Source organism: Neobacillus ginsengisoli (assembly GCF_030813055.1).
This window is the reverse complement of the sequence record NZ_JAUSTW010000018.1, coordinates 1-52,124: the sequence shown is the minus strand read 5'-3', so window position 1 is coordinate 52,124 and position 52,124 is coordinate 1. Positions and strand designations below refer to the sequence as shown.

General features: G+C 37.7%; 46 protein-coding genes, 3 tRNA genes, 1 rRNA gene, 2 pseudogenes and 2 riboswitches. Of the genes and pseudogenes, 8 read left to right on the top strand and 44 right to left on the bottom strand.

All coding sequences use genetic code 11. The features are described from left to right. Window positions 1–554 precede the first annotated feature (554 nt). Window positions 555–2,006: an ArnT family glycosyltransferase gene (locus J2S10_RS26830; protein ID WP_307414189.1), complete on the top strand. Its 1,452-nt coding sequence runs from the start codon at window positions 555–557 to the stop codon at window positions 2,004–2,006. 46 nt (window positions 2,007–2,052) lie between these two features. Here the strand turns inward: J2S10_RS26830 and J2S10_RS26825 are convergent, their stop codons facing one another. The 12 genes from J2S10_RS26825 to J2S10_RS26770 form a co-directional block, all read right to left on the bottom strand. After that, the gene (locus J2S10_RS26825) at window positions 2,053–3,177 is read right to left on the bottom strand and encodes a serine hydrolase domain-containing protein (RefSeq protein ID WP_307414188.1); all 1,125 of its coding nucleotides are present in this window, start codon (window positions 3,175–3,177) and stop codon (window positions 2,053–2,055) included. 194 nt (window positions 3,178–3,371) lie between these two features. After that, entirely contained in the window at window positions 3,372–5,444 is a 2,073-nt protein-coding gene (gene ptsG / locus J2S10_RS26820; RefSeq protein ID WP_307414186.1) for a glucose-specific PTS transporter subunit IIBC, read from the bottom strand. Between the two features lie 190 nt (window positions 5,445–5,634). Beyond that, window positions 5,635–6,477 carry a glucose PTS transporter transcription antiterminator GlcT gene (gene glcT / locus J2S10_RS26815; RefSeq protein WP_307414185.1) on the bottom strand — a complete coding sequence of 281 codons (843 nt, stop codon included), beginning with the start codon at window positions 6,475–6,477 and terminating at the stop codon, window positions 5,635–5,637. Window positions 6,478–6,633: 156 nt separating this feature from the next. Beyond that, on the bottom strand, window positions 6,634–7,959 hold the full coding sequence (locus J2S10_RS26810) for an NCS2 family permease (protein ID WP_307414184.1): 1,326 nt from the start codon (window positions 7,957–7,959) through the stop codon (window positions 6,634–6,636). A gap of 113 nt (window positions 7,960–8,072) precedes the next feature. Beyond that, window positions 8,073–8,174: riboswitch (purine riboswitch) on the bottom strand. Window positions 8,175–8,274: 100 nt separating this feature from the next. Beyond that, a complete protein-coding gene (guaA, locus tag J2S10_RS26805; RefSeq protein ID WP_307414182.1) occupies window positions 8,275–9,813 on the bottom strand; it encodes a glutamine-hydrolyzing GMP synthase in 1,539 nt (512 codons plus the stop codon). 148 nt (window positions 9,814–9,961) lie between these two features. Next, window positions 9,962–10,063, bottom strand: a riboswitch (purine riboswitch). Window positions 10,064–10,224: 161 nt separating this feature from the next. Then, window positions 10,225–12,447 carry a transglutaminase TgpA family protein gene (locus tag J2S10_RS26800; protein ID WP_307414179.1) on the bottom strand — a complete coding sequence of 741 codons (2,223 nt, stop codon included), beginning with the start codon at window positions 12,445–12,447 and terminating at the stop codon, window positions 10,225–10,227. After that, the gene (locus J2S10_RS26795; RefSeq protein WP_307414177.1) at window positions 12,447–13,664 is read right to left on the bottom strand and encodes a DUF58 domain-containing protein; all 1,218 of its coding nucleotides are present in this window, start codon (window positions 13,662–13,664) and stop codon (window positions 12,447–12,449) included. The genes J2S10_RS26800 and J2S10_RS26795 overlap by 1 nt, the downstream gene beginning before the upstream one ends. Window position 13,665: 1 nt before the next feature. After that, complete coding sequence (locus tag J2S10_RS26790) at window positions 13,666–14,607, bottom strand: AAA family ATPase (RefSeq protein ID WP_370876300.1); 942 nt, start codon at window positions 14,605–14,607, stop codon at window positions 13,666–13,668. A gap of 175 nt (window positions 14,608–14,782) precedes the next feature. Further along, window positions 14,783–15,610, bottom strand: coding sequence for an RnfABCDGE type electron transport complex subunit D (locus J2S10_RS26785; RefSeq protein WP_307414174.1), 828 nt, complete (start codon window positions 15,608–15,610; stop codon window positions 14,783–14,785). Window position 15,611: 1 nt separating this feature from the next. Continuing rightward, window positions 15,612–16,499, bottom strand: a complete 888-nt coding sequence (locus J2S10_RS26780; RefSeq protein ID WP_307414173.1) for an FAD:protein FMN transferase — start codon at window positions 16,497–16,499, stop codon at window positions 15,612–15,614. A gap of 9 nt (window positions 16,500–16,508) precedes the next feature. Next, window positions 16,509–17,003 carry an FMN-binding protein gene (locus J2S10_RS26775; protein WP_307414172.1) on the bottom strand — a complete coding sequence of 165 codons (495 nt, stop codon included), beginning with the start codon at window positions 17,001–17,003 and terminating at the stop codon, window positions 16,509–16,511. Between the two features lie 626 nt (window positions 17,004–17,629). Next, window positions 17,630–17,830, bottom strand: a complete 201-nt coding sequence (locus tag J2S10_RS26770; protein ID WP_307414170.1) for a hypothetical protein — start codon at window positions 17,828–17,830, stop codon at window positions 17,630–17,632. Window positions 17,831–18,140: 310 nt separating this feature from the next. Between J2S10_RS26770 and J2S10_RS26765 the strand changes: the two genes are divergently transcribed. Both J2S10_RS26765 and J2S10_RS26760 read left to right on the top strand, forming a co-directional pair. After that, window positions 18,141–18,278, top strand: coding sequence for a YjcZ family sporulation protein (locus tag J2S10_RS26765; RefSeq protein WP_307414167.1), 138 nt, complete (start codon window positions 18,141–18,143; stop codon window positions 18,276–18,278). A gap of 447 nt (window positions 18,279–18,725) precedes the next feature. Next, entirely contained in the window at window positions 18,726–18,845 is a 120-nt protein-coding gene (locus J2S10_RS26760; RefSeq protein ID WP_307414166.1) for a YjcZ family sporulation protein, read from the top strand. 460 nt (window positions 18,846–19,305) lie between these two features. Here J2S10_RS26760 and J2S10_RS27600 read toward each other — a convergent pair. Then, window positions 19,306–19,410, bottom strand: a pseudogene (locus J2S10_RS27600) (hypothetical protein); the annotation flags it as partial. Between the two features lie 350 nt (window positions 19,411–19,760). Between J2S10_RS27600 and J2S10_RS26755 the strand changes: the two are divergent. Together J2S10_RS26755 and J2S10_RS26750 are read left to right on the top strand one after the other, a co-directional pair. Continuing rightward, a tRNA-Ile gene (locus J2S10_RS26755) sits at window positions 19,761–19,834 on the top strand. 330 nt (window positions 19,835–20,164) lie between these two features. After that, the gene (locus tag J2S10_RS26750; RefSeq protein ID WP_307414164.1) at window positions 20,165–20,884 is read left to right on the top strand and encodes a DUF3800 domain-containing protein; all 720 of its coding nucleotides are present in this window, start codon (window positions 20,165–20,167) and stop codon (window positions 20,882–20,884) included. A 796-nt stretch (window positions 20,885–21,680) separates the two neighbouring features. Here J2S10_RS26750 and J2S10_RS26745 read toward each other — a convergent pair. The 17 genes from J2S10_RS26745 to groES form a co-directional block, all read right to left on the bottom strand. Then, entirely contained in the window at window positions 21,681–22,244 is a 564-nt protein-coding gene (locus J2S10_RS26745; RefSeq protein WP_307414162.1) for a recombinase family protein, read from the bottom strand. 479 nt (window positions 22,245–22,723) lie between these two features. Next, window positions 22,724–24,208, bottom strand: a complete 1,485-nt coding sequence (locus tag J2S10_RS26740; RefSeq protein ID WP_307414160.1) for a restriction endonuclease subunit S — start codon at window positions 24,206–24,208, stop codon at window positions 22,724–22,726. Next, window positions 24,205–25,635: a class I SAM-dependent DNA methyltransferase gene (locus J2S10_RS26735; protein WP_307414158.1), complete on the bottom strand. Its 1,431-nt coding sequence runs from the start codon at window positions 25,633–25,635 to the stop codon at window positions 24,205–24,207. The genes J2S10_RS26740 and J2S10_RS26735 overlap by 4 nt, the downstream gene beginning before the upstream one ends. A gap of 125 nt (window positions 25,636–25,760) precedes the next feature. Further along, complete coding sequence (hsdR, locus tag J2S10_RS26730) at window positions 25,761–28,967, bottom strand: type I restriction-modification system endonuclease (RefSeq protein ID WP_307414156.1); 3,207 nt, start codon at window positions 28,965–28,967, stop codon at window positions 25,761–25,763. 565 nt (window positions 28,968–29,532) lie between these two features. Continuing rightward, window positions 29,533–30,741 (bottom strand): DUF6575 domain-containing protein, encoded by a 1,209-nt coding sequence (locus tag J2S10_RS26725; protein WP_307414155.1) that lies wholly within the window; start codon window positions 30,739–30,741, stop codon window positions 29,533–29,535. Beyond that, a complete protein-coding gene (locus J2S10_RS26720; protein WP_307414153.1) occupies window positions 30,728–31,114 on the bottom strand; it encodes a hypothetical protein in 387 nt (128 codons plus the stop codon). The genes J2S10_RS26725 and J2S10_RS26720 overlap by 14 nt, the downstream gene beginning before the upstream one ends. 440 nt (window positions 31,115–31,554) lie before the next feature. Continuing rightward, window positions 31,555–32,058: a hypothetical protein gene (locus J2S10_RS26715; protein ID WP_307414151.1), complete on the bottom strand. Its 504-nt coding sequence runs from the start codon at window positions 32,056–32,058 to the stop codon at window positions 31,555–31,557. Next, the gene (locus J2S10_RS26710; protein ID WP_307414149.1) at window positions 32,055–32,345 is read right to left on the bottom strand and encodes a hypothetical protein; all 291 of its coding nucleotides are present in this window, start codon (window positions 32,343–32,345) and stop codon (window positions 32,055–32,057) included. The genes J2S10_RS26715 and J2S10_RS26710 overlap by 4 nt, the downstream gene beginning before the upstream one ends. A 25-nt stretch (window positions 32,346–32,370) precedes the next feature. Further along, entirely contained in the window at window positions 32,371–32,664 is a 294-nt protein-coding gene (locus tag J2S10_RS26705) for a hypothetical protein (RefSeq protein WP_307414147.1), read from the bottom strand. A 374-nt stretch (window positions 32,665–33,038) separates the two neighbouring features. Further along, a complete protein-coding gene (locus tag J2S10_RS26700; protein WP_307414145.1) occupies window positions 33,039–34,214 on the bottom strand; it encodes an AIPR family protein in 1,176 nt (391 codons plus the stop codon). Between the two features lie 406 nt (window positions 34,215–34,620). Then, a complete protein-coding gene (locus J2S10_RS26695; protein ID WP_307414142.1) occupies window positions 34,621–35,802 on the bottom strand; it encodes a hypothetical protein in 1,182 nt (393 codons plus the stop codon). Window positions 35,803–36,417: 615 nt separating this feature from the next. Beyond that, window positions 36,418–36,747 (bottom strand): phage lytic cycle repressor MrpR family protein, encoded by a 330-nt coding sequence (locus tag J2S10_RS27595; RefSeq protein WP_370876299.1) that lies wholly within the window; start codon window positions 36,745–36,747, stop codon window positions 36,418–36,420. A gap of 47 nt (window positions 36,748–36,794) precedes the next feature. Next, complete coding sequence (locus J2S10_RS26690; RefSeq protein WP_307414140.1) at window positions 36,795–37,184, bottom strand: GIY-YIG nuclease family protein; 390 nt, start codon at window positions 37,182–37,184, stop codon at window positions 36,795–36,797. A gap of 51 nt (window positions 37,185–37,235) precedes the next feature. Beyond that, window positions 37,236–37,928 carry a hypothetical protein gene (locus J2S10_RS26685; protein WP_307414138.1) on the bottom strand — a complete coding sequence of 231 codons (693 nt, stop codon included), beginning with the start codon at window positions 37,926–37,928 and terminating at the stop codon, window positions 37,236–37,238. Between the two features lie 191 nt (window positions 37,929–38,119). Further along, window positions 38,120–39,031, bottom strand: a complete 912-nt coding sequence (locus J2S10_RS26680; protein WP_307414136.1) for a tyrosine-type recombinase/integrase — start codon at window positions 39,029–39,031, stop codon at window positions 38,120–38,122. Window positions 39,032–39,157: 126 nt separating this feature from the next. After that, on the bottom strand, window positions 39,158–40,789 hold the full coding sequence (groL, locus tag J2S10_RS26675) for a chaperonin GroEL (protein WP_307414134.1): 1,632 nt from the start codon (window positions 40,787–40,789) through the stop codon (window positions 39,158–39,160). Between the two features lie 54 nt (window positions 40,790–40,843). Next, on the bottom strand, window positions 40,844–41,131 hold the full coding sequence (gene groES, locus J2S10_RS26670; protein ID WP_307414132.1) for a co-chaperone GroES: 288 nt from the start codon (window positions 41,129–41,131) through the stop codon (window positions 40,844–40,846). 445 nt (window positions 41,132–41,576) lie between these two features. On the opposite strand from groES, the gene J2S10_RS26665 reads away from it, so the two are divergent. Both J2S10_RS26665 and J2S10_RS26660 read left to right on the top strand, forming a co-directional pair. Next, window positions 41,577–42,299 carry a CPBP family intramembrane glutamic endopeptidase gene (locus tag J2S10_RS26665; RefSeq protein ID WP_307414130.1) on the top strand — a complete coding sequence of 241 codons (723 nt, stop codon included), beginning with the start codon at window positions 41,577–41,579 and terminating at the stop codon, window positions 42,297–42,299. Beyond that, window positions 42,296–42,493, top strand: a complete 198-nt coding sequence (locus tag J2S10_RS26660) for a YdiK family protein (protein ID WP_307414128.1) — start codon at window positions 42,296–42,298, stop codon at window positions 42,491–42,493. Before J2S10_RS26665 ends, J2S10_RS26660 begins: the two co-directional genes overlap by 4 nt. A 38-nt stretch (window positions 42,494–42,531) precedes the next feature. On the opposite strand, the pseudogene J2S10_RS26655 reads toward J2S10_RS26660, so the two are convergent. The 6 genes and pseudogenes from J2S10_RS26655 to moaC form a co-directional block, all read right to left on the bottom strand. Next, window positions 42,532–42,951 (bottom strand): annotated as a pseudogene (locus J2S10_RS26655) (MFS transporter); the annotation flags it as partial. 7 nt (window positions 42,952–42,958) lie between these two features. Beyond that, a complete protein-coding gene (locus J2S10_RS26650) occupies window positions 42,959–43,669 on the bottom strand; it encodes a cytoplasmic protein (protein WP_307414127.1) in 711 nt (236 codons plus the stop codon). Window positions 43,670–43,683: 14 nt separating this feature from the next. Continuing rightward, window positions 43,684–44,397 carry a bactofilin family protein gene (locus J2S10_RS26645; protein WP_307414126.1) on the bottom strand — a complete coding sequence of 238 codons (714 nt, stop codon included), beginning with the start codon at window positions 44,395–44,397 and terminating at the stop codon, window positions 43,684–43,686. 12 nt (window positions 44,398–44,409) lie between these two features. Continuing rightward, window positions 44,410–45,033, bottom strand: coding sequence for a YhbD family protein (locus tag J2S10_RS26640; RefSeq protein ID WP_307414124.1), 624 nt, complete (start codon window positions 45,031–45,033; stop codon window positions 44,410–44,412). A 126-nt stretch (window positions 45,034–45,159) separates the two neighbouring features. Continuing rightward, window positions 45,160–45,816 carry a redox-sensing transcriptional repressor Rex gene (locus J2S10_RS26635; protein ID WP_307414122.1) on the bottom strand — a complete coding sequence of 219 codons (657 nt, stop codon included), beginning with the start codon at window positions 45,814–45,816 and terminating at the stop codon, window positions 45,160–45,162. Between the two features lie 27 nt (window positions 45,817–45,843). Further along, the gene (gene moaC, locus J2S10_RS26630; RefSeq protein WP_307414120.1) at window positions 45,844–46,350 is read right to left on the bottom strand and encodes a cyclic pyranopterin monophosphate synthase MoaC; all 507 of its coding nucleotides are present in this window, start codon (window positions 46,348–46,350) and stop codon (window positions 45,844–45,846) included. Between the two features lie 187 nt (window positions 46,351–46,537). On the opposite strand from moaC, the gene J2S10_RS26625 reads away from it, so the two are divergent. Continuing rightward, window positions 46,538–48,460 (top strand): ABC-F family ATP-binding cassette domain-containing protein, encoded by a 1,923-nt coding sequence (locus tag J2S10_RS26625; RefSeq protein WP_307414118.1) that lies wholly within the window; start codon window positions 46,538–46,540, stop codon window positions 48,458–48,460. Window positions 48,461–48,845: 385 nt separating this feature from the next. Here the strand turns inward: J2S10_RS26625 and tsaD are convergent, their stop codons facing one another. The 8 genes from tsaD to rrf all read right to left on the bottom strand — a co-directional run. After that, window positions 48,846–49,871, bottom strand: coding sequence for a tRNA (adenosine(37)-N6)-threonylcarbamoyltransferase complex transferase subunit TsaD (gene tsaD, locus J2S10_RS26620; RefSeq protein WP_307414117.1), 1,026 nt, complete (start codon window positions 49,869–49,871; stop codon window positions 48,846–48,848). Continuing rightward, the gene (rimI, locus tag J2S10_RS26615) at window positions 49,868–50,317 is read right to left on the bottom strand and encodes a ribosomal protein S18-alanine N-acetyltransferase (RefSeq protein WP_307414115.1); all 450 of its coding nucleotides are present in this window, start codon (window positions 50,315–50,317) and stop codon (window positions 49,868–49,870) included. The genes tsaD and rimI overlap by 4 nt, the downstream gene beginning before the upstream one ends. A gap of 20 nt (window positions 50,318–50,337) precedes the next feature. Then, window positions 50,338–51,036, bottom strand: a complete 699-nt coding sequence (tsaB, locus tag J2S10_RS26610) for a tRNA (adenosine(37)-N6)-threonylcarbamoyltransferase complex dimerization subunit type 1 TsaB (protein ID WP_307414113.1) — start codon at window positions 51,034–51,036, stop codon at window positions 50,338–50,340. Continuing rightward, window positions 51,033–51,488 carry a tRNA (adenosine(37)-N6)-threonylcarbamoyltransferase complex ATPase subunit type 1 TsaE gene (tsaE, locus tag J2S10_RS26605; RefSeq protein WP_307414111.1) on the bottom strand — a complete coding sequence of 152 codons (456 nt, stop codon included), beginning with the start codon at window positions 51,486–51,488 and terminating at the stop codon, window positions 51,033–51,035. Before tsaE ends, tsaB begins: the two co-directional genes overlap by 4 nt. A 166-nt stretch (window positions 51,489–51,654) precedes the next feature. Further along, a tRNA-Asp gene (locus J2S10_RS26600) sits at window positions 51,655–51,731 on the bottom strand. Window positions 51,732–51,734: 3 nt separating this feature from the next. Beyond that, window positions 51,735–51,808, bottom strand: a tRNA-Met gene (locus J2S10_RS26595). A 19-nt stretch (window positions 51,809–51,827) separates the two neighbouring features. Next, entirely contained in the window at window positions 51,828–51,962 is a 135-nt protein-coding gene (locus tag J2S10_RS26590) for a hypothetical protein (RefSeq protein WP_307414109.1), read from the bottom strand. Between the two features lie 71 nt (window positions 51,963–52,033). Then, window positions 52,034–52,124, bottom strand: a 5S ribosomal RNA gene (rrf, locus tag J2S10_RS26585); the annotation flags it as partial.

Sequence of the window (52,124 nt, the reverse complement as noted above, 5' to 3'; positions counted from 1 at the left end):
AGTTACGTTGGCTCAGCTTCACTTTCATACGAAAGATTCACTGATAGTTATTGTTTGTTTGCACGATTTTGTTTGTTTAGTTTTCAAAGAACAATAATATCATTTGAATTGCCCGAACATAAGACGTTTTTTTAAATTAAGTTCTTCGTCAGGAGCAACTCTATTAATATATCATTTCGTTAATTCGTTGTCAACAAAATATTAAAATGTTTTTAAAATCTTGATGTTGTTAACAGGTCGTTAACGACTGCTTTAATATATTACCACCCTGCCTATCTTGCGTCAACATTTTTTTGCTTTTTATTTCATCTTTTATCACATTCTCTGCAATACATATGAAAACTTATTAAATAGATTGTGACTTCCGATCTTTTTCCTTAAGCGGAAAATCAAAATTGTATGAAATTCAACAACAAAGGGAATCAGAATAAATAAGCGGGGCTGAGTAAGAATAATCCTTAAGAGCTATTATTTGTATTTCAACTGAAATCCGGGTGATTTTTAGGATTACGTGCGGTCATATTATGTAAATCTGTCGAAACAAGGAGTCTCCTATGCATCGTTTAACCCTTAAATTTAATTTCTTTTATCCCATTATATTGCTATCATTGCTGGTAATCGCTTTCTACAATATTTTTTACAGACTGGAAAATTTCCCAATTTCCAGCTGGGATGAAGCAAGGCACGGGGTAAGTGCCTATGAAATGCTAAAAAGAGGAAACTTTATCGTTAGCACCTACAGGAATGATATCGATTATTGGAACTTAAAGCCGCCACTAAGTTTTTGGGCAAACATAGCCGGTTATAAACTAGCCGGATTCAACGCACTTGGACTGCGACTTTTCTCTGCTCTTTCCGCAATGCTAACCATAATCCTTGTAGCTATTTTTGTATATAAAAAACACGGAAGGCTAGCCTCACTCATATCGACACTGACATTAACTACATGCACTCAATTTTTAATTAATCACAGTGCGAGAACAGGAGATGCTGACTCCCTTTTTGTTTTTTTATTTACCGCATCCATAATGTCGCTATTACTTTGCGAACACAACCTCAAATGGCTATATGGTTCAGGGCTGGGATTTGCTCTTGCCTTTTTAACAAAAAGCTGGCACGCAGGTAACATCGCGATCATTATCGGGTTGTATCTTCTTTTTACCGGAACCTATAAAAGACTTAACCATACAAACTGGATTTTGCTATTAATTTGCATGGTATTTCCGATTCTCGCCTGGGGAGGTATTCGATATCAATATGATGGATTGGAATTTTTCAAAAATATGTTTGCCTATGACCTGCTGCAAAGATCATCCACCACCATCGAAGGACATTTAGGGGGAACACTTTACTATCTTGAAATATTATGGAGGTTTTTTAATTATTGGCTTGCCATCCTGTACGGTTTAGTACTTGTTTATGCTAATAAAGATTTCTCGTTCAAACAATTCTTATCCGAGAAAAACTCCTACAAGATCGGAATTTGTTTATGGGTGATTATTCCTTTGCTCCTTTTTTCATTAGCTAAAACGAAAATTAGATGGTACATTTTGCCTGTATATCCACCGTTATCGGTTATAATCGGAGTTCTTGCAAGTAAACTTCTATTAATTGAAAAATTAGGAACAAAAATCACCCTACTTGCTTCAATCCTTTTTGTATCCTTTCATTATGAAGGAGAGATTCAAGCTTATTTAAATAAACCAACGCCAAAATTACAGCTGAATTTGATTCAAAAGATTCACGATATAGAGAAATTGAAAGGATACAGCTTGTTTTTGCACCTTCCATCCAGCCCTGCCAAATGGGCACAAAATATGGTGTTAACTTCAGAGCTATATACTGACTCACAGGTGGAAGATGGAGGAATGAACGAATTTTTAAAAAAGGATAAAGCGCTGCTTTTGCTTCAGAAAGGAAAAGGAACAAAACAATTAATAAAAGCGAATCAATTCATTATCATTGCATCCAATAAATGGGGTTATATTGTCCGCAAAAGCAAGTAAACATTAGTTAAAGGGGCTTACTCTATTCGAGCAAGCCCTTTTTTGATTAAAAGTATTTTTGATAAAACCAAAAACGTTTTCCAAGACAAATGGATGCCAGTTCCCGTGATAACTCACCCGTATTCCATGTTCCATGATTGTTGGAAAGAACAATCACTGTAACCCTATCCTTAACAAAATCGGCTAAATCCGATTTATAACCAGGCAAACTGCCATTATGCTCAATTAAGGGTCTTCCGAAACTGATAAAATTATCAGCGACATTCCAACCGTATCCATATTTAAAAATACCCCAGCTCGCGCTATCAATATAGCCTGTCTCCATTTTTTCTACTTGCAAAGTTGATAAAAGCTTATCGTTTTGAATAGCATTATTGTATTTGAGTAAATCGTGGACTGTTGAAATAATATCCCCGTAACCCGCGAGTTGACTTTCATCATCCCGCTCTGTGATTTTCCTCATATTCTCATATCCAAGGGCAAATTTCTTAGTTTCCGCTTTTCTTAAGTAGGTATGATACATGCCGGCAGGTTTGAAAATATGATCTTGATAATAATCCCCATAACTTTCTCCGGATACAGTTTCGATTATGTCAGCAAGAATCATATAGCCGGTGTTGGAATATTTATATTCCGATCCCGGGCTAAACTCCAATTTTTGCTTTCTCATTAAATCGATAAATGCCGCCATCGTAATAGGTTGGGTTGTATCGGTGAGTTTTAAATGATCAGCGACCCCCGAACTGTGGGTCAACAAATCATGGATGGTAATTTTATCACCGTTTGGAAAATTTGCAATGTATTTTGAAATCGGATCAGATGTCTTTAATTTCCCTTGATTTTCAAGCTGGAGGATGGATACGGCAGTAAACGATTTCGTTAGTGATGCAATTCGGAATTCCGTATCAATTTGATTAGGAACCCCCTCTTCGCTATTTGCAAATCCATATCCTTTTTCAAAAAGCACCTTTCCATCCTTAGCTACGAGAACCACTCCATTAAATTGATTAGCATCCGCCTTTTTATCCATAAAGGCACCGAGTTTTTGCTGAATGTTCCCCTTTAAATCCGAATGAACCGTACTTCCAAAAGTGATTACAGCTGCAGTAAACAAAATCAAGACCCCTATTAGAACGCCAAAGATCCAAATCACTGATTTTTTAATTCGCAATACAAACAACACCTCTTTGTTGAACATATCCCTGCACTATTATAAATGGAAACAAAGAAATTTCATAATAGAAAAGCGGAAGAACGAAGTACACTAGTCACTGGGTGCTGGAGCTAGACACTTATCGTAGCTCAATATTGCTTTCTTATCTTTATTTAAAAAGCCAGCCTAAAGACTAGGCCGGCTCCTCAATGTTATTTTGAAATCTTAATAATACCTTCTTGTTTCAAATCAACGTTACCTTGTTTTTCAAGAACGATTTTTTCGCCTTCCGCTAAGTTTGTGAAGACAATCGGTGTAATCGTTGATGTTGCATGTTCTTTAATATAATTTAAATCCATTTTTAATAATGGCTGACCGCGTTTAACCGTATCATTTTCTGCAACTAATGTTTCGAAGCCCTGACCTTTAAGGTTCACTGTATCAATACCAACGTGTACAAGAATTTCACGGCCGCCATCGGAAAGGATGCCAATCGCGTGTTTAGTTGGGAATAGATTCACAATTTTACCATTAACTGGTGAAACTACTGTTCCTTCTGTTGGTACAATCGCAAAGCCGTCACCCATCATTTTTCCTGCAAACACTTGGTCAGGCACCTCAGTAATTGGCTTGATTTCCCCTTTTAGAGGTGCTACAAAAATTTCGTCTTTTCGTTCTGTTTGAAGCGCTTTTGGATTCACTTCTTCAATTTGCTGTTCTACACCTTTTTCCGGTGATTTTACAACAGCTAATTGAGGTGCTTTTCCGTCCATAATATCCTTCATTTGACCTTTGATTGTTTCAGAACGAGGACCAAAGATAGCTTGAATATTATTACCTACTTCAAGGACACCGGCAGCGCCTAACTTTTTCAAACGGTTTTTATCAACATCTTTAATATCATTAACAGATACGCGTAAACGAGTAATACATGCATCAAGATGGGCAATGTTTTTCTTTCCGCCCATAGCATCTAAAATGTTGGCAGCTAGGTCGCCTGCTTTATTATTACCAGTTTGTACTTCTTCTTCAACTTCTTCCAATTCACGTCCAGGTGTTTTAAGATCGAACTTACGAATCGCAAAACGGAATCCGAAGTAATAGATAACAGCAAATACCAGACCTACAGGAATAACTAGCCATGCATGTGTTTGCGGGTTAATTAAACCAAATAGGATATAGTCAATTAATCCACCGGAGAATGTCATACCGATTTTTACATTTAAAAGATGCATTGTCATAAATGATAGTCCCGCGAAAATAGCGTGAATACCGAATAATACCGGTGCAACGAAAAGGAATGAGAATTCGATTGGTTCTGTAATACCTGTTAAGAATGAAGTTAAACCGGCTGAGAACATAAGACCGCCGACAAATGCTTTCTTTTCAGGCTTTGCTTCATGATAAATTGCTAAAGCAGCAGCAGGAAGACCAAACATCATGAATGGATATTTACCTGTAGTAAATGTACCTGCAGTTAGATTTTGTACACCATCTTTAATTTGTTCCATGAAGATATGTTGGTCACCGTGGATAACTTGACCCGCTTTATTTGTATAGCTGCCAAACTCAAACCAGAACGGCGCATAGAAAATATGATGCAATCCAAAAGGAATTAGCGAACGTTCAATAACCCCGAAGATAAATGCTGATAATGTTAAGTTCGCATTAACCATGTTGGTTGAGAATGAATTTAAGCCTGCTTGGATTGGAGGCCAAATGACAATCATAATTAAACCTAAGATAACTGCACTTGCAGCAGTAACAATTGGTACGAAACGTTTACCTGCAAAGAATCCTAAGTAGGAAGGTAATTCAATTTGGAAGAATTTATTATACATTGTAGCAGCAATGATACCGACAATAATACCGCCGAATACACCCGTTTGAAGTGTTGGAATACCTAAAACTGATGCATAGCTTTGCGGGTGCTTTACTAAACCTGCTGCATCAATCCCTAAAGCCGTCCCCATTGTTGCATTCATAATCAGGAATCCAACAATCGCAGCAAGTCCGGCAACGCCGTCTCCGCCTGCTAGTCCAATGGCTACCCCTACTGCAAATAGTAAGGAAAGATTACCGAAGATGACACTTCCTGCTTGTTCCATAATTTTTGCGACCATTGCCACACCGTGGTTATCAAGGAACGGAGCAAGATGTAGTAATGTTGGGTTTTGAAGCGCATTACCAATTGCTAATAAAATCCCGGCAGCCGGCAAGATAGCAACTGGCAACATTAACGCTTTTCCGACTTTTTGCAAGACGCCGAAAGCATTTTTAAACATAATATTGCCTCCTAAATATTTTTCAATTAGCTCATTAAGCGTTTTCATTATTAACAATAGACAACAAAAAAAGGCATGAGTAAAAGTTTAACTGAATGAAAGTATAGGTATAGATTGCCCCTAAAACTCCATTTCAATTATCACTTTTCACTCATGCCTGATCGAATCAGTAACACGTAAAAAATAATAGCTATTTAATTTTCTTCTGAATCCGCTGCAAATGCATTGTTAAATAAACGGCTTCTGCATCGAAAACTTTCTTTTTCAAGGTTTGTTGCATCACTTTAATGAGCTTCCATGAAAGATTATAGCATAGCGGATATTCCTCTTTCAAGAGGGAAGTTATTTTTTCAGGTTCTTCTACTTTTTCCTCTTTGATTACTCTTTCAATTGCGAAACGCAAATGACGTACAAGCCTCATATAATCAATGCCTTCTCGGTCAATCTCAATTTCCAGCTGCTCTTCTACCATTTCTACCAGTCTGCTAACCAACTGAGAATGCTGGTTTACTTCCGACAGATTTTTATTGGTAATTGCTGAATGAATATGGAGGGCAATAAAACCAATCTCTCCAACAGGAAGGGTAATTCCTGTCTTCTCCTTAATCAGCTGAACAATTTCTGACGCAATTTCGTATTCACGCCTATAAAGAGCTTTTGTTTCCACTAAAAACGGGTTCTTCATTTCCATCCCCTGAGATGCTCTTGTAATCGCAAACATTAAATGGTCCGTTAAAGCGACGTGAATATGTTCATTTAAGGTCGAATTTGTTCTTTGCTTAATTAATTCTATGGAAGAGATAATCACTTCATGTAATTCATTTTCAATGAAAGGAAGCAACTTAATATAATTTTCCTGTTCCTTTTCATTTTTTAATACAAACAGCTTTTCAACTGCATCTATCTCTATATAGTCACCGCGTTTCCGGTTGAATCCTATGCCTTTGCCAATTAATACGACTTCTTCATAGGAAGGGTGTTCAGCGATTAATACATTATTATTTAACACCTTATCAATCAGTAATTTTGCCATACCCTTCTTTCCCCATTTCGCCCTACTTACCTTTAGTATACTCATGTTATAAAAGACAATCCAGGAAGTCAACGACAAAATCCTGCTTTATACTCAGGAAATATGGCAATTATTCGACAAAAAAAGAACCGCCTGCACAGCAGTTCTTTACATACATTATTTTAAAATAAAATAAATGAGAAAGATGACAAAGAAGAAATACATAATTGGATTAACTTCTTTAATACGTCCTTTAACAATCATCGTAATCGGATAGAAAATAAAGCCAATCGCAATACCTGTTGCAATACTGTAAGACAACGGCATAGCAATCATTGTAAGGAATGCCGGTACTGCAATTTCAAAACGATGCCAGTCAATTTTCCCTAATGAAGATACCATCAATACTCCGACAATAATCAGTGCCGGCGCTGTAACAGGCGATGTAATAACAGATAATAACGGGAAGAAGAATAACGACAGGATAAACAATCCGGCTGTAACTAACGACGCAAAACCTGTTCTTGCCCCTGAAGCAACCCCTGCAGATGACTCGATATAAGAAGTGGTAGTAGATGTACCAAGAACCGCGCCTACAATTGTGGCAATCGAGTCAGAAAGTAAAGCTCTTCCTGCGTTAGGAAGTTTGTTATCTTTCATTAAACCTGCTTGGTTAGCAACTGCCACAAGTGTACCGGCATTATCAAAGAAGTCTACGAATAAGAATGTCAAAATAATCCCAATCATTCCGGTTGACCAGAAAGAGCTGTCACCAAAGGATGAAAATACTGCCCCAAAAGTAGGTTTTACGCTTGGAACCGCACTAACTACTTGATGCGGAATAGCAATCAAGTGAAAAATCATCCCGACAATCGCTGTAACAATCATTCCATAGAATACTGAACCTTTAATTCCTCTTGTCATCATAATAACGGTTATAATTATACCAAAAATTGCAAGTAGGGTTGGGCCCTTCGATAAATCACCTAAGCCAACTAGTGTAGCATCATTTTTAACAATGATTCCTGATTCCTGCAAGCCAATAAAGGTAATAAACAAGCCAATACCAGCACCAACAGCATGTTTTAAATCAATTGGAATCGCATTGATAATTTTTTCACGAAGCCCTGTAAGTGTTAATAAGAAAAAGAAGATACCGGAAATTAACACGGCGCCAAGTGCATGCTGCCAAGGGATTTTGCTTCCTAAAACAACGGTATAGGCAAAGAATGCATTTAACCCCATCCCCGGTGCTAAAGCAAGCGGGTACTTCCCAAGGAGACCCATGACAATTGATCCAACAGCAGATGCAATAGCAGTTGCCACAAAAACTGAACCGTAATCCATTCTCATTGCATCCGGAAGACCTTTAACACTAGCAAGTGTCAATGTAAGTGGATTAACCACCAGTATATAAGCCATTGCCAAGAACGTAGTTAAACCACCCATGAATTCCTGACGATAATTTGTACCTAGTTCGTCAAATCGAAAATAGTTTTTCAATTCCGCTTCCCCCAATAAATCTTTTTCTAAATATAATTACAAAAAAACGCTCCGGTATCCACCGGAGCGCTTGACTTAGGTTTGTGTAAATAATAGGGGAAAAGGGTACCCTATCGATTTAACACTTACCTCGTAGTCAAGCCTTTTACGGTGGCTCGGTAGAAACTTTTGGGCCATATTCCCAAGATTATACGACGTAAATCGACAAGTATTTAATTCCCTTTTATCATACCAACGACCTATCATTTCGTCAATACAAAACACGAACAATTTTAATGTTTTTTTTGTTTTTATTCGCCTTTAATCGAGATAGACTTACTCCCACTCAATTGTTGCCGGCGGCTTACTTGTAATGTCATAGACCACTCGATTTACATGCGCTACTTCGTTGACAATTCGCGTTGAGATTACTTCAAGAACATCCCAAGGAATTCGCGCCCAGTCGGATGTCATCCCATCAATGGAAGTAACAGCGCGGATCCCAATCGTGTAATCGTAGGTTCTTGTATCCCCCATTACGCCAACACTGCGAATGTCAGGTAGAACAGTAAAATATTGCCAGATATCACGATCAAGCCCGGCTTTTTTGATTTCCTCACGTAAGATCCAATCAGATTCACGAACGATTTCAAGCTTATCTTCAGAAATGGCACCTAAAACCCGAATTCCAAGCCCCGGTCCGGGGAATGGCTGCCTCCAAACAATTTCATCCGGGATTCCCAGTTCCGTCCCAAGAGCACGAACTTCATCCTTAAACAAGGTATTCAATGGTTCAATCAGTTTAAATTGCATGTCTTCAGGCAGGCCGCCCACATTGTGGTGCGATTTAATCGTTTGAGCCGTAGCCGTTCCACTTTCAATAATATCCGTATAAAGAGTACCTTGAGCTAAGAACTCAATCCCTTTTAGCTTTGTTGCTTCGTCATCAAAGACGTAGATAAATTCGTTGCCGATGATTTTCCGTTTTTTCTCCGGATCGGATACGCCTTCGAGCTTGGATAAGAAACGATCTTTTGCATCAACTTTAATGACATTCATATGAAAGCCTTCAGCAAAGGTTTTCATCACACTATCAGCTTCATTTTTACGCAGCAAACCATGGTCGACAAAAATACAGGTTAATTGATCGCCGATTGCTTTATGAATAAGCACAGCAACAACCGATGAATCCACCCCGCCGCTTAGAGCGCAAAGAACTTTTTTAGTGCCCACTGTTTCACGGATTTTAGCCATTTCCATTTCAATAAAGTTTTCCATTGACCAATTGCCGCTGCAATCACATACATTGAAAACAAAGTTCTTTAGAAGCTCATTGCCAAAAACGGAATGGCGGACTTCAGGGTGAAATTGCACAGCATAAAGATTGCGTTCCTGATTACTCATCGCCGCAATCGGACATGTTGGGTTCGTGCCATCAACGGTAAATCCGGCCGGTGCCTCGACAACTAAATCACCATGGCTCATCCAAACAACCTGCTCGTCTGGAAGACCGTTAAATAATGCAGATTGATTTTGAATCGTCATGACAGCCTTTCCGTACTCCCGCTGCTTTGCTTTTTCGACTTTCCCATCAAAGTGAACAGCCATTAATTGCATTCCGTAACAGATTCCGAGGATTGGTAAACCCATTTCAAAAATATTTTCATCACACCGGAACGAATTTTCGTCATAGACGCTGTTAGGTCCACCGGAAAAGATAATCCCTTTTGGATTCATCTTTTTAATTTCCTCTGCTGTAATCGTATGAGGATGAAGCTCACTATATACTCCAAACTCACGAATTCGTCGTGTAATTAACTGATTATATTGGCTTCCAAAATCTAAAACAACAATTAAATCTTGCTTACCTGTCAAATTGGCCACCTCTTTCTAATAATAAAAGCCTGTTACTTCTAGTTTTTACTAAAATTGCGAAAAAATTATCCGAAAAAACAAAAAGAAAACTAGGTTTCCGCGCTCCACAAAAAGGAAGGCAGAATTCTAGTTTTCTCGCAAACAAAAAATATAGAATTTCTGCCTTCATAGTCAGGCCATTTACGGCGACCCGGTAGAGACTCTCGAACCTTATTTTCGAGGATATATGAAGGTAAAGTACCCCTATTTAGAAAAGCGGAAGCGACTCGATCAGGGGCGACAACTGCTTGCGGGCCTGACGGTGAAGTCCGTTTTTTGACTTCATCGGCAGGACCGAAGCGACTCGAGCCCCTAGACGCTGCAGCTAGACATTGAATTAAAACATATTGTAACAATAGGAGGTTTTACTGGTCAAGCGATTGTCTTTTTGATTAAATTTTCCCACAATTTACGCACGTCTTTCCATGTTCCATGCGGAAGCTCCCGATGATACAAATATTGCTCATATTTTGCAGTCAACCTGGTCATCTCTCGCGTCGAAAAAAACGTATCGATATATCCTGCGTAACTTCGAAGGGTTTGATTTTCTTTCCGTTTTAAACCGTAACGATTTAATTGATCCAATAATACAAGGTAAGCAAATTCGACATTTTCATCCTTTCTCTTGAGCCGATATTTGAGAAGTAAAAAATACGGGAACCATTTACCGCGAATCCGATAGAGAATCCCGACGACCGCTGCGATTAGGACAAGAATAAACAGCACCCGTTTCCAATAGTTATTTATCAACGCAGTTGTTTGCTTCCATAAAGTTTTGCTATTGGCAGATTTTTTTGCCACTTTTGATGATTGGGTATCTTCCAGAAGATTCTGCTGCGGCTTTTTCACAGGAGCCGGTGTTGTTTGTTGGTTTATGGCCGGCTTCTGTTCTGCTGCTCCACTGCTATGAATAATAACATCATTTGAAAAACCCTTGGTTGGTTCAAACGGCACCCAGCCTTGATTTGGGAAAAAGACCTCTACCCAGGAATGGGCATTATTATTGGTTATTCGGTAAAGCTGCAAGGAAGGGTCCGTTTGGCTCTTGTTGATTAACTCGCCTCCTGTATAGCCTTTTACCCACCTTGTTGGAATCCCAAGTGTCCGCAGCATAACCGCCATCGAAGTCGAGAAGTTATCGCAATAGCCTCGTTTTGTATCAAATAAAAATTGATCCACATAATCCACATGAGCACCGGGAACCGCAACATTTTTTTGATCATAGGTGTAATCAGAGCTGCTGAAATAACTTTCCACAGCTTTTGCTTTATCAAACCAGTTGTTTTTCCCGGCGGTTATTTGTTTGGCTAATTGTTTCACTCTTAGCGGCAGCTCCTTTGGAAGCTGCGTGTACTTTTTGATAAATTCCGGGCGGACTAGCGAGTAGTCAACTGCTGTAGTTTTGATTAGATCGGCTGCCTTATATATAGGTATTACAAACTCAAGCAAATACATATTCGGCATTACAGGCTGATGTCTGCTATCGTAGTAAAGAATTCTTTCGTTAGGATTCTCAAGCTCAAAAAGGTTCCCTTTACTATTAACAGGCGATGTTTTCAGGATTTTTTGGATTCCCTGAGGATACATGATATGGTTGCTTTGGAGATGGTTATAGACCACTACCCGCGCTGTTTCCTTCTTTGTTTCAACTGTTTCCGGAAAAGAGGATACCGGAACAAGATCTCCCTCCCTGAACGGGACAGTCGTTGCACCGGAAGAAATCCACCCTTTCCCTGTATAGGCATCCTTTGTTTCGACCATCCAATAATTCTTTTCTTCCGCTTCAGTCGTGAAAACAGGTTTATTATCCCCAATAAACGGACCGCCTAATGCTGAATCATTCGTCCCATAGCCAATTCTTTGCGGCCCACTTTTCCCATTTCTGTCACTTTTGCTGTTTGCAGCCTGCAAATACGGTACTGGGTCAGGCCAAACCGGCGCCGCCTTTGGGGCAGTTATTCCAACCAAGACACTTAAAGCAATCATCACTAAAAGTGGTACCATCCACTTTCGTGCAGAGCTATGCTCACTATCTACATTTTCTTTGGCTAAAATGCGATAAAAGGTAAGCATACCCATTAAGGTAAATCCAAAGACGACTGTTCGAACAACGGCTGCTTTTGCATTATATGGCGTAAAGGTATCCAGAACGGTTATGTACACCAACGTCATAAAGAAAAAAATAAAAATCCTCCGGCGATTTAAAAGCCAATAGTTGATTAAATACACCATTAACCACAGCAGAACAAAAAATAAAAACGTTCGAAGTTCATTGGATAAATCTTCTACATTTCTTGCAAAAAGCAAGACCATATTATTTTTAAAATCACTGAAAAATGACTGCAGCCAACTTAGGTGAAAGAAACCTTCTTTATAATACAATCGGTTGATCGAAACCATGATGTACATTAGGTTAATCAAAAACTTCCAAATCCATTTGATTCTTAAAAAATAAGAAAGAACCGAGATTAACAAAAAGAGAACAAACGTTTCCATATGACCTGTATTTGTTAATTGCCGGATTGGTCTAAGCCATTCCCATAGAAGTAAAAAAGCAAAAGCATAAAGAAGAAAGGTTGGAAAATTTCGTTTCATTACCGGACTTTCACCTCCGAAAAGGCTGCAGCAAAATTACCTTCTTGAACTATGATAATCCGTATACCTCTTGCATTTGCCACCGCGATTAACGAACGCTCATTTCCCGATGGCAATTCTTTTTCCGCTTTAATTAGAAAAAGTGTAACTGTTCCTTTTCTCTGACCTAGGAAGCTTGCTTTCTCAATCAATAGTTTCGATATTTGTCCTGTAACTAGAATAAACGATACAGTTTGTTGAACAAGAAGGCCATCTGTCTCCAATACTTTTTCAAAGGGGAGAACACTTTTTGCCTTTATTTTGGCAAGATGGTAAAAGAGCTGCTGCAGCTGCTTCTCTCCGCCCCTGATTGGAAACGATGTTCGTTCATTACTTATTGTCAACAGCCCTGACTGTGCACCCTTTTTCAAGACCGCACGCACGAGGGAGGCAGTATAGGAGACAATGGTCTCAAAGTGTCTATCCGGAAAACAATCCATGACAATCACGACATCATTTGATTGGCGCTGCTCAAACTCCTTTGTCATAATTTCGTTCCGCTTTGCTGAGGCTTTCCAATTAATCCAAGAGAATCGGTCCCCCGGCTGATAATCTCTTACCCCAACCGCCATTGAGGTATCACGTTGCACCCGTTCCCTTGAAGCCGTCATCCCCTGGTCATACTGATGTTCAAATGGACGATAGATGAGTTCTGAGTAGGCTGGATAGACCATAATTTTATTTTCAACAGTAAATGTTTTTTCCTTTTCAAATAATCCAAGCGGGTCACCTATTCGAAGGGAAAAGGAGTGAAAAAAATGCTCTCCGCGCGGAAGCTCATTAATGATATAGTTGTAGGAAAATTCTTTTTTTAAACCTGGGAGCAAGAGAGCCTTTGCTGATTTTTGCTGTGGGGTAAATTGTAAGGAATCATCCAGTTGATCAGCAATAAGTAAATAGAATAATGGGAAGGAATTTCGTCTCGTTACCGTTACCGTTACCTTTAAAGGTTCACCAGCATTGTAATCGGCTTTTGGTAAAACCCGTTTCACTTTAAGCCCCTTTAAGGAATAAAACGATAAGAACACACAGTAGCCGGCAAAGGGTAAGAAGCTGTACAATAAAAACCAGCTGACATAACCGCCTTGAAACATCGCATATGAGAATGTTAAAACGATTAAAAAAATTAATACGGTAAGTTTCCAAGCCTTTGTGAACAGAGTTAATCCTTTTTTCATGCTATTTCACTAGCCTTTTAACAGGAATAGGAACTCTTGCAACCACCCGATTAATTATTTCTTCAGCAGAAAAGCCTTCAAACTTTGCTTCTGACCTTAAAATGATCCGGTGCGCTAAAACAAATTGGGCTAAGTATTGGATATCGTCAGGGAGAACAAAATCGCGTCCGTACATATAGGCATATGCCTGAGCCGCTTTCATTAAGGCAATCGAACCGCGGGGACTTGCTCCAAGATAAACACTGCCATGACCTCTTGTCCGGTTTACAATATCAACGATATACCGCTTAATCGTATCATCGACGAAAACCTCTCTAATATCCCGCTGCAGGTCAAGAAGCCCTTCAAGGTCAATGACCGGAGACAGGTCTTCAATAGGGGGAACCTTTTGTGCTCTGTTTAACACTTCAATTTCTTCATTCATATCGGGATAACCCATTTTCATTTTTAATAAAAACCGGTCCAACTGGGCTTCAGGAAGCGGATAGGTGCCTTCATACTCAATCGGGTTTTGCGTCGCCATAACGAAAAATGGCTTATTCAACTTATGGGTCACCCCATCAATCGTTACACTGGCTTCCTCCATCCCTTCTAATAGAGCAGACTGGGTTTTGGGCGAAGTACGGTTAATTTCATCTGCAAGAATGATATTCCCCATCAACGGACCGGGGCGGAATTGAAATTCCAGTTCTTTCGGGTTATAAATAGATACGCCTGTTACATCTGACGGCAAAAGGTCAGGGGTAAACTGAATTCTCCTGAAGTTGGCGTTCACGGATTTGGCAAGCGCCCGAACCATCATTGTTTTTCCTACACCCGGTACGTCTTCTAAAAGAACATGACCGCCTGCAAGCAGAGCCACAAGACTGAGCTCAGCAACATTCCGCTTTCCTATCATTACTTTTTCAATGTTTACGAGAATTTTTTCTATCGTGGGGTTCATCGGCTCACGGGTCAATGGAATTCCTCCTCAGGTGGCTCAGTAGACCAAAATTTGGCATCATCTTTATGTATTCTCTATAGTCTGGAAAATTCCTGTATGGAAAATGATAATAACTTAAATGCAAAAAAGTCTGGACACCCAGACTTTTGCTTTTAAAAAAATAGCTATAGTTCTACTATCCAAGTATTCTTTCGGTTTTCTTTACATTTGACCGATTCATCGATACCTTTGAAGTGGAGCGTTTTTTGAGGAAGCAATAAAGATTCCCGATACATAACCCGATAAACAAATAGATCAATCCCCCAAAAAGGCCATATATCACTGTTCCCGCTGCCGCCGTAAGGATACCGAATATGACCTGCTCTTTATCTTTTGCCGGGGATGTAGGTGGATCGGTGAGCATAAAAAAGCCAAAGAAAAGGGTAGCATTTATAAATGGCGGCCGAAGTGCATCGACTTCATCACCTATATGGAAATGCCCCATAAGCAGCAAAAGTAAAAAAGAAGTCCCTAAAAATGAAAAAACCTGGGGGTATTTATTGATTCGGCCGGTGATTTTGTATCCACCAACTAAAAGAAACAATATAGTCCATGCAGGAAGATCTCCAAATGCTCCCCACCAGCTTTGTCCTGTTCGAAAAAACAAGACGGATATTAGTAAACCAAAAGCAGCCGGGTTAAAGATTGGTTTTTTCTTATAGACCAAGAGATGCTTGGACAAAATGGCGATAACCGCACTTGCTGCAATGACACTTAGAGAGGTCGCTGTACTTAAGATGAGAGAAATGATTAACCCTGTAATAACGGCACCGTCCGGGATCGTCCATTTTCTTTTTTTCATTACATTACAGAGGATGTCAACAATAACTGAAACAATAACAGCGACGAAACCATTTTTAATCCCCATTATATTTTTATAACCAATTGAGGCAATAAGAAGATAAGCAATCATGGCAATGGCCACATAGCCTTTTGGCGTTTTAAGCCATTTCTGTATTGTCATTTTATATCCCTCCAACTCTAACAATTTGTAACCCGGGTGTGATAAAAAGCCCCTTTAGATCAACGATTTCGATTAATTCCTTCCCTTTTCCACTACCGAGCAAAAACGCAGCTGTCGAAAAAGCATCCGCCATCATAGAGAAAGGAGCAATGACGCTGCAGCTGACCCAATCATTAGGTGAAAGTCGTGTTTTTGGATTGATGATGTGATGCATACCGGGAAGTTTAGCGTTTCTGCGCTCGTAACTACCGGAGGTACAAATCGCTTCATTAGAAACTTCGACTGTATGGATGATTTGCTCTTTTTTCTCAGGATGCTGAATTCCTATCTTCCAAGGGCAGCCATTCCTATCCACTCCCCCGGCAAACAGATCCCCGCCGGCGTTGACGACAAACCCGTCAAAGTCTTTGAGCTCATTTGCAGCCAAATCGATAGCAAACCCTTTAGCAACTGCTCCTAAATCGATTACCATAGGCTTGTTCAAATACAATGTACGGTCATGTTCATCTAAAATAATATCCCGATACGTAACAGAATCAGCTGAAGAATTTTCACTAAATTCCCCTGTTAAATAATGGCGATTATAGCCTTGCTCCTCCATGACTTTCCCAATAGAAGGATCAAATTCACCCTCCGTTAATTTCGCAATTTCCAAAGCGAACTTCAATGGTTCAAATAAAAACGGACTAATCTGTACCGGATTTCCCATTACTCGGCAGGCATTCATCAATTCACTGCCAGGGCTAAATCGGCTACAGGCCTGTTCTACTTTTCGGAATGCCTCAAAAGCCCGATCAATTCTTGCCTCCGCCTCTTCTTTTGATGTAGCATCCCGAATGACGACCTGTATATCGACAACTGTATCCATATATAATTTCGTTTTTTTCATTTTTACCCCTTACGCATTTTGGGCCTGAGAGAGTGCTTCTTGGACTGCATCTTCAAAAGCTTGCGTACTGTAAGTTGCCCCTGATACATTCGTTACTTGCGCACTTTGCTTTTGTAAGACTTCATCTGGCAGACCGACTACATCCCTTTCAGAATAATGCATTGCAAAATTACTAATTTCAACATCCGTTATTTTATCATTCTTTATCGTTACAGCAACCTCAATCGACCCGCGGCGATTTTCTCCCATGCCAGTATAGGTCCCATCTTTATAAAGCTGTTTTGTTTGGGTATTATTTGATGCAGCAACATTTGATTTAGTTGCTTGGTTCTTATTTGATGAAATAACGCTTGATTTATTCAATCTTGTTTGAATGCTCATTTGGGCATGTTGTTGCGATTCCACTTTTGTTGCCTGAGCTTCCGTAGAAAAAAATCCAGCGGAGTAAACTGCGGCAACAGCCGTCGAACATAAGAGAACCCACTTTTTATCCATCTTTGCCATTTTGTTATCCTCCCAATTCCTTTTGCTCAATATAACCTACTGCCAACCACACCAGTATAGATAAACAATTTTAAAATTTCCTTAAAAATTACTTTTGGAAATTAAAAAAGAAGGAAACTAAATAAAAATCCCTCAGGCAGGAGGACGCCTGAGGAAACAAAGGTTAGGCAAGGAATTTCATGGAGGGCGATTCCAAAGAAGTTATTTCCTTGCTCTTAATTTTAGTTTTCACTATAAACATTATGTTTATTCCAATAATTGTAAACCAAACAATTGACTATTAATGCAAAACAGTGAAACAAAAATGGACTACTTGTTTCAGTTTTTTATTGCGAATAAGTTCAATAGGAGCAATGCCTGGTGACAATCCGTAAAAAACAAGCTTTCTCTTTTATAAAATAAAGGCTGTGTTAAAGGCGAATGTTGATTTTTTACAACTGTTGATTGGAGCGGAGGGCGCTCGACTCCTGCGGGATTGAGAGGTCACGGGAGACCCCGCAGGCGCATTAAGCGCCGAGGAGGCTCTCGGACCTCCCCGCGGAAAGCGAGCGCCAGGAGCGGAAATCAACAACCAAGTTTAACAGAGCCAAAATAAAAGTAAAGCCCTTCTCTTAAAGGAGAGGGGCTCACTGTTTCCTTGATATATACCATCCATCAGGTAATTTTTCTAAAAGAAAAATATCTTCATTAAATTTTAATCGTAATTCTTTATATTCCTCATTTTCAAACTTAACCTGTGTTACTCTGATTTTTTTTAGCGTTATTTCAGGTTTATCTAATTCAAAAAGCAAATCATCAATCATAAAAAAGGTTTTTTGACGTTTCATTCTCCACTTCCTTCCTTTTATATTTTCATACGTATAGAATTAGTCAAAAATGAATAAAACCCTATAAAACCTTTGTTAATTTTTTGTAAAATAAACTAACCCCTCTTATGTCTGCCGAAATAACCGGATTGATACCTCGATGAGCAAAGAAGAATTAAATAAAATATTTCTATCCTATCCGATTCGCTTCAAAACACAGAGTCCATAATAATTTATAGGCTGTCCTCATAAAATCCTAGTGAAAGAGCCCTTCCCTACTTTATTTCTCAACATATTTTATAAGGAATGAGTAAAAAAGGAGGGCTATGAAATGTTTGGTTATGGTGGATATGGTGGATGCGGTTGCGGTGGCTTTGGCTACGGCGGTGTCGGTTTCGGCGGCTGTTTTGCCTTAATCGTTGTATTGTTTATCTTGTTAATCATCGTTGGAGCAGTGATCTGTTTTTAAGTAAAAAACAATTACAAATAATAAAAAGCCCACACAGGGCTTTTTATTGTGTTGGAAGCTACTACCATTAAGGTGCTATGGAACGGATATGGTGCTTCGGCTACACTTTAGCTTATGCAGTATTTCAAGTGAATAACCAATGGGTTAAGCCTTATTTTTTTGAGGTAATTTTATTTATTAATGTATAGTAAACTTTTTTTATTTTAAATCAGCACTTGTCCATTCAATTTTATTATCTTGTACATATGTTATTACTACCCAGACACCCAAATTAACAAAACCTCCGAAGAGGCGTTTGCTTGTATTGCAAATGCTTCTTTTCATTTTTAAGCAAATCGCTGATTTTGTCCGACACTATGTTAATTGTCCAATCAAAATATGTCTTAAGAAATATATATATAGTGAAAGTGTTTTTACTTTAGATATTCAAAACGGTGGTGAAAAGATATGTGGGGATATGGTTGCGGCGGCTACGGCTACGGCGGTGGATATGGCGGCAGCAGTACATTTGTATTAATCGTTGTATTGTTCATTTTGTTAATTATTGTACTTGCTAGTTTCTGTTAAGGAGATAAACTTCAAGTTATAGGCTTTCTTTACCTAGTACATTCGCCTAAAACACAGTGAATTATCTTTTATCCAGCAAAAAAGCCCTTCTCTTAATTGAGAGGGGCTTTAGTTATATTGTTTCATGCTTTTCATTTCGAATGCAAATCTGGATTTGATCATTTCATTAATCTGTTTTGTAGAATCTATAAATCGAATGTTATTCTTGATGAATTGAAAAACAATCCGTAAAAAAACAAGCTGGTTCTTTTATAAAATAAAAGAATATCTATGCACATATTACCACCAATATAGAAGAAAAGGCCTCTCAGCAGTTTAGCAAACTGATGAAAGACCTTCTCTTATAATTGGTAATTTTTTTGTCGTGCTTTGTCTGTTTTTTGATTACGAGGACAAACACGAGAACAAGTTTTTAAATAATTGGTTGAAACGTTGATATAACAGGGTTTCAATCCCCTAATTACATCATGCCGCCCATATCAGGCATGCCCATGCCTTTGTTTTCTTCCGGCTTGTCAGCAACAACTGCTTCAGTTGTTAAGAACATAGCCGCAACAGATGCAGCGAACACGTGTTATAATCATGTTTTACTTATATTCAATTAGCACTAACCACTTCTCAAGATAAAGCTTCTTTTTCAATTATAAAGTAGTGATAGAAAACTGTAAAGTGGTCTAGAATCTGTTGAGTACCGTTCTAGAAAAAACCGCCAATTCCGTAGTTCCATTCTTCCAATCTACTTTTAAGTTTGGAAAGCATAAGTTGATACTATCAAAGAATTAAACTACTTTCTTCTGCACACACAGTTATCCTTAATATATCAAAAACTGCAGTAGTCTATCAGCGTTTTTTATCATATAAATTATACCTAATTATGGTATAATACCCATAGGAAGTAACCTTACTTTGAAAAACAAGTCCCCTATAGCTCAGCTGGTTAGAGCGCACGCCTGATAAGCGTGAGGTCGATGGTTCGAGTCCATTTAGGCTAGCAGTGCTTATATTTCACAAGTAAGTACTAGCACCTAGAAAGGTGATAGTGATGTTCAAGCTAAGATTCAAGACTAAAAAAATTGAATTTGAATTGACTTTATCGTTACTTCCATTCCTAAGATAGTAAATATCCCCTTCATACTAATGAAGGGGATATTTACTATCTTAGGAATCAAAAAACCAACTACAGTCATTAGGACCAACTGTATTCTTTTACATTTAAGTATATATTTGATGAAGAAATAACAGTAAAATATAATCATCTTTAGTATTATTCATTCAAAATCCCTTGCAAAAAGGAGACTTTGAGAAAGGAGAACAAACCCTTGTATGTATATATAGATGACTCTGGAAATATCGATTCTGCTACAGGTAGCCTGTATGTCTGGGCTGGTTTTTCCATACATAAAGGTCAAACTGCACTAAAAAGTAATTTGGAAAAAGTTATACAGAACTTTACTTACGATACAAAAATAGGAGAACTAAAAGGAAAAGATGCGTCCTTCGAACAAAAACAAAGACTATTCGAAACCTTAGTTGATTGGCATGAATTACGCATTTGCTACTTAGTTGCCGACAAAAAAATCGTTACCGAAGCACAATCAAAATTCATAACAGGTGCATCTTCACGAAGTAAAGAACAAAGTGAAAACTATTTCTTAAGTAAAGTAGTTACCCGTCTCTCAGAACCATTTCCAGAACAAGATAAAAATAGAATAATCCTAAATATCGATGGAGAACCAATCCGAAAACATGAATCCCATATACGTCTACATGAGTATTTGTCTCTGAGAGTTAATTACCCAAAATGGAAAAAAGACACCTATGTGAATCACTTAGTAATCAATTACAACTCAGAGTTAAATAACAGCTTAATTCAAACTGCTGATTTCTTAGCAAATTTTTTCCTTGAGTATTATAAATACCTTTATTACCAACCTAAGAAAAGTCCTACTGCTTCTGCAAAATATACTGAGATATACAATATTTTGCTCCCAAAAATACACCATCGAATAGTAGGACTTCCTAATTTTTCTTTATTATGATTGATTTTTCCCATTTCTCATTGTATAATAAAGACTTAAAATAGAAATCCTAATACTGGTAAGAATAAATCCAGATTATACGGTGCTGGCAGAATTGCCAAAGTCTTGTTAAATCAAGACCTCCTATATAGGGTGCTTGCCAAACGTCAAGGAAGTTTTTCGACTTTAGGAATACAAAAGAATAAGTCCAGTGATGGTGTAGAGGAGCGAAGCTCCATGTCTAATCAGACCTCCCAGAAAGGCACTTTTGATTCCCCCAAAAAAACCATTTCAAAAAGAGTCAGATTTATTCTGACTCTTTTTTCTGTTTGTTTTTTTAATATCTTCACGTCACACCATTTTTACGTTCTACTGCTTTCATTTTGTTTAGCGTTAACTCGTAAGGCTCAATCACATCCAGCGTTGCGTTGTCTTACTAGCGCACACTTTGCAACACATACCAATCGTCATAATCTTGCTGTTCGATGAATTTTACTGCTTAATAATTCTAGGTATGCAAGGATAGTTACTGTTAATTTTGTGCAACTAACTAATCCAACTTTCATAAACGGCCTGTTCCCTTTAAGTACATGTATAGGTGAATTATTTTAATATTGTTGCAAAAAAGAGCAGCGCCCCTTTTAACGATGCTCTCATAGAACTTTTTTGGTTTACTTTGCTCGGCAACTTTAGAATTTTAGGGACGTGGAGATGAGGCAACCTACCCCATCTCCTGCTCACGTTCCCAGTGAAAATGTGGAATTATGCCCCCCATATCATGAACATATAAAAAGAGACTCCTCGGTTCTGGAATCTCTTATAATTGCTTTGCTTCTAGTTCATTCTTTCTGTTAATCAGTGTTCGTTTCTTTATTCCAGTCATTGCTTCAACTTCTTTGTATGTATGAGTCTTTAGCAATTCTAAAGCATGTAGAACTTGTTGCTTGGAGTGTTTTCTTGGTCTACCTTCTCTGAAATCATCTCGTTGCTTAGCCAATGCCTTACCTTCTTGAGTACGTTCTACAATCATATCCCGTTCAAACTCTGCAAATGAACTGAGTATATTGAAAATAAGTCTTCCTGTTGGGGTGTTTTCCACTAGTCCCATATTGAGGATGTGAACCTTTACCCCTCTTGCAAATAGAGCCTTAACTGTTTGAATACCTTCGACTGCTGATCTAGCAAATCTATCCAACTTTGTTACAACTAACGTATCCCCTTCTTGTAATGCCTCAAGCACCTTGTTGAACTCTGGTCTATCTGTTTTAGTACCTGTGAACTTCTCTTTATATATAACCTCGCAACCTTCCGCTTGTAATGCTTGAATTTGAACCTCTAAATCTTGTGCTACTGTCGAGACTCTTGCATATCCATATTTCATGTTATATCCTCACTATTCATCATTCATTTATTGCACTAAGTTAATGCACCTTGTGAAGCCTATTATAGCAGGGTCGCTAAAATGGTGCAATAACTTTCAAGTATTTGCACCATAAGAGTTAACCATAAACAATTTGCAAGGATAATTAAATGAAGTATTGATATTCGGTAACCTAATCCTTTTCGGCGATTCTTTTCGAACAATGTGAGTATTTTACTAAAACATATACTCATTTAAGATTCTGTAACATACCTATTATTTGATTCGTGTCGTAATTTTACCAAGTACCAGTTTGTGGATGAGCTTGGTTTCTAATCGAACCAAGCTACAAACAAAGCACTCCAAAGCAGGCATTCAATATGCTTTCAGATTCAATCGTAAACACAAAACAATGATCAGACCTCTTAAAATCTACCACGAATGTGCATTTTTGCATTGCAAAAAAGACATCCATCTAACTTGGATGTCTTCTCTCAACTTTAATTCAATTGTTCTTGTAGTACCTCTTTTAATAATACATTCGCATCTTCTTCACCTGAGTCATTTGTTCCAAGTTCACCTCTGAAGGCTTTGTAGAGTATGGACTGTCTAAGTGCATCAAAATTCTCTTCCATAACTAGCATTTCTTTTTGTTTACTTTCTAATTCTCGATAATTATTCAACAATTTAACAATTTCAATTGCTTCCTCTTTTGGCGGTAAAGGGATAGGTAAAGATGCGAGTTTTTGTGAGTTTATATTAGCTTGACCAACTTGTTGAGAAACCATTGACAAAAGTATTCTTCTACCTAAATGACTATTGATATAATGAGAAACATAATCAGCTAAGATTTCCTTATAAAACAATCGAACTCTAATAAGATAGGATGCAAATGTAAAACTTTTAGCTACCGCTTCAGGTATTACAGCAGTTTTTCCAACCAATTCATAACTATTTGTTCTATTGAACAGCAAATCATGTGTTTGTAAAACATATTTTAAAACATCTGGGTGATCTAGTGGAAGGTATTTCAAATCATTCAAATCAAAATAACCATCAACTATATTCCCCATTCTTATTACTGGTGTTCCTGATGCATCATCATTTGTTTTAGCAGATGTTCCATAAGTAGACGATTCCATTAAATCATTTAAGCGTACCCATTCCCAATCCTTTGGTAATTGATATAAGTTATCGAGTATGCTCGTGTCTAATTGATCTTTATATTTCGTTTTAGTTCCTACCTTCAATGAATCTATATCTTTCATCCATTCCATTGCTGTAAGACTAACAGTATTCCGTTCTCTCCACTTCCTCGTTAATTCCCCACGAAACGCTTTATCCAAAATAGCCGCTCGACGAAGTTCAAACGTTTCTCTTGCATCCTCAATCAACTGCTTTGCTTCTTCAATTTTATTTAATAGACACTCCACTTTCATAGCAATTCGGGTTTGTTCCTTTATTGGTGGTAAAGATATCGGAAGCTCCTTAACTATACTGGAATTAATATTTACTTGTGCAGCCCCTTTTGCCTTACTCAACATCTGATTTAAAGCACTAACTAAATAATGATATAAATAATGTTTATCAATAAAACGATTGTCCTCTGTCAATTTCACAAATCCATCGTGTATACAAACACCTATCTTGTTAATACACGGTCTCCCCACAGATGCACTAATGCTTAAAATTAAAGTATTTGGCTCTACATATACACTTTTTTCTCTTCCGGCTTCAGTAACTGTATCTTCAGTTTCATATATATATTGCCCTTGTTTAGTTACGTCTGAAATTTTCAACCAAGGTATATCTCCACCGAAATATTTTGGGTCTCCTTTAGGTCTTGGGGATGCTCCTCTTTTTACATCTACCACTGAACCTAACTTCACCCATCTCCAATTTCTTGGTACTTCATAAGGTTGCTCTTCTTCTAATACTTTCGCTTCTACTAATAACTGGTCGTTCGTCTTGCTTTTCTTACTCATCGTGTTACCACCTCATCCCCTTCAACAGCACGTAATTCCTCAACAACTTCCCTTAATAAATCCATTGCTTGTTGAAGTTTATCAACCGTTTCTTCTGCTGATTCAATTGGGTCAGGTAAGTTTTCATATGATGATAATGATTCATCTGCAATCAATCCAACATCTAAACTATCATCTTTTTTCGCAATTTCTTCTCGTGTAAACTTATTCCATCGCTCGTCTTCCACCTTTGAGCGGTCGTCTGCTACATACGCTCTCATAAAGTCCTCAAAATGAGCCATCGTTAACTGATTACGTTTTCCAAATGAGGACATGTTTGTGCGAAGGTCATAAACCCAAACCTTTTTTGTATTCCCTTGATCTGTTTTATCTTTAGTAAAGAATAAGACATTAGTTTTTACACCTTGTGCATAGAAAATCCCTGTTGGTAGTCGAAGGATGGTGTGAAGGTTACACTTATTCATTAAATCACGTCTGATTTGCGCACCAATACCGCTTTCAAACAGCACATTGTCAGGTAACACGACTGCGGCACGAGCATTTCCATCATCCTTTAATGAATTATAGATTAACTGCAAGAAGTTCAACTGCTTGTTTGATGTTTCAAAGGTTAAGTCGTCACGAGAAATTCGTTCCCCACCTTTTTTTGTACCGAAAGGTGGATTTGTTAAGATCACATCGAAATTTTTCATCCATTTTCCGTTGCTTGATAACGAGTCACCTTGTTCTAATCGACCTTCCATGTTATGAAGCAAAGCGTTCATTAAAGCAAGGCGATGTGTATCTTTTACAAGCTCCATCCCCGTGAAGGCTTCCTTCTTTTGGAATTCGGCTTCTTCTGGGTCTAAATCAAAATAGTCATCTGTTTTCTTTTTTAAGTATTGGTCTGCAGCTATCATAAACCCAAATGTTCCTGCTGCAGGGTCATTGCACCGTTCCCCTACCTTAGGATCAACAAGCTGTACCATTACATCAATTAGTACACGAGGTGTAAAATACTGCCCCGCTCCAGATTTCTTTTCACTAGCATTCTTCTCTAACAGACCTTCATAAAGATTTCCTAAACCTTCTTCTTTTGCATTGTACCAATCCAGTGCATCGATTGATTTAATAATCTTCTCTAAGTTTTTTGGTTCAGCAATACTTGTAGAAGCATCACTATATATAAGACGTAAACGTTCGTTTTCACTACTACCTAAGTCTAGTAATAGTCGCTGATAAAAAGTTTTTAACTCCAATCCTTCAAGCTGTAATAAATCATCCCAACGGTATCCTTCTGGAATTACCCCTTCTGTCTCTTGTTCTTTCATCATTTTTAAAAACAATAGGTATGTTAATTCCGTTACATATTGTTGATAGGTAATTCCGTCGTCACGCAACACATTACATAGATTCCATAGTTTTTGTACGATTTCTTGATTGTTCATTTTCTTCCTCCTGCAATCTTTTCAATCTTATTTAAATTAATGGTTTATTTTTCGAACAAATCTCAATTAATTAAGGCAACCTATCTATTATACCTTAAAAAATGCCTCTATAAAGAGGCACAAAGTTAACTAACATATAGGTTCTCATTTATTGTTCTTACCACGGTATCAATTAAATCACCGAACTCACGATGTAATAATTTATACCCACCTTGACTGCGGAACGGCTCTTCAGTAAATGCTTCCTGCGGTGTTGGAGCAAGTACTGGCACTTGAAGAAGCTGTTTTTCAATTCTCTCTAGCCACTTTTTCTGCCTCGGAGTCCAGTCATGCAAGGAATAGACTTTTTGCATAGCTTGCTTTATCCGTGTTTCGTGATCAACAAGTGCTTCACCCAAAGCTGCTTGACGAATAAAGCTAATGATATCTGCAGCAATGTCTTCGTTCTTTGTCTGTTTCCAAGCTGTTTGCAAATGTGACTGCTTAAACCCCTTCGTTTCAAGAATCGTAATTAGTTCACGTAGATCTTTTCTCGTTAGATCTTTCGGTCTTGTACATACGATATGAAGAGCAGGAATTTCATTAATATTTTCTTTGATAAAGTTTACAAATCCATCTAGATAATCTTCTGGACGTTTGTTTCCTTCACCATAACCACGGATGACCTCATCCACTTTATCTTCTTTGTTGGAAATAAATCTTCTTTCTCCCGTAACCCGATATGTCTCCATGTATTCAAATAACATATTATTTTGCTTTGCTACTAGAGGCGTATAGGATTGAATTTCTTTAACCCACTCATCCACATCTTTGCCATTGGATAACTCTTCAAATCTCCTCTTACCTTCATCATTCAACCTCTGTTTTTTACGTTGAATCTTGGCAACTAACTGTTCACGATAGAAAGCGGATTCCTCTTCTGAAGATGCGTTTGTAAGGGATTCATATAAATCACCGATGCTATAATTTTGTTTTTTTACAACAGGTTTCATCTCTGTGTAACTTTGTAGTCTATCATAAATACCTACGGCATCGTAAATATTGAAATGCGTCTTTCCAATCTCAGGACACAGACGAGTCGCACGTCCAAGCATCTGATCATACAAGATACGAGATTGAATTCTTCGCAAAAATACCAAATTTGTAATCGTAGGAACATCAATCCCTGTTGTTAGTAGATCAACTGTAACAACTACATTTGGTAACCTTTCATTCTTCAAGCGTTTAATTGCTTCTAAAGGTTTGTAAATATAACCTGTAATTTTAACAATGGCATCATCTTCAACTTCATCGCCTCGCTCAGTGAACGCTTCTTTTAAGATACGGACGACAAGGTCGGCATGTTGATCCGTTGCAGCAAAAATGAGAGTCTTCTCTTTACTTGTAGGGTCAATATAATCTGCTAATTTATTCAGTACCGCTCGGTTAAAAGGCTCTGTTATTACTTTCTTATTGAATTGTTCCACTTCAAAGCGAACAGTGTCTTCCATTTTTTCTAACTGGATTTCACCTTTATCGACATCATATACTTCTACTTCCTCATCCTTTTCAAACACAATACCAGCTTGAGAAAGTTCTGTCTTAAATAGATATGGTGGCTCATGGTCTACTAAATAACCATCTAACACTGCTTCACTATAGGAATATTTAAAAATTGGCATTCCAAAAATTTCTGTTGTATGTAGAGCAGGTGTTGCTGTAAGTCCTAAACTAGCTGCATCAAAGTAGTCAAGTACACGTCTGTATTGGCTAACATAGTCATTTTGATCACGGAACTCTAGCTCTTCTTCTGACATTTCACGGTCACTTGTATAACCTCGGTGAGCTTCATCCACGATGATAAAATCGTATTGTCCGACACTAGGGAGCTTTTCACTGTCGCTATAGAAGAGTCTTCTTACCATCCCTTGAACAGTAGCAATGTGAACTTTCGTTTCCACATCGGAAGTCATATCCTCTAGCGATTTTACATCATAAATATCGGAAAATGAGTAGCCTTCAATTTTCGTATCTTTTAGGGCATCTTCTGTTTGAATTCCAAGTGAGTTACGATCCACTAAAAATAATATCCTACGGCATTTTTTCGATTTAATTAAACGATACATTAGAGCAATCGCAGTACGAGTTTTACCAGTACCTGTTGCCATAGCAATCAGCATTCTACGATTACCTTCAATTAAACCTGCCTCAGCAGCTAGGACGGCACTTTGTTGATAATGTCGTAAACCAAACTTGGTAATATCCTCTTCTTCTAGACGCTTATTAGCATCTTGACCATCTTGACCAAGCAGAAGCTCTAAGTCAGCAGGAGAGTGCCACCCCTCTAAGGGACGGGCATGTTCTAAAGGTTTACGTGAATCCCAAAACCAAATTCCTGACTCTTCCTGAAGTTGTCTTAAATAAGGTCGACCATTTGTTGCGTATAAGAATGGTACTTTGTATTCACTACTCGTTGGTGTAATGACTTCCTTATCAACCAGTATAGCATTTTTCGCATATACCTTAGTTTGGCTTTCTAAAGCACCAGGAATTGTTTTTTTCTTGGCTTTTGCTTCAATAAAACCAACCAGCTTTAAACCAATAAATAAAGCATAGTCAACTCTTCCACCCTCAACCTTCCACTCAGCAATAGCCATGTTTCGATTTTTTTCTGGTAGCGTACCATTCTTTTGATGATTCAACACAGTAGTATCTACTTCCCAGCCAGCTGCACGTAGTTTTCCGTCAATAATAGTCCGTGTTTCAGCTTCTGTAAGTCGCTGGCGGCGCATAAAAGTTTTTGACTTCCGTTTACGTTCTTTTTTGGCATCAGCTTTTTCAGTTTCCGCTTTCTGGCGAACCTTTTCTAATTCTTTCTCGAACTTCTTGATCTTTTCCTCATATTCTTGTTGAAGCTTGTTTGTATTTGTTTCTACTTCTTCCTTAGGGTCTAGATATTCTGGCGCTTGGAAATCCCAGTCTCCATATACTTCCATAAACCAAATCGATAAACGGAAGGCTAATTGTAACAAAGCCTTTGCTTCTTCGGGTTTCCCATAACCAGCTTCGTGCATTGCCAAATTCCCTTTTCGACGGAGGGTTTCAAAGATATCAATTAACTCAGGCTCTAGTAAGCCTTCTTGACGTAATGTATTAATACGATCAATCTGTGTCGTACCGTATGCTTCTTTAATGTTCTCCGCAGCAAGGACAAATTTCGTTAATGTCTCCGCAAACAAGCGAAGTTTCATTAAGGTAGTATGTGGGTCGTGATATACATTTCTCTCAGCTGTTTCTCCCAAGTTAGCAAGTACATCCCATTTCCCTTGGAAAAATGAAAAGTTGCTATTCATTGTTATCACCGTTTCCCTTAGAATTGTATGTATCCATTGTACTACAAATATACAATAATTGGTGTAAATGCGGAAGTTAGCAGTCCTTTTAGTCATCATAATTTTAAATCAATTGGAAGTTATTTTGGTAATGAATAAAATCGATATTTCATTAATTGTCGTCATCTAACTTACTCCACAAAAAAAGCATTTAATCATATCTAGGAATGATGCTCACTCTATAGAATTTAAGTAAGACATTCTTCACTGTTTAAAGGAAATAGCAATGGCATTCGGATTAATCAATGGTGAATTCGCCACCCATCATAGACTGTTTGAGAATGTTGATTTATCAAGGTTTTATATTACTTTTGGAAGGTTATGAATTGCAATTATGGTTGTTTATTACAAGCTATCTCGATCGTTAAAAGCAATAATCTCTATTCAAACAATCACCTTATTTCACTGTTTTAGATTGCAGCGATTCGTGGGTAATTAACTCAAGAGGATAATAAAAACCACCATGCATCACGCACTAGTGGTCTTGTTGGTCAATCATGAATTAACTCAATAATACTTACCATGATTACTCAGGCTGTTCAAAATGTACCAAAATAAACTTTTGGGAATGTTCATCTTCTACATAGTCATTAATAATTTCTTTTTCAATTGTAGCTTTAATTAGACTTGGAACTCTAAATTTAATGTTTTGATCGTTTTTCAACCTTTTAAATAAGTCCTTTGACATTCTGCCACCAATTTCACCATTGCCCGTTGAAATTCTAAAATTATTATTAATAGTATTAACAGATGTCAATAAACCTTCTAATTCAATTTTCTCTGTGTATTTTTCATTCTTTTTACGAAGGATATTAGTTAAAATGTCGAGCTTATTGTATGAGTCTTTATCAAATTTAACCTGTTTATGAAGTTTGTCTGATTTCGTTGTTGCTTCTAATTTGATTGAAAACTCATTTTCTTTTATATCTTTAAGCAATTTTTTAACACTCTTAATTGTTTCCAATGAATATTCTTCATCAATTTCAATTTGTTCTTCGATTTCAGATGGATTTTTATGTTCTATGTCATCAATCAATTCAAAAAGGTTATTCAAGGATTTTTCTGGGACTTCAAACAAGTCAGCCTCTAAAGGCTCAGTTCGTAACCACACACCAAAAGATGAAGGCTGGAAAGAGTCGACTCTTAAGTTAATTGGATAACTTGATTTTTCTCCAATTAGCTTGCTTCCAATATCATTCGCAATATCGTTAATTGATTTTTTAAGATTGCTCAAGACTTCAATAAATAAATCTAATCCTATATCATGACTGTTATTAGGGTCTTTTAATACAATTTTAAACCTAGAACTATCAATGAGGTCATGTTCTATTCTAACTAAGTTTCTTTTTGTAACATAATCAAATTCCACAAAGAAATCTTCTTCTGGGAAACTCTCTGGGTCAAAATTACTTGAATTAACTAATTCAATATTCACTTCTTCATTGGGTTGGTTTAAATTTGAATCAACGTATAGATGATAAAGACGTTGCTTCTTTAATAGGCGATTTAGTAAATTTGATACGGATAACCTTTGTTCAATTAAATCTTTGCGTTCTTTATTAGTGATTTTGCTAAAGAGCCATTTATCCACATTCTCTTCAATTTCCTCTATATAATAATTCAGAAACAACTCACCATAAGGAGATTTTGAAATGAAAAATAGAGGGAAATCATAATACTCAAAAGTATGAATAATCTCCGACTGTTCTAAGTCGGAATATTTAATTGTTTTCACCTCTATCCTCCCCTCCTAGAAAAATTTTTAGCATATCTACATCTTTATACAGCCATAAATTTAGGTGATTGTTTATAGTATGATGTGCGCCGCATTCAGATGTTATTTGACCCACCATAAATTTTTTATTTCTTAAACCTTTAATTCTTTTGCCTGCAATTTTTGCAGCTTCTAGTGTCGTAAAAAACGAAAGAGCAAGTGCTTCACATGTTTTATGTGGTGGGTACGGTTTATTTCTCTCTTTATGATTAAGAAAATCAATTTCTTGAACAATATCATTTTCGATAAATCTATAAACAGGTTCAACATCATTTTCTTCCGCTTCCGCTGGCGGGCATTGTGCTGGCATGTCAGCTTGACTTTTAAAAACCATTATTATATCCTTTCCCCTCTTTTTTATTCTATATACTTAGCCATAATGTTTAATTAGACGAATTTTTATAATTCAAATATACCAGTCAAATAGGCTTTAGGGATGATTTCGACAATAAAAGACAGGAAAAATTTGAGTCGTGTCGGAAATTTACAGAATGTGTGTGTGAATGAGAGTGGTTTCTGTATTACAACAACATAACTATCATTCCTACTCTATAGAAGACTTTCATTTGTCCTCAGACTCAATACTAAGCAAACCTTGAACCATGAAGAGCATACAATCCAGAAAAAGACATCCAACTAATTTGGATGCCCTTCTTAAAACTATTTCACTTGTTCTTGTAACACTTCTTTTAACAATTCAATCGCATTTTCTTCACTTGGGACATTTGTTTCTAGTTCATCTCGTAAATAAGAAAAAACTGTTTTTTCAAACGACTACTCTAATATATTCCACTCTCTATAAACTTTCCAAATCGCTTGGTATTTAGAAGTGGATTCGGGTTGAAAAAACCCATTATGAGCCTTGTCCTCAACAATTCTCTTAATTTCACTAAAGTATAGTTTTTTAAAACGATCTTTATCTATTTTATCGTCTAGGTACAATCCACATGCACTTTCATATGCGTTTACGTTACTTTCCATCGCAGATTTCATTAAACTCATCAAGGTATTTTTCACCTGCTCAGCTGCATTCAGAGGTAATTCTGAGATTTTAATAGTAATATTCATTACGTTCCGCTTGGTTTCTTCTATCGTTTGATTTAATTGTAATTCAGTTTGTCCAGATACAAACTGATTATTTCTCTCGACTAAGCTATTATATTCACCACTTAACTTATTCGATTTATTATTCGCACTTGCAGAAACAACTATTGATATAATTGAAATTACTGCACTAATTGTTGCAACAATCACTGTAATTAATTCATTACCACTCATTTCCTACCCCCGTTGAGCATTTCAAGTGCATTAGTAATTAGGATTAAATAATATTTATTATCAGCGGATTTTTCAATATAATTTAGTCCATATTGTATTAAATTTGAACTTAACTGTTCATGTATATATTCCAGTATCCATATCTTATCACTAGCACTTATGGTTTTTTTGGTTTTTATATAAGTTAAGTTATCTATTTCATTTATTATAGATTTCACTAGTTGTACTTTTGAGCTAGAACTCTTGATGTTTTCAACGTAGTGCTTAGCTAATTCCTCTTTAGTCAAGATTATTCACCCCTAAACCATAGAATTACTTTGAAGTACGGTTTAATATTTCTAGAGCATTCTTGATTAAATCTAGATAATACTTATTATCAAATTGCTCATTTAAAAGTAATCTACCATCAATCAATCTCGGTGGTAAAGCTAATTCTTGATAAAGCTTTTCTAATAATCTTTTCTTTACTTCAATAGTAATTGGTTCTTTTGAAATGGAGTCAACAAGAACATCTATTTCTTGTAACACTCTTTTAATATCATACTCTTTGTTTTTTGATAATTGAATTCTTTTTACCCAAGTCTCAACTAATTCCGACTCTTTCAAAAAAAGCTGCCCCCTCTTTAAACCTCTACCGTTGCATAATAACATAGTTTTTTACAAGATTCTACATATTTTCCATTAGTGTAAAATAGCATTAAATACAAAAAAATATTTCACAAGGAATTCAATATAATATAACCCTAATAAAATCAAAATTTCATTAAGTATAACGAATAAACCCAAAGGGAATGTACAATACATTCCCTTAAAGCAACTATCAATTTATTTCAACGAAATTACCTTGATTTATATGTTATCACTACGAGGTTGGAAACTTTATTATGTAATTCAAGATATACGACGTTTAATTCATTTACTTAATATATTACTTAATTAGTAATAAAAAGGGCTACAGAATATCTGTAGCCCTTTCACAATTAATTATCATCTTGTTCTTCTAAAAGAGCGGATAATAATTCACTATAAGTTGATGACCATGTAACGGTGTTTTTCCCTAACGCATTAGGATCTTTACCTACTGCATTATATGCTGATTGGACAGAACTCATTAAACGTGGACCATGTTTTTTCCAAACGCTTAATACTTCATCAAATCCACCTTTTTTCTTCCATACGTACAATCCGCTTTTTGGATCTTCCTTAACAAACCAACGGAAAGCTGCCAGTACTGGGAATAAAGCACCTTTAGAAAGGTATACCTTTGTTTCTTTGTCAATAAAAATTAATTCAATCGGTGATTTTGTACGTTTCTCAACGTAACCTAAAGCACCAGCTTTACCACCTTGCTTATTATGCATCAACGGTCCTTCTAACTTAATCGTATCATGAAGTACCAGAATATCTTTCAAAATCAAGCGTAGCTTTCCAAAACTCTCGGGATGCTCCTCGAATTGGGCAAGACACTTCGCTTTTGCTGAATAAGCATATTTAGGATGCTTATCTGCTACATTACCTTCTAAAGAATTGATATCAATGTTAAATAACACCATAATTGAAATCAACTCACGAATATCCATTGGCAAATTCAAGTTTTCCACGTATGAAATCTTGTCTGCATATGACTCATTTTTAAGGACTTCCTTAATCCAATCAAAAGCACCTTTTTGGTTTAAAATACTTTCTGAGTGTACTTGAACAGAAGTATTTAATCCCATCGCCATTTCTGCAACAAAATCAGGATGGACGTTAGTTGTAATCTTTACTAACACATACTGATCGCCAACTTCTTTTGCATTTTTTTTCATAATTTCAAACGAATGTTTCCCATTTGCTAGCCCCTCAGAAGAATTGAAACCAACTTCATACTGATCTTTCTCTGTATTTTTCACATAAGAAGCAATAATATCAAGACCCTTATTCTTCAAATGGAAAGTATACGGAGTTGAAGCACCTTTATTCAAGAAAGAATCTAACACTTCTTGATAAACTGCTAAATCTGTATTGGATGGACGTGGATTTGGGTTTGCAGGAATTGATTCAGGTAAATCTTGTGCAGCCACCCACATAAAATGATGTTCCTTCTTCGGGTCAATCGGGTCTGGCATTCTTCGTGCGAATTTCGAACGTAACAAAATAGTAGTAAGTGCTACCATTTTCAACATCTCCTCTTTGTGTACAACCATCCAGTTGCCACTATTGTATTAGCCAAGTCCATGGCTTAGTTAGAATATAACAAAAAAAATAAAATATTGCAATTAATTGTATCTTGACCGAAATGAATTATATCTCCCTTACAACTTGAAAGCTCAGATTCCCTCTTCTTTATCCCATATCTGTAACAGTAATACAGTACCACTACCATGGTATCTAAATTTTGAAATTCATCTTTCGGTTTTGAGACATAAGGCTACTCACTCCATTTAGATAACAGTTACTTTTTGGTTTTCCGTATAAAGACGGGTTTTATTAGTTCATGTAAGTCGATGTTATAATTTCTGACCCTTTGTTCAATCTTCTGATCCAATATACAAAAAAGAGAGCCTCTATTAAGAGACTCCTTCAAAGTGTATTATTTGCTATAGACTTTAGCTTATACAAATCGAATAGCTGCCCCATTCGCTCCATATATAAGTTCTGCAAGTGTAACCTCTTAACGCCTAGGTCATATCCTGTAATGATATCCTCCAGTTCTTTCTGCGTGTAAAAGTATCTAATTAGTTCTTCATCTTCTGCTGTTGCAAACCCAACCTTCATCTCCTTGTATTCCTTTAGCTTTTGCTTGTGGCGTTTCTCTGCCTTCTTCATGAAGTTAGCTTTACGCTTAAGCACATAGTTCGCTTCATTTTGATTTATGAATAGGTCTTTATTATTGACATAGGCTTCTAATTCTTCGGCGCAATACGTTTCAAGATATCGCTGCACTACTTTACTTGTAGCCTTCAATATCACAGCGTATTCTTTCCAGTAATACTTAATGCCTAGGACATTGCCAAACTCATCTTTTACTTCTGCTAATGCTTGTTTCCATTCGAGCTTAAAGTTTTTAACCTTTTTAGCATTACGATGTGCAGTTAGATTGAATTCAACAACATCATGTTTCTTCATTAGATCCCGTCTAGTCTTTTGGATTTTCTTCATTATTTCGGGATTGATGTTGACTTTACCATCTTTACCATATCCCATCCAGTTTTCATAGAATAAGATAATACCACATTTCTTCATATGCTCTAAGGTCTTAACCAATTGTCCATATATCTCAAGGCAGTGAAGTGTAAATTCATCTAATAGCTTCGTTTGGTCTTCTTCAAGAAGACCATTCTCAATAGCCAAATCAATATGTTTTTGACGTAGAGTACTGCTGTGTCTAGAAAGTAATAAGTCAGATTCAAGTTCTGAAATTAGTCCAAATTCAACTGCCCATTTACCTAAACTCATACTAGCTTGTTTCGTCATATCGTATTCTAAGTGAACCGCTACAATTATGTCCATTGGGATTCTATGTTCAACTTGTTCTCGCCCACTTCTTACACGACCGTCTTTCTTCATGACCTTTTCAACACGCTTAGTACATACGTATATGTTACTCCTGCCTAGTTTAACAATTTCCACTATATATTCCTGCTCAGCCGTTTTAATAATAGACTCTCTAGTTCTTGACCCTAGTTTACCATCCCTTTTGAACTTAGCCTTCTGCACCTTCGTCCCAAATTTCATTACAAATTCTTCTGTTGTTAATGTCACTATAATTACCTACTTTCTATTAGAGGACTGCCTATGACAGCCATTTTTACTCCCTCCTTACATAAATTAGTTAGGTTTTTACAGATTATTAGACCCTTTAAAATAGCGTGCAAATTTTGTCGTAATATATTAATACTACCCAGATTTATATTATGTCAAAAGATGCACACTTTTAATAACCATACAACCCTTGATATGATTAATGATTCATTTATAGGTCTGAGCTTGATGGGGTCGACACCTTTAGGTGGCGAAGTGACCCGCAGGGAGCGTCCCGCTAACGACCGTAGGGAGGCGGCAGAGTGAGCGAAGCGAATGCCCTTTATTTAACAAAACTCAAACTCTGCTATCAAAGTAACACAAAAAAGGAGAGAATCTACATACAATCCCCCGTTAGAAAGCACACTTATCCCTGTGATATGTAGGCATGAATAGCCCTATCCTATGATTAACTCATAGCTTTTACAGAAATATATTGTGTGCCTCCTAAAGAGGCGGGTGCATGTAAAGTCTCTCCTTCATAGTTTAATTGTTAATTATACAGATGTAATATACGATTATTAATTTTAGTACATATATTATAGCACTATCATTCTAGTAATACAATAGCCTCATTCAAAAACAGCTTTTCCACCTGAGGTATTTTGTGGCATTTTCCTTTTTACCTAAGTACTTGTAATAATTTATCTCATTTATCGAACGCCTTTGTTGCCTTGCAAAATCCAAATATATTCTCAATCTAGAAATATGATTTTGAATACTCCTTAAACTCTTTGCGTTTAATGAATATAAGAATTCTTCAGCTTCTTCGAATGTAAAGTCGTACAAGTCCTTCTGTGCTTTCTCTTCAAATATACTGGCTTTCTTAAAACGAACTTCATCTACTCTACGGGTACTAGCTGCATACTCAGCTAAAAAACTGTTTTTAAATTCTCTATTATAAATATCTTTTGACTTACATTCGAATCCGAACTTGATATCTTGGAGTTCTTCTAATAGTGTTGAAAGTAACCTTCTTCGCTATGATTTTGATGTATGTAATTTACAACTTGTTGATAAACAATCTCTGGTATCGTCACCTCTCCAGTTATTACCTTTTGAATTCGATTTCCTCTTCTTTGTTTATATCCCCATCCAATCCTAGAAAACAACTCTATTAGAACTAATTCACAAAGCTCATGCTCAGTAGACTCAAAAATTATCTCAAAGGAAAAGTTTTTCTCTCCTACCCTGCAATAGTCTATTTGTAATTGCTCATTTCTTTCTCTTTCATTTTCTAATGCTAAACGATGTTCGTTAAGTCTTACATCCCCACCCCTTGTTGTTCCACCTAAGTAAATTAAACCAGTTAAATTATTTGTAATAGCATAGACTACACCCATTTTTATGCCCTCTCTCCTTTACTTCCAAAATCAATTTTACTAATGTAGCATCTAGTTTAACTTTTGCAACTTTCTAATTGCCCTCCAATGACTACCAACTTGGACATTATTAACCTTAGTAAGCTTAATAATGGTATCTCCATGTACTTTTATTCTTTTATCATGAATCGCATACATCTTAACACCATCCAAATCTTCCAAGAGGTCAGCTGACCATATTTTCTTATTTAGCTTCATTTGTGCCTCATGAAAGGTAGCAAAACGCTTATTATATATCTGCCTGTATTCTTCAAGGACAGATAACTGTAAAAGGTAATCGGGAAAATCCTCCACCTTTTGATAGTAATGACGGTTAATAGATGAAAATGGAGTAGATTTTAAAGATTTATTCTCAGAGCATACTTGGTGAGCAACATTATATTTTCGAGGAATTACCTGAGTTCTAACACTAAGTCTTCTAAGGATTTCCTTGGTGTCCTCGGATAGATACTTATTAGTTTTTCTTCTTGACCGTTTTAGATGGCTTTTTAAACCATTGGAATCAAAAAGTATTAAACCTCCCTTAAAATTGTAGTAGTCGAGGAAAGAAATTAACTCCTTAAATGCTGAAGCCTCTGCAATGTTGTTATTCGTTTGATTAATTACGATCCTTTTTGATATTTTACTTTTATCTTCAAAGAAGATTACAAATGCTAAAATTGCATTTTGATTTCGGATTGAAGCATCTGTATAAGCGACAAACATCTAATCCCCCTTTAAAAGATTTTTTGCATTAGTAATTGTACTAAACCAGAAGTTTACTGGAATAGATTTGAAGAAAGGAGAAAAATGGAGAAAAAGCGAGGGGATCTAAGCAATTGATAGAAATTGCAAATAAATCTAACTTTTTTAAAGATTAAAGAGAACAGCCATTTGACTGCTCTCTTTTTTCCCACTTACACATCTAATGAATTTAGTGGATTATACTTGTCATTCTGCTCCCTTAGCTCGTTCCCCCACATAGCAACATACTTCATCGTAACTGCAATATTTTGGTGTCTCATAAGCTTCTGAATGGCAAAGGCACTCATTCCAGACATTGCAAGCCTATGGCAAAATGTATGGCGAAACGTATGGGCGGATACCCGTAAATCTTTAAAATTCATTTTTTGCCCTAGATATTTGAAAACTAACATCAATGAATTGTCGGTCATTTGAGTGTTATCCCGTTTTACAAAAACATAATCACTTATAGTTCCCCAATATTGCTTGCAAAAGGATTGATATCCTGCCAGTTCTTTTACCAACTTATCTGTAATGGGAATCGTTTCTTTTCTTCTACTTTTTCCAAAAACAGATATTGTTTTATTGATGAAATCAATATCAGACCACTGCAGATTTATGACTTCACCTCGTCTAATTCCAGTACCAAGAATCGTCACAATAATCATGTAATCTCGATAAGCTACATAGCTTTTTTCACGTTGTTTTATCCTTCTGTAAAAGTTCAACATCTGCCGTATTTGTTCATCACTGAAGACATCGATCTTGATATCTTCTTTTTGCTTTTTAACTTTCTTGGCAGGATTAGTTTTAATAACCTCACATTCCACCATATAATTTAAAAATGCCCGTATTCTCAATAGCTTGGTATTGATTGTACTAGCCTTGTCTCCTTTTTCTTGGCAATTTAAAAGGTATTGTCGCACATGACTGTAGGTAATGTCTTCAGCGTTTACCACTTGATTCTCAATGCAGTAATCCACAAACTTACCTAATAGCATTTCATAATTTTTGATATTCGTCTTGGTTGTGTTCTTGAAACGTCTGTCATCCAAAAAGTCTTGATAAGCAAATTTTAACAACACAAAAAACCACTCCCTAAATTTTTATAGGAAGTGGTTATTGCTATTGATATAAATAATTTACATGACTACTTCTCAAAATGGGGGGAAAATAGCTATAACTATTTCTCAGATTGTGGCTTAAACGCCTTACATCATGCCGCCCATTCCGCCCATGCCGCCCATATCAGGCATGCCCATGCCTTTGTTTTCTTCCGGCTTGTCAGCAACAACTGCTTCAGTTGTTAAGAACATAGCCGCAACAGATGCAGCATTTTGAAGAGCTGAACGAGTAACTTTAGTTGGGTCAACGATACCGGCTTCGATCATGTTTACCCATTCGCCAGTAGCAGCGTTGAAGCCTGTTCCAACAGCTTCACGCTTTAAGCGATCCACGATTACAGATCCTTCAAGACCTGCATTGTGAGCGATTGTGCGTACAGGCTCTTCCATCGCACGTAATACGATGTTGATACCAGTTGCTACGTCACCTTCAGCTTGAATTTCAGCCACTTTGCTGAATACGTTTAGAAGGGCTACACCACCACCGGATACGATCCCTTCTTCAACTGCAGCACGAGTAGAGTTCAAAGCGTCTTCGATACGTAGCTTGCGCTCTTTTAATTCTGTTTCAGTAGCAGCACCGACTTTGATTACCGCTACACCGCCAGCTAATTTCGCTAAGCGCTCTTGTAATTTTTCACGATCAAATTCAGAAGTAGTTTCTTCTAATTGAACTCGGATTTGGTTCACACGGGCAGCAATTGCTTCCGCTTCGCCGGCACCCTCAACGATTGTTGTGTTTTCTTTTGTCACAACAACTTTAGAAGCGCGGCCCAGAGAATCGATTGTTGCAGATTTAAGGTCACGGCCAAGCTCTTCAGTGATGACTTCACCGCCGGTTAAAGCAGCGATATCTTCAAGCATTGCTTTACGACGGTCACCAAAACCAGGAGCCTTAACAGCAACTGCATTGAAAGTTCCGCGAAGTTTGTTCACTACTAAAGTAGAAAGTGCTTCACCTTCGATGTCTTCAGCAACAAGTAATAATGGCTTACCTTGTTGAACAACTTGTTCTAGAACAGGAAGGATTTCTTGAATGCTGGAAATCTTCTTGTCAGTGATTAAGATGTACGGGTTTTCTAAAACAGCTTCCATTTTGTCTGTATTGGTTACCATGTAAGCTGAAACGTATCCACGATCGAATTGCATACCTTCTACAACGTCCAATTCAGTTGTGAAGCCTTTTGACTCTTCGATTGTGATAACGCCGTCGTTACCAACGCGTTCCATAGCTTCTGCAATCAATTGGCCAACTTCTTCGTCAGCTGCAGAAATTGCCGCAACTTGAGCGATTGAAGCTTTGTTTTCGATTGGTTTAGAAATAGCTTTTAATTCTTCAACAGCAGCAGAAACTGCTTTTTCGATTCCTTTACGGATACCCATAGGGTTAGCACCGGCAGTTACGTTCTTTAAGCCTTCACGAATCATCGCTTGAGCAAGAACAGTTGCAGTTGTTGTACCGTCACCGGCAACATCGTTTGTTTTGCTGGCTACTTCAGCTACAAGCTTGGCGCCCATGTTTTCGAATGCATCTTCTAATTCAATTTCTTTCGCAATGGTTACACCGTCATTTGTGATTAATGGTGAGCCGAATTTTTTCTCAAGAACCACGTTGCGTCCTTTTGGTCCAAGAGTAACTTTTACTGCATTTGCAAGTGCATCCACACCTCGAAGCATTGCACGTCGAGCGTCTTCACTAAACATAATCTCTTTAGCCATTGTTCAAAAACCTCCTCAAATAGTCAAAAAAATTTATTTTTTTAGGAATAATCCTTATGCGCCTACAACAGCAAGAATATCGCTTTCACGTAAAATTAAATATTCAGTACCCTCGAATTTCACTTCTGTACCAGCGTATTTTGAGAAGATAATGCGATTGCCTACAGAAACTTCTAGTGCTACACGTTCTCCGCTTTCAAGCACGCGACCAGTACCAACGGCAACAACTTTTCCTTCCTGAGGCTTTTCTTTAGCTGAGTCCGGTAAAACGATACCGCTTGCAGTTTTTTCTTCTGATTCAACAAGCTCAATAACAATGCGATCACCTAATGGTCTTAACAAATCAAACAACCTCCTCAAAAATATATGTAATTCTGACATTATTAGCACTCTCTTGTTATGAGTGCTAACACAATTATTATAATAATGAATCTGAAAATCTTTTGCAAGTGTGATGCATAAAATTTTTCAAAAAAGAAAGCTACTTTTTCACAACCTTAAAAGTATGTGATTAACATGTAATTCTATACATTATTTTTGAAAGTAACTCTTCAAAATTGATACTCGAGCTGATTTAAGAGTAGAATGAAGAATAGTGCAAAAAGAAAAGCGGAAGCGCCCGTTTAGCGTACAACAGGACTGGAGCGCTTCGACTGAGATAAAGGAAACACGGAGCTGCTAAAGATTCGATGTTGACTTATCGTAGGGAGAAGAGCGAAGTATACTAGTCGCTGGGCTGCTTGCGCTAGACAGTTATCGAATTTCAAAGAAAAAAGGAGATTACAATTTGAAAAGGGAATATTGGATGATCATAATTGTTTATCTTGTTATGCAGTTTTCCAGCCTTATCGGGGTTCCCCTGTTGATGTTAGGCTTTAAAACATTAGGAATAAGCACAAAGCTTGCAGTTCCTTATTGGCTCATCATCAGCTTTTCCATTGCCTTGATCATAGTCCTTCTTATCCTACGAAAAGAAATGAAGCAATTTAACCTTAACCAAAGAGGAACCGGCTTCAGCCGTTCAGTTATCTGGGCAATTTTCGGTGTCTTCATAGCCTTATTTGCTCAATCTATAGCCGCAAATATTGAGCAGCTCCTCGGAATTGAAATGGGCTCAGAAAATACAAAGGATATTATTAAAATTATTGATTCTTTTCCGTTAGCTATATTAGTCAGTTCCATTTTCGGCCCTATACTGGAAGAAATCATTTTTCGAAAAATAATTTTCGGTGCTCTTTATAAACGCTATAACTTTTTTGTTTCTGCTTTCATCAGCTCGCTCATTTTTGCCTTAGCCCATATGGAGCCTAAGCATATTCTCATTTATTCGGCGATGGGGTTTACGTTTGCGTTTCTCTATGTTAAAACAAAACATATCATTGTCCCTATTTTTGCCCATGTAGCGATGAATACTATGGTTGTCATCCTTCAATCTGCCTACAAGAACGATATCGAGAAACTTATTCACGGCGCTGAGAAAGTGCAAAACTTCATCGGAGGATTTTTATGAGACGTTCACCGTTGTTTTCCGGCTTCATTTATCTCCTGCTCGGTTCTTTATTTACTTACTTTGCGATCCAGGATGTGCAAAAAAGCGGCTGGAGTTTTTTCAGTTATCTCCTTGTCGTGTTAGCGACGTTTGATTTTGGCTCAGGAATTAGAATGATTTTCTTTTATATTAAATTTAAGGATAAATTGAAATAAGAAAAGAGGCTGACACCATACCGTCAGCCTCTTTGTTTTTATTGAGAAACCGATTCTTTCTTGATCACCATTCTCTCTGTTCCTAAAATAACAATAAAGAGGAAGGCCAAGAAGGCGGGAACAAGTGCCTATGTAAAAGTATGGATAATGGAACCGGACAGCGCATCCGTGATTTTGGATAAAATAGGTGCTGGTATGTGACTTCTTGCCTGCTCCGATAATAAGGCACGTGAATCCCCAAAGGACTGGCCTTTTGGCAGTGGTCCCATTCCGGAAAAAGCATCCTCCAGTTTCCCATTAAAACTATTTCTTTGGATGGTTCCAAATATGGTAATCCCAATCGTCATTCCCAATGACCGGATAAAGTTGCTCGTTGAAGTCGCCGAGCCGCGCTGGTGGATGCCAAATGGAGGCATCGCCGCCATACTTAACACAGAAAAAGAGAACCCGACCCCAAACCTCCTTTTAGATCTTTTTCTGAGTTTTTATCGTTGAACTAGGGTCATGCGTCAAGACATTTCGATACTCCACCAATCCGATTTGACAGCCGGGTCCGATTTTAACGTCATTACCCCTGACGATTTCTGCCTTTGTATTTTCTAAATGGATATCATCCCCTTCGATTATCTTGGCTGTAAGGGACCCAATTCCTTTTCCAAATGGCAGCAGCGAGTTTTTCTTTTTCTTAATAGTGATTTTCCCGCCGCCGATTTCCTCTGCCGTGCTTTGACCAAAGCGCAAACCGACCTTAATCGTATCTGCAGTTAATAATCCTTTGATTTCAAAACCGCCGCTTGAATCGAATGCCTCGTATTCGACATCACCCTTTACCGATATATTTCCTTTAATAACCGCTTTATCACCGCTTAATCTTTCACCGACTACAAGCAAGCCAAATATCTTTATTTTTTTCAAATGCGCTTTGCCGCCGACCTCCATGGTCCCCATAACCAACGTTTCATCCGCTTCGATATTGCCATTGACATTTGCTTCACCAAGGATTTTTACAGAACCTGTTTTGACATTTTGTTCGGAATCACTAGTTCCATATACATTAAAAGCAGAGGATTCAACATCATTTACAATCGTGCCCTCGCCTCTAATACTGATTTTGTCGTAATGTCCGCCGGGATAACTTCCCGATCCATTGATAATTAGGTTTTCGCCTTTTCTCATTGAATTGCCCCCCATTAGATTTTTCTGCTATCTCCCACAAGTGCTTTTTTATCAATAAAAGCTTCACCTGTATACTCAACAACGTCAATTCTACAATTAGGACCAATCGTAATTTGATTTCCGCGGACTACTTTCGCTGTCGTATTTTCAAGGACAATTTTGTCCCCTTCAATTAATTCCGTTTCAAGCTGGGTTTGAAAAAGAGGCTTCAATAATTGACCGAATAGCGATCCTTTATGTTTCACTGTAATCGTTTGGCCGCCGATTTCTTTAGCTTTTGATTCACCATAAAGGTTAATCTCAATTTGATCGGCGTTTAATAGCCCGCCAATAACAAACTGGGATTCTGCTTTAAAAATTTCCGCCTCACAATCTTCTCCAACCTTTAGGTGACCTTTTATTTTTATTTCCTCACATTTTACTTTTCCACCCACAGCAGCGGTCCCTGAAACATTCAAATTTTCCACATACAAGTTTTGATCAATTTTTGCCGTCCCCTCAATCGAAAGAACCTTCCCTTCAATATTTCCTTTGAACTTGGCTTTACCGTTTACTTTTGTTTTATCTGATTTAACGTTTCCAGTTACAGTACCAAACCCATTACATTCAAATTCAGTGCAATCCACATCATTGTTAACTGTACCGAAACCATTAATCGTTACAAGATGGAATTGACCGCCGCCCGATGCCCCAAAGCCATTGATGACCAAGTCTCCTTTTTGGTTCATATTCATTCTCCTTTAAAGTAATTTTGATTTAATCTCTTCCATACAGGTCATCAACGAGAGCTGCGTGACAATTTTCGTCCCCCGCTCAAAAAGGAATGCTTCGGCATTAATCAATAAAAGACAGGATGAAACTCCCAGTTTTCTCGTAATTACTAATTCGCTGCTTTTCTGTTTAATTAAGGGTTTATTGTCCTTTAGCACCTGAAGCAGCATTTTCCCTTCATCGAGATTAATTTCACCTGATTGCAGCAGCTTCTCTAAAACAAACACTTCAAGCATTCTTGAAAAATCAAATTGCTGACCGCCTTTTTCCTGTTCCAAGTAAAAATCGACAACCATTGTCGAAACAATGTTACGTTTTATTAATTCATCCTTCGTTAAATTTAAATCAGTGACATTTGGTGAAAACATGTCGGCCAGTTCGTCTAAGGAAAGATTCTCTTTCATCGTTTGAATTTTTTCGATTCTTTCTAAAATCTTTTCTTTTGGGAAAAAGGTTTCCTGACCGGTGAACGTTGATTTCCGCACAAACCATTCTTCCGGAATGAGGTCCTTTCGTTTCCATCTATATAATTGCCCATACGATATCCCGGCCAGTTCTAATAAATCCTTTTTAGAGATTAACTCCTCGCTCATTTTGAAAACCCCTTTCATGAAATTAATGTAACATAACACTGTTACGTTGTAAAGTCGATAATTTGGGGTCCCTATTCCAAAAGAAAAAGACCTTTCCGCGATATTTTCGCGAAAAGGTCTTTGTTTCTACTCTGCTTCAATTTCCTCTGTCGGATAATGCTTTAAAAAATATACTAGTGATTGAAGCTCTACTGCTAAGTCAATATGATGCACTCTTATGGAAGACGGAACATTTAACCTTGCAGGAGTGAAATTTAAAATCCCCTTAACATTTGCTTTCACAAGCCGGTCTGTAATTATCTGGGCAGCAGGAGCGGGCACTGTTAAAATCGCAACCGGTATATTTTCATTGGATAAATACTCCTCCAAATTATCCATAGGAAGAATAGGGACGTCCCCAATCAATGTTCCCATTTTTTCAGGATCGACATCGAAGGCACATGCAATTTTTGTATTATTATTTTTCAAAAAATTATAATTTAAAAAGGCGGTTCCAAGATTACCTACCCCGATTAAGGCTACCTTTGTGAGCTCATCCTGGTCAAGTGTTTTACGGAAGAAGGTTAATAGGTAATTTACATTGTAACCATAGCCTTTTTTCCCTAATGCTCCGAAATAGGAAAAATCCCTTCGAATGGTGGCAGAGTCCACTTTTACTGCTTCACTTAATTCTGCTGAAGAAACTCGCTGCTTACCGGAAGCATGGAGGTTTTGTATAAATCGATAATATAACGGCAGCCGTTTTGCGGTCGCCTGTGGTATTTTCATCGTTTCATTTATCATTTGACTCCTACACCCCGCATGTATGGTTTAGTATATTATATTACTTGACTGGGTTCTTTGAAAGTCGCCGTTTTTTCCGCCTGTTTTCTCCACTAAATAGGTAGGTCCTATTACCATACCTTTATCAACTGCCTTACACATGTCATAAACAGTCAACGCACAAGCAGCCGCTGCTGTTAGCGCTTCCATTTCAACACCTGTGCTTCCTTTTGTTTTTACAGATGCAGAAATATTTAATTTGTACTGATCTTTGTTAGCTTGTTCCCATATAAAGGTAATATTTACACCTGTTAATGGAATTGGGTGGCACATTGGAATGATGTCCCATGTTTTTTTGGCAGCCATAACAGCCGCTACTTGAGCCACTGCTAACACATCGCCTTTTTTCATTTCATTATTCGTTACTTTTTCATAAATCTCTTTACTAACTGCAATGCTGGAATGGGCAAGCGCAGTGCGGACCGTTTCTGGTTTATCACTTACGTCAACCATTTTCGCTCTGCCTTCTTCATTAAAATGAGTAAATTCTGTCATATTTAAAAGCCTCCAATTAAATCATACACTATTTTTTCTTCTATGTGTGTGAAACTTTGAGCGAATTTGTGTGAATGAATATTTTTTTCATTCGACAAATTCCTTTCGAGCTTTGCAATTAACAGCAGTTTATTGCCGACAAACCGGGATTAAGGTACACTATTCGTATGTAATAGAGGTGAAAAAAATGATTTTGTTACAAGTAAATCAACTGGCAAAATACTATGGTGCTGAACTTATTTTATCGAATATAAAACTGGAATTACAAACACGTGACCGTGTAGCACTCGTTGGCCGCAACGGTGCAGGAAAATCGACATTATTGAAGATTATAGCGGGACACCTGTCACATGATGGCGGTGAGATTTTTAAGCCAAAGGAAGTAACCATCGGCTATTTAGCTCAAAATACAGGTTTAGAATCAAATTTGTCGATCTGGGAAGAAATGATGACTGTGTTTGAATCGCTTCAAACCATGGAAAAAACACTTCGTCACCTGGAAGAACAAATGGCGGACACTGATGCAATGAACAACAGTGGAAAATATGAAAGAATACTAAAAGAGTATGATGTGCTCCAAGTGAAATTTAAGGAACAAGGAGGCTATCAATACGAGGCCGATATTCGCTCTGTTTTGCACGGTTTGAAATTTCGTGATCATGGAGTGATGATTTCCAGCTTAAGCGGCGGACAAAAAACAAGGCTCGCATTAGGAAAGCTCCTGTTAACAAGGCCCGATATTTTAATTTTGGACGAGCCTACCAACCATCTTGATATTGACACTCTTTCCTGGCTTGAACAATATCTGCAAAGCTATGAGGGTGCCATTTTAATTGTCTCCCATGACCGCTATTTTTTGGATAAAGTAGTATCCCAGGTATATGAGGTCTCCCGAAAGCAAATTCAAAAATTTCCGGGTAACTATAGTGCCTACCTTGAGCAAAAGGCAGCCAACTATGAACGTGATATGAAGCTTTACGAGAAGCAGCAGCAGGAGGTTGCAAATTTACAGGACTTCATCCAGCGCAACCTGGCTCGGGCGTCAACCACCAAAAGAGCACAAAGCCGCCGTAAAAAGCTTGAGAAAATGGAAATCATGGATCGACCGCTCGGAGACGAAAAATCTGCTTCCTTCACCTTTGAAATCGAAAAGCAAAGCGGAAATGATGTCCTGACAGTGGATTCTCTTGCGGTTGGGTATCATGGTGAAAAGGTATCAGAGTCGATTTCCTTCCGCGCATATCGCGGCGAAAGCATTGCCCTAGTGGGTCCTAACGGTATCGGAAAATCAACCTTGTTAAAGACGATTATTAAAAAGCTGCCTGAGCTTGCAGGGACCATCCGTTACGGAACGAACCTTTCAATCGGATACTACGACCAGGAACAAGCTGAGTTGAGGTCCAATAAGCGTGTTTTGAATGAATTGTGGGATGATTACCCATTAAAAAGTGAAAAAGAAATCAGAACGGTATTAGGAAATTTCCTCTTCTCCGGTGAAGATGTCTTAAAAATTGTTTCAACATTAAGCGGCGGTGAGAAAGCACGTCTTGCCCTTGCCAAGCTCATGCTGGAGAAGGCGAATGTGTTGATTTTAGACGAGCCTACCAACCATCTTGACCTTGATAGTAAAGAAGTACTTGAAAATGCGCTTATTGACTATCCCGGGACGATCTTATTTGTCTCACATGACAGGTATTTTATTAATCGAATCGCCACGAAGGTATTAGAACTAAGCCCCAGCGGCAGTACGGAATATCTGGGTGATTATGATTATTATGTAGAAAAAAAGACGGAACAGGCAGAACTTGAAGCATTGGCTGCCACTGCTGCTGCTGTAAAAAATGGACCAAATGGAGAGCTTGCAGAAAAAAATTCCTATCAACAGGATAAGGAAAGCAAAAAACTGGAACGGCAGCGAAAAAGAAAAGTAGAAGAAATGGAATTACGAATTGAAGAGTTGGAAGAACAAATTCAGGATTATGAGCAACAATTATGCGAGCCGGAAATCTTCCAAAATCACGAAAAGGTTTTAGAAATCAACTTAAATAGTGAAAAAGCAAAAGCGGAGCTTGATCAACTCATGGAAGAGTGGGCCGAGCTTGCTGAATAATGACCAGGCAGCATTGCCTGGTTTTTATTTGTTTTTTTCCGAGAAGTCATATAAACCTGTTTAAAAAATCGACATTATTTATGGTATATCAACAAAATTCAAAGAAATATCGACAAAATTCCGAGCAATATCGACAAATTTCCCAATTGATCTCATCATTTTTTTAAGAAAAAGTCATGTTATTCTACCTTTTCCACAGGCTTATACACATTCAAAAGGGTACTTCTACAACTCTCCTTAGACTTTTCCACATTATCCACAAAAAACCCCCTATTTATCCACATTATCAACAGATTATCGTAGAGTTATCCACAAAATTATTTTTTTACACGTTTCTGAATAATATTTTATCCACAAAAAAACTAACCCGGAAAAGAGTTAGTCTTTAATGATTATAGATTTCTATATCGAGCCCAGGGAGGGCATTAAGAGATAGATCCGCTCTTATTCCCCTTTCAAACATAATACTTCCAACAGCTGCAATCATGGCCGCATTATCCGTACATAAGGATAGCGGCGGAATGACTAATTCAATCGACTCTTTTTCTGAAAATGCCTTTTCCAGCGCAGCTCTAAGTCCTTTATTTGCGGCAACGCCACCCGCAACTACTACTTGTTTCACTCCGTATTCAGCAACAGCCTTTTCAGTTTTTTTCACTAATACTTCAATGACACTTGCTTGAAAGCTCGCTGCAAGATCTTCGGGAGCAATTATTTCGCCGCGTTGTTCAGCATTATGAACCGTGTTGATTACAGCTGATTTTAAGCCGCTGAAGCTAAAATCATATGATCCTTCCTCAAGCCAAGCGCGTGGTAAATCAATGTTCGGGCTGCCTTCTGCTGCTAATCGATCAATATGAGGCCCCCCCGGATAAGGGAGATTTAATGTTCGTGCCACCTTGTCATAGGCTTCCCCGGCTGCATCATCTCTCGTTTCACCGATTACTTCGAAGTGACCATGCTCTTTCATATAAACAAGCTCTGTATGGCCGCCTGACACGACTAGAGCTAGAAGTGGAAAATTCAACTCTGTTACTAAACGGTTGGCATAAATATGACCCGCAATATGATGCACCGGAACAAGCGGGATACCATGGGCAAAAGCAAGTGCCTTAGCCGCGTTGACGCCTATCAAAAGCGCGCCCACCAATCCGGGCCCTTCAGTAACAGCAATGGCATTAATATCCGAAAAAGTAAGATTTGCCCGATTCAATGCCTCTTCAATTACAATGGTGATTTGTTCTACGTGATGGCGTGAAGCAATTTCCGGAACAACCCCGCCAAAGCGCTTATGACTTTCAATTTGTGAAGCAACCACATTTGCAGCTATTTCCCGGCCATTTTTTATAATCGCAACGGCAGTCTCGTCACAGCTTGTCTCAATACCCAATACAAATTGGTCTTTTTTCATAAATTCACCCACATCACTAATCCATCTTCTTGATTGTCAGAATAATAATTTTTTCGAATCCCGCCATTTTGGAAACCTAATTTTCGGTAAAGGGATTGGGCAACATGATTGGTTACCCGCACTTCAAGAGTCATACTCTTTGCACCCATTTCCATAGCAACAGTCATTAACTTTTTCAACAATGCTTCACCAAGCTTTCGACCTCGATATTCAGGAAGGATGGCAACATTGGTTACATGGGCTTCATCGATCACAATCCAAGCCCCACAGTAACCAATAATTTTTTTGTCTTCCTCGAGAACAATATAAACCGCAAATTTGTTATTGTATAATTCATTATAAAAAGCTTCCCGGCTCCAAGGTGTAGCAAAGGATGCATGCTCAACTATTAAAATTTGGTCAATATCCTCTTCCCTCATATTACGAAAAACAAAAGAATCTACCATATCAATAATTCCTATCCTTTTTAAATTTTTCCTTTTGCTTCCAACCACTTTGCTTCCGCTTCGGCTAAGCGTATATAGTTGGGAACAAATGTATGGACGTCTTCCCCTTGTTTGTACATGCCCAATTGTCCCAACTCTGAGGGCCTCGGATTATGTTCCGTTAGAGCGGCAAATACTGCTTGTTGTCCTAATATTTCTTCCGCTTTCGTCCGATGAATCAGTAAATCATTTCCGACAAAAAGGATGCGTTTAGAGAAATTCTTTAATTTTTCGGCCCAATCCGTTAACATCACTAATTGATCCTGTTCAACAGTAACAAGCTCTCCATCCCGGAACTGAAATAACCCCGTATAGACTTGTCCTCTTCTTGCATCAAATAACGGAGATATATAGCCATCAAAGTAGCGGCCCGTTCCGGAAGCAAGAATTTCAAGACTGGATATTCCTACAAGCGGAATATTTAATGTCCAAGCTAATGTTTTGGCAATCGTGACACCAATTCTCACTCCTGTATAGGAGCCTGGTCCTTTTGCAACCACAATTTTCGTTAAATCCGCCGGTACCTTTTCACAATCTTTCATAAGGGTCTGAATGGCTGGCATGATTCGAACAGAGTGGTTCTTTTTTAGGTTTGTTATATACTCGCCAAGAACTTGATTATCTTCTAAAAGCGCTACTCCTAACGCGTAGTTAGAAGTATCAATCGCTAATATTGTCATGAAAATATCTCCTTACATAATTGCTCATATCTTTTTCCCTTTGGCATGAGTACAATCTTCCTTTTTTCCTCATCTTCATGGTACAAGAAAATAGCCAAATGCTCACCGGGAAGCTGTTCTCCAATTAAATGAGCCCATTCCACTACTGTTACGCCATCACCTTCAAAGTATTCATCGAAGCCTAAGTCTTCGTATGAATCCGCTACACGGTATACATCCATATGATACAAAGGCAATCTACCTTTGTATTCCTTAATAATCGTAAATGTCGGGCTATTTACTGTTTTCTTTATTTCTAACCCTCGGGCCAATCCTTTTGTAAAGGTTGTTTTTCCAGCACCTAAATCCCCTTCTAACGCGATTAGATCACCCGGTTGTAAAAAACCGGCTATTTTTTCCGCAAATTGGGATGTTTCCTCCGGATTGGCTGTATTCATTTCATATTGATTCATTTAATCACCTTTTAATTATAGCATTGCTTAACACTATCTCCATTTTACCTTATTTTGCTTACAAAAAAACCTTAGGATGTCTCCTAAGGATGCAAAATTTATATGTAGTTTAAACGAAAATAAAAAAAACGAAACCTGGTTTCGTGTTTTTCTTAAATTTATTTTGTGGCGGTCTGGACGGGACTCGAACCCGCGACCTCCTGCGTGACAGGCAGGCATTCTAACCAACTGAACTACCAGACCAAATTGCGGAGGCAGGATTTGAACCTGCGACCTTCGGGTTATGAGCCCGACGAGCTACCAGACTGCTCCACCCCGCGACGGTAAAAATTATAAAATTTATCTATGCTCACAGTTTGTAACGACCGCCCCGATTTCAGAAAGCAACTCAAGCTGCGGTTCAATCGGTGCGCTGTAGATTATTCGAAGAAGATAATTCGAACGTGCTCCACCCCGCGACGGTAAAAATTTCACATTTCTATTGCACCATATTATTATGTGTCTTAAATCAATAAATTATGCATGCAATTTTTTAAAATTAAACAGCCTGGCAACGTCCTACTCTCACAGGGACTCGCGTCCCAACTACCATCGGCGCTGAGAAGCTTAACTTCCGTGTTCGGTATGGGAACGGGT

Bases quoted from the DNA above. Each gene is read 5' to 3' on its own strand.
- J2S10_RS26660 (WP_307414128.1), top strand. From the start codon at position 42,296: ATGAGACGTTCACCGTTGTTTTCCGGCTTCATTTATCTCCTGCTCGGT.
- groL (WP_307414134.1), bottom strand. From the start codon at position 40,789: ATGGCTAAAGAGATTATGTTTAGTGAAGACGCTCGACGTGCAATGCTT.
- J2S10_RS26740 (WP_307414160.1), bottom strand. From the start codon at position 24,208: ATGAGTAAGAAAAGCAAGACGAACGACCAGTTATTAGTAGAAGCGAAA.
- J2S10_RS26700 (WP_307414145.1), bottom strand. From the start codon at position 34,214: ATGGTAGCACTTACTACTATTTTGTTACGTTCGAAATTCGCACGAAGA.
- J2S10_RS26745 (WP_307414162.1), bottom strand. From the start codon at position 22,244: ATGAAATATGGATATGCAAGAGTCTCGACAGTAGCACAAGATTTAGAG.
- J2S10_RS26625 (WP_307414118.1), top strand. From the start codon at position 46,538: ATGATTTTGTTACAAGTAAATCAACTGGCAAAATACTATGGTGCTGAA.
- J2S10_RS26800 (WP_307414179.1), bottom strand. From the start codon at position 12,447: ATGAAACGAAATTTTCCAACCTTTCTTCTTTATGCTTTTGCTTTTTTA.
- rimI (WP_307414115.1), bottom strand. From the start codon at position 50,317: ATGGTAGATTCTTTTGTTTTTCGTAATATGAGGGAAGAGGATATTGAC.
- J2S10_RS26635 (WP_307414122.1), bottom strand. From the start codon at position 45,816: ATGATAAATGAAACGATGAAAATACCACAGGCGACCGCAAAACGGCTG.
- J2S10_RS26640 (WP_307414124.1), bottom strand. From the start codon at position 45,033: ATGAGCGAGGAGTTAATCTCTAAAAAGGATTTATTAGAACTGGCCGGG.
- J2S10_RS26690 (WP_307414140.1), bottom strand. From the start codon at position 37,184: ATGGGTGTAGTCTATGCTATTACAAATAATTTAACTGGTTTAATTTAC.
- tsaD (WP_307414117.1), bottom strand. From the start codon at position 49,871: ATGAAAAAAGACCAATTTGTATTGGGTATTGAGACAAGCTGTGACGAG.
- J2S10_RS26715 (WP_307414151.1), bottom strand. From the start codon at position 32,058: ATGAGTGGTAATGAATTAATTACAGTGATTGTTGCAACAATTAGTGCA.
- J2S10_RS26775 (WP_307414172.1), bottom strand. From the start codon at position 17,003: ATGGCAAAGATGGATAAAAAGTGGGTTCTCTTATGTTCGACGGCTGTT.
- J2S10_RS26760 (WP_307414166.1), top strand. From the start codon at position 18,726: ATGTGGGGATATGGTTGCGGCGGCTACGGCTACGGCGGTGGATATGGC.
- J2S10_RS26830 (WP_307414189.1), top strand. From the start codon at position 555: ATGCATCGTTTAACCCTTAAATTTAATTTCTTTTATCCCATTATATTG.
- ptsG (WP_307414186.1), bottom strand. From the start codon at position 5,444: ATGTTTAAAAATGCTTTCGGCGTCTTGCAAAAAGTCGGAAAAGCGTTA.
- glcT (WP_307414185.1), bottom strand. From the start codon at position 6,477: ATGGCAAAATTACTGATTGATAAGGTGTTAAATAATAATGTATTAATC.
- hsdR (WP_307414156.1), bottom strand. From the start codon at position 28,967: ATGAATAGCAACTTTTCATTTTTCCAAGGGAAATGGGATGTACTTGCT.
- J2S10_RS26720 (WP_307414153.1), bottom strand. From the start codon at position 31,114: ATGGTTTTTAAAAGTCAAGCTGACATGCCAGCACAATGCCCGCCAGCG.
- tsaB (WP_307414113.1), bottom strand. From the start codon at position 51,036: ATGACAATATTAGCGATTGATACTTCTAACTACGCGTTAGGAGTAGCG.
- J2S10_RS26790 (WP_370876300.1), bottom strand. From the start codon at position 14,607: ATGAACCCCACGATAGAAAAAATTCTCGTAAACATTGAAAAAGTAATG.
- J2S10_RS26645 (WP_307414126.1), bottom strand. From the start codon at position 44,397: ATGAACCAAAAAGGAGACTTGGTCATCAATGGCTTTGGGGCATCGGGC.
- J2S10_RS26785 (WP_307414174.1), bottom strand. From the start codon at position 15,610: ATGACAATACAGAAATGGCTTAAAACGCCAAAAGGCTATGTGGCCATT.
- J2S10_RS26770 (WP_307414170.1), bottom strand. From the start codon at position 17,830: ATGAAACGTCAAAAAACCTTTTTTATGATTGATGATTTGCTTTTTGAA.
- J2S10_RS26735 (WP_307414158.1), bottom strand. From the start codon at position 25,635: ATGAACAATCAAGAAATCGTACAAAAACTATGGAATCTATGTAATGTG.
- J2S10_RS26780 (WP_307414173.1), bottom strand. From the start codon at position 16,499: ATGAAAAAAACGAAATTATATATGGATACAGTTGTCGATATACAGGTC.
- J2S10_RS26795 (WP_307414177.1), bottom strand. From the start codon at position 13,664: ATGAAAAAAGGATTAACTCTGTTCACAAAGGCTTGGAAACTTACCGTA.
- J2S10_RS26765 (WP_307414167.1), top strand. From the start codon at position 18,141: ATGTTTGGTTATGGTGGATATGGTGGATGCGGTTGCGGTGGCTTTGGC.
- moaC (WP_307414120.1), bottom strand. From the start codon at position 46,350: ATGACAGAATTTACTCATTTTAATGAAGAAGGCAGAGCGAAAATGGTT.
- tsaE (WP_307414111.1), bottom strand. From the start codon at position 51,488: ATGAATCAATATGAAATGAATACAGCCAATCCGGAGGAAACATCCCAA.
- J2S10_RS26685 (WP_307414138.1), bottom strand. From the start codon at position 37,928: ATGTTTGTCGCTTATACAGATGCTTCAATCCGAAATCAAAATGCAATT.
- J2S10_RS26650 (WP_307414127.1), bottom strand. From the start codon at position 43,669: ATGAGAAAAGGCGAAAACCTAATTATCAATGGATCGGGAAGTTATCCC.